This is a genomic window from Streptomyces sp. SID8352 (assembly GCF_009862265.1).
In the GTDB taxonomy this organism is placed as follows: domain Bacteria; phylum Actinomycetota; class Actinomycetes; order Streptomycetales; family Streptomycetaceae; genus Streptomyces.
Genome location: NZ_WWGX01000006.1, coordinates 288,017 through 340,949, shown reverse-complemented (window position 1 = coordinate 340,949; position 52,933 = coordinate 288,017). Strand labels below are relative to the sequence as shown.

Below are 52,933 nucleotides of genomic sequence, written 5' to 3'. Positions count from 1 at the left end.
ATCTAGAGTTCCGGGCCGCGCAAGAGGCCGAACTTCGGGCACTGGCTCTGCCGGCTGGGGCCAGCGTGCTCAGCCTTCTGCGGACTAGCGTCACCGAAGACGGGGCCCCGTTCGAAGTGCAACACATGGTCATGAAGGCGCCTCGCCGCCTCCACTACGAGATCGAGGTCGACCGACATGCCTGAACAGCACGAGGACAAGCGTCCCTTCGGGGAGCGCATTGCGGCAGAGATCAGAAAGCTGATCATGGATGGCGACTTGGAGCCCGGCGCGCCACTACCCTCCACCGAACGACTGTGCGCGCAGTACGGCACAACGAACGTGACCATCCAGCGCGCCACGAGAATCCTCAAGGACGAGGGACTGCTGGTCGGACGCAACGGAGTCGGTATCTTCGTGCGCGAGGAAGGCGCGCAGGCCATCACTCCGGCACACAGCCTGGCACCGTCCGAACCTGGGCAGCCCTACCGTTGGCTGACCGCGGCCACGGAGAACCAGCAGCGCGGCAAGTACCGCATGCTGACCGTGACGGAGGTGAAGCCGCCCAAGCAGGTGCGCCTCGCGCTTGGGCTCGACGAAGACGGTACAGCGATTCTCCGGTCCCGGGTCGGGTACCTCGACGACAAGCCAGCGGAGTTGGTTCACTCGTACTACCCCGTTGAGTTGGCCCGCGGAACGCGGCTCGAAGACCCCCGCCTGATTCCGGGCGGCTCGCCTCGACTGCTCGACGACTTGGGCTTTCCGACGCGCTCGCAAGATGACGTGCTCGGCGCGCGGCCGGCAACGACCGACGAGTACCTGCACTTGGAGTTGCCGCGCGACGTGCCTGTGATTGAAGTCTTCCGCATCGTCTACAGCGATGACCAGAAGCCGATCGAGGTCACGCTGCTCGCCAAGCCCGCTCATCGCTTCAAAATGGCGTACAGCATCGGCTGCCCGTAGGCGTACCCGAGCACGGCGGCAGCCTTCCGCCCTCTCGCGCGAGAGGGCTTGATACGTGAGCAATTAAGCCCTACGGTCGAGTGCGTCAGAGTAGGCACTGTCACACTCTCAGTTAGGAGCGGCGTGCCTGTATGTAACGCCTCGGCCTCCCCGCATGCGCATCTCTACCCTTACGGGCACGTCGGCGGCCCAGGCGCCGAACGAGCACCATCCCTTCAGAGTCGGCGAGATTGAGCCATCCTTCAGAGGTGCGCCAGCATCTAGCAGGATGGCGCTCGACGCCTCTACGTGTTGCAGCGCGCGGCAAGGACGCGCTGCTCAGGACCTTGAACCTAATGCCTAAAGTTATGCATTAGTGCTGGTCAGACAGCCTGCGCTGACGGGGCAGATCGGCACGGAACGACTGACCCACACCTCGCACGGATGCTGGAACTCGCCCCTCAGGTCCAGCGACCCCTCGTCGGGCGGATAGATTTTCGGTCATAGCGAAGCGGCTAGGTCGACCGCCCGCTGAGCCCGTCCCTTCAGCTCCACCGGAGGGCGACCGTCGAGGAAACGAGAACAGCCGGGCGTTCCGACACGCCCGGCCATTCGACCAGCGGATTCCCGTCCGCCAGCCACAAACCCACTCCCACCAGAGAGAAGGTCTTCCATGACTTTAGCGCACTACAGTTTTGACCCCCAGCCGTCGCCGGATGAGGCTCCTCGTTCGTGGTCGTTTGTTGACCGTGTGACGGGCGAGACCGTCGTGTACACGTGCATGGTGGGCTGCACGCTGGATCATTCGCACGAGGTGGGCCGGCGGGTGTTCCGTGAGGACATTTGGTGCTGGTTCTGGGATGAGCCGTTGACGCTGCCGGTGGATGAGAGTGGCGTCCCGGAGGAGTTCTCCGTTCTGTCGACGGTGATCAAGGTTGAGCCGTGGTCGCCGCAGGTGGCGCACCGTCTGCCATTCGCTGTGATCGAGTTGGTGGATGACCACTTCATTGACGGTCTGGATCCGGACGGTCTGGAGACGGTGATCAGCACGCTCGCTGGCCGGCTAGAGCAGATGCGGGCGACGCACCGCAGGCTGGTCAAGGCGCGGGAGGGGTACGGGCAGCCGTGATGAGCGTGAGCCTGGCACTGCGCTTCTGAACGTGCAGGCCCCCAGCTGGAGTCCGGCTGGGGGTCTGTCTCGTTCGCCTGTTGCGTCAGCTGCCGAGGAGGCGCTGTTTCTGCTGCTGGAACTCCGCTTCGGTGAGGGCGCCTTGGTCGCGGAGGGTGGCGAGCTTGGCGAGTTCGTCAGCGATGGACGCGGGTCGGCTCGGGGCATGTGGCAGTGCGGGGCTGCTGGGTGTGTGGTGGGCGGCGATGGCGTCCTCGATGGCTTTGCGGAGCCCTTCGAACGCGGTCTTCTGCCGGACCGTGAAGACCACCGAGTTCTCGTCTGTGACTGCGTCCGCGGTCTGGCTTCCGAACTGGGAGCGGCGCTCGTTGCCGCCGGCGGCCGCGAACTGGATGAACCCGTTGAAGAACAGCCCGGCCGGCTTCCACTGCACGCTGCTGATCTGGCTGATGTGGAAGCGTTTCTCGCCCCTGCCCACGGTGGTGCGGGCGACGAGCCCGCGGCGGGTGATGGTGACGTATTGGCCGTCGAACGTGACCTGCCCGGTGTGGCCTTTCACTTCGATCATGTTGCCCCCCCTTGGTGCGTGTGGGCGGCATCGTGGCACTTGGGCGCCGCTGCTGGCGGACGGATGATCCAATCGTTACCGCCTGGCGTCGTCGGCTGCTCGTTTCCCGTCTGGCCTGCGTATGAAGCCCCGCCCGGTCTGGGCGGGGCTTTGTGGTTCAGTCGAGGTGGGTGATCTTCAGGACGGTGATGGTCTTGTGGTGGTGCCCGATGAGGAGGACGGCGAAGGCGTGTCGGGTGACGAGCATTCGCATGATGCCGTCGTCTACGCCGTAGGGGTCGGTGGCGGCGAGGGGGTCGTCGCAGGCTTCGGCGAGGGCGAGGGTCAGGGCTTCGCTGGCTGCCGTGGGCATGGCCTCGTGGGCGGCTTCGGCGGCCTCGTCGTACTTCAGGCGGTAGGGCACCGGCTGTCCTCCTCTATGGCGTGGGTGGGTCTGGGTGCCATGGGGGAGGTGAGGTCAAGATCATGCCGGGAGAGTAGCGGAGGGAATACCCGGAGTGAAAATCCTGCTGGTCAGGCAGCGCCCCGCGACCGCACACGGTCCGCTTCAGCGCGCACCCGATCCGTCGCATCGGTCCAGCCGGCGGTGGGGTCTTCGCCCCGCTCCTCAGCCGCAGCAATCTCACGGCCGCGGTCGACGGCGGCGAGGATGCCCTCTGCGATCTCCTGCCACCGGGTGAAGACCGCGAGGAGTTGGTCGGCGGGGGCCCGGTTGATCTCGGAGAGGAAGCGCCGGGCGAGGGTGGGGTTGCCGACGGCTTCGCTGATGCGCTCGATGGTCCAGGGCTGATCGCTCATGGGGCCTCCGCCGCCTGCCGCCTACTGCAAGTGCATGGTACTGGTCGCTTGCCACCGTAGCGCACCAACCTACTCAGAAAAGGAGGCTCCGGCAGGGGCTCCACGTGATTCCGACCGTGACGCTGCCGTCGCCTAGGCAGCGTTCTTCCTCTGTCTTCGCTGCGCCCTGCGGTAGGTGCTCTCGCCTGCTTTGCACAGGTCGCAGGGGGTTTCGCCGCGGCGGATGTGGGCGGCGAATCCGGCGTGGTCGCCGTGTCGTTCCTTGCGGAGGAGTCCGTTCTGCCAGGCGAGGTGAATGGCGTTGCTGATGTTGACGGCGCGCAGTGTGTGGCAGATGGCCCGTTCGTGGTAGTCGACGGTGCTGACGGCGATGTGGAGGCGGTTGGCGATCTGGGGGCCGCTGAGTCCGTCGGCGCGTAGCCGCAGGATGGCCTGCTGCCGGTCGGACAGGGCGTTCTGGGCGAGGGCGTGGGTGGCGGCGAAGCGTGCGGGGTTCAACTTGGTCTCCGTTCAGGGGGGTTCGAGGGCTTGTGCGGCCCTGTAGCGGGCCGGGAGGTGGCTTGCCGACTTGGGGTGTCGGATGCCGTGAGGGGCGCTCAGGCGGGCGCGCAGGGCCCCTCACGGCGGTCGCATCGGTCACGCGGCCCCGGGGCGGGGCGTGTGCTCGCCCCGGGGCGTGCTGCTGGGGCCGGTCACGGCTGGCTGCCGAGGAGCTGGTGGGCGACCGCGAGGGCCTGGGGGCTGGCGCCGATCTCCTGGGCGTCTGCGGCGGCGGCCTCCAGCCAGTCGGCGAGGGCCAGGCCGACGACCGGGCCCATCGTGGCGGCGTAGGCGGCGTGGGCGAGGTACATGTACGACGGCCGGGTGTGATCGCCGCCGCGGACGATGGAGGGCCAGGAGACGACGCGACCGTCATCGAGGGTGAGATGGTCGCCGTGGAGGCCGGCGCGACCGCGTCGTAGGGCGGCGTAGTGCCAGTCGGCGGTGGGGTTGCCTTCGGGGTCGGTGCTGGCTGCGGTGGCGCGGGCCCGCAGGAGCGCGGCGGCGGCGCGGAGTTGGTCGGCGGGGCTGGTCATGGGCGTCTCCCGGTGAGTGCGTGGCGGAGGAGGGTCTGGGCGAGGGGGAGCAGGGTGTCGATGGCGGCGGCGAGTAGGCCGGCAGCGAGGGTGCTCGCGGCGGCGAGGACGGCGATCAGGGCGGGGAGGGGCCAGCCGAGGGTGCGGGCGGCGGCGAGAGCCTCGACCATCACGCCCCCACCCCGCGCGGCCGGTCGGCCTCCGCTGCCCACTCGGGGGCGATCTTGAGCGCTGGACCGCGCCCCGGCGGCGGGTCGTTGCGGTGCTTCCAGGCGTGGAGGGTCTGCCGAGGCCGGGTGCCGAGGAGCACGGCGATCTCGCCGAGGAACACGGCTTGGGCCAGCCACCAGCGGGGGTCTCGGCGGCTGGGGCGGGTGGTGCCCACGAACAGCCAGTGGGCCCAGTGGGAGGCGCGAGTGCAGGGCTTGATGCGTCCTGCGGTGTAGCCGACTGCGAGAGCGGCCGCGACGGCGAACACGAAGGCGGTCATCGCTGCGCCCCGTCCTGCCGCGCCCCGGCGGCGGGCTGCTCCACGGTCAGGCGACGAAGCGAGTCGACGGCGGCCTGGTCCTCGTGGGTGAACCCGTCCTCGGACCAGATCCGTTCCTGTGCCTGGTCGAGGGCGTAGGTCAGCATCGTGCGTTCGGCCGGGTTGAGCGCAGCGGTCTCGGTGGCTGCCGTCTCGTCGGCCATGCGGCGCAGCAGGTCGGCTCCCTCGTCGCGGTCTTCCTCCCGAGCGTCGCGGATGGTGTCGGCGGTGATGCCGATCTCCCGGCGGTCCAGGGCGGCCACAGCGGCGGCGGCTTCGCGGAGGGCAGCGGCCTGGTCGGTGGCGGTGGTGGACAGCCCGGTAGCGATGAGCAGCAGGCTGCACGGCTCGCCGCGCTCGATCCGGTCGGCGTCCGCCTCCAGCGTTGCCACCGCGTCGGCGGCCCACTCGCCGCTGTAGGTGTCGCCCACGAGCGCAGCGCAGGCGCGGACGATCGCGGCCTGGTCGACGGGCGCGGGCAGCGTTGCGGACTTCGATTCCCGGACCTGACGGCCCAGCTCGGCGATACGTGCGTCGGCGCAGCGCAGTTCGTAGTGCCAGTAGTCGCGCTGTTCGGTGACCTTGACCAGCTCGGCACGGAGCGCAGCCTGGTCCATGACTGGCGCGGGGACGGGCGGGGTGGTGGGATCGGTCATCAGGGTCTCCTCGGTGTGGAAGGGTGGGGGCACCGGCCGCCCGCGCTCCCTGCGGGCGGCCGGACTACGGTCAAGCGGCGAGAGGAAAGACAAGCTGCTCGGGCTGGCTCAGACCCTCCCGGACCGCGGCCAGCACCTCCGCCCGCCACCCCAACGCGTAGCGCAAGCAGTTCGCCTCGTTCTTGTGCGGACCACGCGAGGCCGGGAACCGAAAGTCGCAGCCCTGGCCCTCACGGCGACCAGCCGCGGACCAGGCCATCGAGTCCGACGACGGCAGGTACCGGGCCACCCTCCGCAAACCGTCAATCTTGAAGCCGAAACCGTGCAGGCGTATCCCGTGCCCGGCGATCTCCGTCACCAGCCGGGCCGCCTCCTCGGTGCCCTGCCGACGGCATACCGACCCAATCCCGACCAGCGGCAGGGCACGAAGATCGATCCCTGCCCGGTCATACAGATCGATGCAGCGCTCGTAGTCCGGGATCGTCCAGCCCTGCAAGACCGGAATGATCGGCAGCCGGTCATCAATGGCTTTCAGGTCCAGGTAGTTCCCCACGGTGCGGGCCTGATGCTCTTCCACGGTCAGGCCGGTCTTCGCGGTGATCCACGGCTCGCACATCCAGTCCTGCGGGGCAGCCCAGTCGATGCCGACCTCGTCGACGTAACGTCCGACCTGCCCGGCGTACTGGCGGGGGGTGGGGCCGTAGTCCCACGACCCGTGACCGTCCAACTCGGAGAAGCCGCCGGAGTCGACCGAGACCCGGCCGCGGGCCCGGTACAGCTCCTTCAGCTTCGACAGGGGCCGGTTGGAGACGAACAGCGGCACATCCGTGTACTTCATGAACGCGGGCGGCGCGCCCAGCAGGAAGACGCTCACGCCGCCACCGCCCGAACTCGGCGCCGCGAAATCACGGCGATCACAGCGACCGCGGCGAGCGTCATCCACGTCTTCCCGAGCAACTGGCCCGGCAGGTACTCCAGCGACCCGAACGCCAGCCTAAGGAAGATCAGGCTGTCCGCGGCAAGGCCGACCGCGTTGGAGGCCAGCATCGCCACCAGCAGACCCCGGCGGCGCAGCGGCTCGTACACGGCGAAGTCCATCGTCTCCGCCAGCACGAACGCTGCCGTCGAGGCGACCGCCAACGCCGGATCAGCCAGCCACCACGACATGCCGGCGCCTACGACGATCGCGGCCAGGACCGCAGCCCGCCCAGCCGCCTCGCGGGCTACGTCCCGCAGGACGAGTGCCAGGCCCACGGCGTAGACCCCGGCGGGGGCGGTGTAGCCGAGTCCTACTGGAACGACGCCGAAGTGGGTTACGGCGAGGTTGGCGGCCGGGATGGTGGCGATGTAGGCGGTGAGGGCTGTTGCCCCTGTGGGGGTGATACGCGTGGCCATTGGGTGTCTCCTGGTGGTTTGCGGGACTACCGGTCCCTCGGCGTAGGGTGCGGGCCAGGCCCGGCCGGCTACCTTCCGGCCGGGCCGCCGCGTTCACGGAGTGCGCGCGGTCTGCCAGCGGGGGCAGTTGGCGATCGGGAAGGTGGCTCCGGCGGGTGCGGCGTGGATGTCGCAGGCGTCCGGGTAGCCGGTGCAGCCGCAGCCGTCGGGGTTGCATTGCTCCTCGGGGGGACTGGCGGGCAGGAAGTGCTCGCAGGTGAGGCAGTCGTCGGCGGGGTTCGCGAGTTCCAGCAGCACGTCGGCGTGGCAGGGCTCGTCGAGCGGGCACCAGCACATGAGGTCCCGGCCCGCGAGGTCGCGGCGAGCCCTGACGGCAAGATCGGCATGGTCTTCCAGGTGGGCCCGGTAGGACTCGACGGCGAAGAGGCGCGCGTCGTGCTTCGAGGCGAACGTGCCGACGGTGCTGCCGTGGTCGTGGGTGACGTCCCAGCCGCCGAAGTCCGCCGGAACGATGCGGTTGGGGTTGCCCCAGCGGGTGCCGCGGCCGACGTAGACGGCGCCATGCGGGGCGCGCCAGCCCTTCGTGCGGCGGCGCTGGATACGGCGGGGTGGGGTCATCAGAGGCTCCAGAGGGTGGGTTGGCGGTCGGTGAGCGGCAGGGCTGTCTGCCCGGGTATGGGCTCGGTCGGTGGTTCGGTGGCGCGGCTGATGCGTGGCCGGGTGGGGTGAAGGCGGCGGGCGCAGACCGGGCCGAGACCCGACGGGGACGGGCGGACCAGACGCCGCCCACACGCCACACAGCGCAGCATCAGGCGGCTTCGGCAAGGTCGGCGGCCGTTCCGGAGTCCTGCGGGCTGTGGATCACGGCCCGCAGCCGCGTTCCGATCCAGGCACCCACCTGCGGAGAGACGGCGTTCCCGAAGCCGTCGACCTGATCGCGTGCGGTGCCCCAGACCTTGAAGATCCCGGTGTGGTCTCGGAAGTTGACGTCGAAACCGCATCCGCGGCCGATCTCGTGGGCGGCCATCATCCGGTAGAAGCACTCGTCGAACGGCACTTGCGACAGCGCGGGCCCCCAGTTCGCAGTTGGGAGCGCGGTCGTGTCGTGGGCGGTGAGGGTGCCGAGCGGGTCGGTGACGGGGTGCGGGGCAGTCCCGTGGTTGGGTGTGGTTCCGTTCTGCTTGAACCAGCCGGCCGCGGTGAGGACTCCGGGGATCTGTTCGGCGGTGAACGTGGGCATCGGCTCCGTGTACAGCTGGGGCACCGTGTTCTTGCGGTACGGGAGAACACCGGAGGAGACGACCGCGAGGGTCTCGGAGCCGACCTGGGTGGGCAGCGGCCCCCCTGGGCCGCGGGGCGCGCCTTGGTAGTTGTCGACCGCGAGGGAGAGTGCCGCATCGTTGTCCCACAGGCCGGGCCCTGTCGACAGGAGCGCTGCTTCCTGCTGGCTGGTCTGCGTGGCGAGCGGCTGCAGGAGTAGCCGCTCGCTGCCGTGGACGCCCTTCGCCGGCATGAGGATCGCGGGGAAGTCGGCGAACTTCTGGCGGCAGCGTTCGATGCGGGCGGTCGTCGATGCGGCGAACGGGCCGCGGTGGCCGTCCTTGAATGTCTTGACGGGCCGGTCGCCGATCCGGGTGCCGAGGTCCGTGAGGTCGAGTGCGGTGATGGACGGGGTGGCGGGCGGTTCGACGCGGGTGCGGCAGGAGGGGCACCGGTACTCGTACTGCTCGCCGTAGGCGACCTTCCCGGTCGGCGGAATGCCGGTCCGCCAGGTCCAGATGGCCTCGATGTCCTTGTCACAGGGCTCGCACCGGGACGCGGGCCGGTGGTCGAGGTCCGGCATGGGCAGGGACTTGTGGACGAAGACCCAGTAGCCGCGGTTGCGGGACTGCGGGACGCCGAAGAACTGGCTGTTGAGGAACAGGACCTGGTGGTTGTAGTCGAGCAGGTCGAACTGGCGGAGCCACCACCGGTAGGTGGAGCCGTCGCCGATCTTCTTGCTGCCGGGCAGGAGTGGTCCCCAGGACTGCAGTTCGGTGGTGCACTCCACGAGGATCATCCGCGGCCGGTGTTTCTGCGCGTAGTGCAGGACGCAGTTGGCGGTGGCCCGGTCTCGCTCGGAGCGGGTGACCCTGTCCTCGTAGTCGGGGTCGTCCATCCCGAAAAGGGTCAGGCCGTGTGCGTAGGCCCGCTGCGTGTTGGCGAACGAGTGGTTGACGCATGAGACTCCGGCGACGAGGAGGTCGGCGGCGGGAAGGTCTCGGGCGGAGTGGTAGTCGGCGGCGTCGGGGTCGACCAGGTCGGCGATCCAGTGTTCGGCGTTGGGGTGGTTGGCCTCGTGGACCTCGACTTTGTAGCTGTTGTGGTTCGCCGCCATGATCGTCGTGAACCCGGCCATCTCGATTCCGCGGGTCAGGCCGCCGAAGCCGGAGAACAGGTCCACGGCGACTAGGTCGTCGTGGCGGAAGCGGCGGCGTCGGACAGCTGGCCGGTGCGTGGCCGTGCGGGCCTTCTGCTTCTTGGACGTGGTGGGCATCAGGCGGCGTCCTTCAGGTGGGTGGTTGGGGTGTTGGGGTTGCCGCCGCAGCGGGCGCAGGTGCAGGTGTTCGGGGGCGGAGTCGGACCCGAGGCGGCGGTGCCGAGCGGCCAGCCGCCGGGGTGCGCGATCCGGTAGCCGAGGTCTGGCACCGCGGCCAGCACCGGCGCCGGTCGGGGCTCAGGCCGAAGGGCCTGGCTGGTGAGGAACTTGAGGTAGTCGCGGAGGCTGCCGTCGGCCCGCATCGCCGCGATGTCATCCGGAGTGGGTTCGCTCATGTCACACCCCAGCCATATCGACCATGCGTGCGAAGTGGAGTTGCGCGGCAACGGTGATCGTCGCCGTCGGTCCCCCTCGGTGCTTGCCGACGATCAGGTCCGCTTCGCCGGCCCGGGGGGACTCCTTCTCGTAGGCGTCCTCGCGGTGGAGGAGGATCACGATGTCGGCGTCCTGCTCGATCGCTCCGGACTCCCGCAGGTCGGACACGAGGGGCTTCTTCTCTTGCCGCTGCTCGGGTCCGCGGTTGAGCTGGCAGAGGACGATGACGGTGATCCCGAAGTCCTTGGCGATCAGCTTGAGATTGCGGGAGATCTCGGCGACGGCCTGCTGCCTCGACTCGGCCCGGGGGGCCTGCATCAGTTGCAGGTAGTCGACGATGACGAGGCGCAGGCCTTGAGTTCGCACAAGGTTGCGGATCCGGCCTCGGAGCATCGGCAAGGACAGGGTCGCGGCGTCGTTGATCCACAACGGGGCGGCGGCGATGTCGGGGGCGTGCCGGGCGGCGCGCGCCATATCGGCGTCGGAGACGATGCCCTGCTTCAGGTGGTGCAGGGGGATGCGGGCTTCAGCGCACAGGATCCGGTCGGACAGTTCATCCTTGCCCATCTCCAGGGACTCGAACAGCGACGGGATCTTGTGCTTGATGGCGGCGCCGCGGGCGAAGTCCGCGGCGACCGTCGACTTGCCCATGGCCGGCCGGGCACCGACGACGACAAGCTGGCCGGGGGCCCAGCCGCCGGACAGCAGTGCGTCCAGGTCCATGAAGCCGGTCGGGATTCGCTGCTCGTTGGTGGGCGGGGTGGTGGCCCGCTCCAGACTGTCCAGCAGCAGGTCGCCGATGGGGGCCATGTCGACGTCATCGGGCGCTCGGACCACTCCGTCGAGGTCGGACTGGATTGCGGCGACGTCGGTGTCCGCGTCGAACGCGTGGGATGCGCCCTTGAGCATGGCGTCGTAGCCGAGGGCGACGAGCCGGGCGGCGATGGCCTTCTTCTCGATCCGCTTGGCGTACCAGGCGGCGGCACCGGGGTGGGCTTGCTGGTAGAGGCCGAGGAGTTGTTCGGCCGCGGGCGGCCGGGTCGGCATGCGGCCCTCGGCGTGCCAGGTTTCGAGCTGGCGGTGCACGGCGAGGTGCTTGAGTTCGCCGTCACGGAACTGGCTCTGGAGTTCCTCGACGGCCCACCACGTCCAGCGGTAGGCGTCGGTTGAGATGTCGGCGGGGTCGAAGCCCTCCGCGCCGAGTTCGTCGACGGCGCTGGGCTGCATCATCACGGTGGCGACGAGGATGCGCTCGGCTTCGACGTCCCGGGGCCGCTCAGGGGGGCGCGGGCCGGTTTCGGTGCCGGCGTCGCTGGGCGTCCAGAGGTCGGTGGTGGTGCTCATGCGGCCCTCCGGCGGTCGTTGCCCTTCATGGCGATTCGCTGGCACATCTCCCGGAGCCGGGATGTGACGCGGTCGCCGAGGCGGTCCCGGAGCTGGCCGGCGTCGGCGTTCGACGTGAACAGGGTGGGAAGGTGCCGCTCGTACCGGTGGTTGATCAGCCGGAAGTTGACCTCTTCTGTGAAGGCTGAGGGCTTGCCCTCGGCTCCGAGATCATCGACGAGGAGCAGGGGTGTGTCCCTGTAGCGGCGGAACTCTGCCTCCGCGTCGATGCCGTGCCGGGGGCGCAGGGCCGCGTACAGGTCGGCGGCGGTGGTCACCTGCCACCAGCAGCGCACCCCGGTCACAGCCAGTTCACGCATGGCGCCGTATGCCTCGTAGGTCTTGCCGACGCCGGTGACGCCGAGGAGTAGCAGTGACGGGCCGTGTGCGACCGAGGCGATCGGCGAGTTCCGTTCGGCCTGGGCTTCCTTCGCGGTGGCGACGAGGCCGTCGACCCACTGCCGCAGTTCGGGCAGCGTGGGCACTGCGGACCGGTAGTGGAACGGGACGAGGGCTGCGATGTCGGAGTAGGTGTGGCGGGCGACGTTCTGCGGGCTGTGCGGGTCGAAGTTGTGGAGTTGGATCCAGTCCGGGTCCAGGCCGCGGGCGGCCAGCAGCGGGGCGAGGTCGTGGCCTCGCAGGTTGTTCGGCGGGATGTACTGCATCAGAGATCCTCGTCGTAGACGGACTGGTCGGTGGGGTTGCGGTACGGCTGGTAGCCGCCGGACACGGCGCGCAGCGGCGGCCGGCCGGGCTGGGGGTCGGGCTCGTCGTCGTAGCAGCCCTTGTTGAGCCAGGTGGCGGGGTACTTCGTGTACTTGGGGTCCTGGCCGGCACGTTCGTGGGCGTAGCCCTTAGCGGCGGCGAGGATGTGCTGCGGGTCGGCGCCTCGTTCGATGGCGGCGATCCAGGCCTTCTTGGCTTCTTCCTTGGCCTTGCGCTTGGGGTAGGTCAGCCAGAAGGCGCCGAAGGCTTCGAGGTGGTGATCTGTCTTCTCGCTGCTGCTCTTGGTCTGGACGGGGGCGGTGTGCGCCTGCTGCTCGTCGGGCTTGGCTGCGGGAGAAGAGTCTTTTAGTAGTTGGTTGTCTGACGGTTGTGGGTGGTTAGGGCTGCGTTCCGTGCGTGACGAACGGACTTTAAGTGCGTGACGGACGGACTCAGAGTGTGTGACATCGCCGGTCACGGACTTTCCGTGCGTGACGGTCACGCCTTCTGAGTCTGTGACAGTCACGAACTCTGCGTGCGTGACGCTCTTCGCGCGGGACCGGCGCTTCCGCTCAGCAGCCGCGGCACGGAACTCGTCCTCCTCCCTCTCCAGGTCGCTCCAGTCCGTGGCGGGCCGGCGCAGTCCCATTGCGAGCTTGTAGCGGGTGCGGCCCTCCTTGGTGCCGTCCTTGGCGATCAGGCTGCCCTTCTCCAGTCGCCGCAGGGCCCGCTGAACAGTGACCCGGTCGAGGCCGGTGCGGTACTGGATGCGGAGCACCGACGGGTGCGCCTCCGTGCCGGTGGGACTCGCGTGCTCAGCGAGCACCTGAAGGACGTGCCGGGCAGTGGTGTCCGGCTTGCCCTTCTCGGTGCGCAGCATGGGCGCGTGATCCATGGCCCAGCCGACGGCCTCAGTGCTCACGGATGACTTCCTTAGGGAGGGGTGTCTGTGCTGGTCATGACTGGTTTTGGGACAGCCCTCATGGAGGTCTGGGGCTGATCACTCCCTCCCAGATAGGAGTTCGATCAGCCGCTCCCTCTGCCTCTCGGTGAGGTGGCGGCGCAGCTTGGCTGCGGTCTCTGTCATCGACCGGTCTAGTCGGACGACGAGCGCCTTCCGTGGTGCGACCAGGAGGTATGCCCGGTCCTTGACGTGGTAGGTCCGGCGTGACGCGATGTGTCGGTCGGCTTGCTCGAACTCGTCCAGGCTGGGCTGCCCGAACGCGGCAAGGTGGTAGGCCCGCGCCTTGTCCTTCCAGGGCAGCGAGGAAGGCCCCCACGCCACCGCCCTGTCGTGCCGTGACATGACCGAGTTGCAGCGGTCGCACAGAAGTCCGCGGACGAAAAACAGTCCGCCGCCCTCGAAGTGATCGATGACGAGTGCTCCGCGCTGAGTCTCCTCTTCGAGCGTCTTGCACAGCTCGCACCGGCCAGCCGCACGAGCAAGCAACCTGTCGAAGTCGTCGCAGGTCATGCCGTACTTCTGGAAGTGATTGCAGGTCTTCCCTGGAGCGGCATGGCGTGTCTCGGTACGCCTGTTGGGCACAGGCGGGATCTCCGCTGTCATGTCTATGAGAATAGCGTTCGCGGTCCGCGTTCACAATGCGCGGTCGCGTAGCGCAGTGGCTCAGAGTTGTGCCACCATGTGCGACATGGACTTGGACGAGCTGGACGAGAGGATCGTGGCCGCAACCAAGAAGCGCGTCCGCGCCGAGAACGCCTTCCTGAGCGCCGACGCCGAACTGCGCGAGCTGCTGGTGGAGGGGCGCGCGGCCGGCAAGGGCCCGTCGCACATGGCCAAGCTCACCGGCTTCACCCGAGAGTGGGTCGCGAAGATCGCGCCCAGCAGCGAGCCGAAGAAGCGTGTCGTCCGCATCAAGCGCTCCAAGCCGGCCGCGTCCGAAGACTGACATCCCTCCCCCTCTCCTTCCGGGCCCCGCTTCCGCGGGGCCTTTGTCGTGCGGGCTAGGCGGCGGTGTTGTTCCGGGGGCGTCGTTCGTGGCCGTGGAGTTCGCGGACGATGGCGTTGACGGTGGAGATGCCGAGGTTGAGCCGGCGGGCGATCTCGTTGGTGGAGAGGTTGAAGCTGGCGAGGTGTTCGATCTCGGCGCGGTGGATGGCGGCGAGTTCGTGTCGTTTGAGTTCGAGTTCGTCGGTCTGGTCGGTGTCGGGCTGCTCGTCGGGGTTGTCGATGTCGTCCCAGGCGAGGGGCCCGTGCCAGCCGCGGCGGCGGGCGTCGTGGATGGCGAAGTGGGAGGGTCCGGGCCTTCCGATCCACCGCTTGTAGAGGGCGGTCATGCCTTGGGCGGTGGCGGCGGAGACGGTGGCCGGCTCGCGTTCGAGGAGCCGGCCGAGGTGGTTGGCCGCGGTGGGCACCCCTGCGGCGATCAGATAGATGGGGTAGCCGATGGCGTGGAGGGCTCGGCCGCGGCGGATGGTTCCGGTTGCGTCGATGCGGGCGTTCGCGGGGATGCCCGTCGGGCCCGGGGAACGGAGGATGCGGGCGGCGACGCGGGGGGCGATGGTGCGTTGGCCTTGGAGGAGTTTGGAGATGTCGCCGGACTGTTTGCCGGTGGCGTCGGTGATCTGGCTTTGGCTGTAGCCCTGGTTGACCCATTCCTGGAGTCGTTCGCGGACGGGGGTAGCGTCGATGCGGACGGGCTGGTGGATGGTCTTGGCGCGGTACTGCTTGCAGTACCGCTGGTTGGCCGTGCGGCAGGGGGTGCAGTGGCAGCCGCGGAGGTAGCGGGCTCGGGAGCCGTGGGTGGGCAGTGGCTTGTCGGTGGTGGTCACGGCTTGTCCTTCCGGGTGCGGTGTGCGGTGGTGGGTGGCGTGGGTCACGCTGCGGTCTGCTTTTCGGCTGCGCGGGCGGCGGCCTTGGTGGCGCGTTCTTCGCGGCGGTGCTCAGCGACGGCTTCGCGGTGGGCTGGGGGGACGCCGATCCAAACGTGGACCATGGAGTGGCGGGCGCGGGCGGAGGTGCCGCCGTCGTGGTGGCGGATGATTCCGTAGTTCTGCAGGCGGACGGGCAGTGATCCCCACTGGGACTTGGGGTGGGGCGGGTCGGGCAGGTGGTGTTTTCTGCTGATCTCGTCCACGGTGAACGGGAGGCCGGTGTCGGCGGCGGCGAGGTAGTAGGGCCAGACCTCGTCGATCCAGGCTTCGTAGTCGTCGACGATGCGGCGGGACTTGGCGGGGGCCGCGGCGGCTATCTCGGTGCCGTCGAATGCGGGCTGGATGAAGGTCAACGTGGTCTCCTGGTCCCGGGGCCGCCCGCGATTCGAGCGCGGGCGGCCGTTCGCATGTGCGGGCTAGAAGGGGGGTTCTTCGGCGATGTGCGTGCCGAGGGTGAGGGTGCGGAGGCAGGCCACGATGTCGTCGTCGATGTCGACGCCCGCCCGCTTCGCCTCCCGGGCGATGCCGCGAGCCCACTCGTAGAGGTCGCCGGTCGGCCCGCCGAGGAACATTTCCGCAAGGTGGCCAGCGACGACCCTGCGGAACGCCACCAGGGACGCGAGGGTTGAGTCAGCCGCCCACGGGTCGTCGTCCAGCTCCCCGTGCTCCTCGTACTCGTCTTCGTGGTTGCGTCCGCAGTCGCCGCGGCGCCGCTCGCCATCGTTCATGAGGGAGCAGGGCATGCGGCCGGTGTCGAGGACGTGCCGCAGGTCGCGGATGTTCCGCAGGTAGACGTGCCGGTAGTCGGCGTACCGCTGGTCGAGGTCGTCGCGCGGCGGGTCATTCCTGTAGGCGTCGGCGACTTCCTGCCACCGATCGAGGAGCGTGTCGAAGAGTTCGCGGGACGGCGCCTGCATGGTGTCGGTCTGGTCGGTGGTCATGCTTCGTGGTCTCCTGATCTGGCCGGGGCCCCGCCTGTTAGCGGCGGGCGGGACCCCGGTCTGCGGGTGTGGGCTACTGGGTGGGTGCCGTGGCCGGCTTGTCGGCCTTGCCGCCGGTCAGCTCCTCGGCGGACACGCGGGGCGCCGGGAACTCGTCCTCGGCGGTGACCTCGCCGCGCTGGATCGACTTGTAGATGACGATCAGCTGGGCGACGTCGTGCTCGGTCCACTTCCCGGACGGCCGGTTCAGGCGGTTCTCGATGCGGTCGGCGGTGATGCCGATGCCCTCGAACGTCTTGACGGCGTCGGCGACGCGCTGAGCGAGGGGCTTGCCGCCGCCGTCGCGCAGGGTCTGGTTGCACAGTTCCTTGGCTTCCTCGACGAACCAGGGCGGAAGGATCGCGAAGATGGCTTCGCGGACACGGCGGGCACCGTTGTTGGCGTTCGTCTCGTAGATGTCACGCATGTCGGTGAGCTGCTTGGGCCCGTTCTTTGTGTCGCGACGGTGCGGGACGACGAACGTCGAGCTGTTGCGGGAGTTGGTTTGGACGTCCCAGGCGAAGGCCTGCATCTCGGACTGGCCGTAGTCGTCGTCGCGGCGCATCTCGACGAGTCCGTACTGGACGTTGCCCCAGACGCGGGCGAGTTCGCGGGCGAGGTGGACGGAGGCGCCGGTGATGGTCTGGCCGCCGCGGGAGTAGCGGAAGAAGGCGCGCTCGGCGAGGCCCTGCTGCTTGCAGGACTCGCGCATCTCGGCGACGGCGGCCTGGATGTTGCGGGGGCACTGCTGGGCGACGACGACGGCGGCCTGGACTTCGGCGGCAGCCCTCGACTGTTCGACGGCGGTGCCTTGCCCGATGCGGGCCGGTGCCGTGGTGGACGGGACGGGGATGGGCTGGTTCACGCGTACTCCTCTTGGTCGCGCCGCTCGGCCCAGGCGGGCAGCGGCAGGTAGGTGATGCGGTCGTTGAATCCGGGCCAGATGCCGGTGTTCTCGCACTCGGCGTAGATCCGGAGGGCGCGCTCGTTGCGGTCGGCACCGAGGGCGAGGGCGGGGGAGTCGAGCTCGACGAGGTGCACCAGGTACGGGGCGGTCTTCGCCTGGAAGACGAAGATGAACGCGGGTTCCTGGTCTCCGTGGAGGCCGGCGGCCTTGACGCCGTCGAGGTAGAAGGCGGCTTGTGCGTGGTAGCCGCGGTCGTAGACGGCTTTGGCGAGGGCTGCTTCGTCTACGGCTTTTGCGGTTTTGTAGTCGACGACGACGAGGCGGCCGTTGTCCTGTCGGGTGGGCATCCAGTCGGGTCGGCAGCGGCAGCGGACTCCGGTGCGGCGGTCGGTCCAGTAGATCGACTGTTCGGCAACCCCGCTGCCGGGCGTGAACAGGGGGCCAGCGACGGGGTGCTGGCGGATCGCGTCGGCCATCGCAAGGACCACGTCGTGGTCCTTGGTCAGCAGCGGTACCTTGCCCGCGAGGTACGCCCCGTCACGCTGGACCTGGGCGTCCTTCTTCCGCCAGTCCGGGAAGTCGATGACTTCCAGGTCGGGGCCCTCGCCCAGCACGTACAGGTGGGCGGCGTTCCCGAGGTCGAACTCCTTCTTCGGTGACGCCGGGTGGTCGCGGTCGTACTTGAACTGGGCCGGGCAGCCGGGGGCGAGGAGCGCGCGGAGCCCGGTGGAGGAGATCGACGTCTTGTCGGCGTGGTAGGCCTCGGCGGGCAGACCGTTGACCACCTGGGGGGCCTCGACTTCGACGGCCGCGGTCACTGCTGGTTCCCGTCCGCGCAGTTCTCGCACTGGCCGGTGGTGAGGTTGAAGGGTCCGGCGTTGCCGCCGCAGTTGGTGCAGAGGAGGCCGGTGGCCTTCTGGCCGGTGAGCTGCCGGAGGACGGTGATCCCGTTCTGGTCGTACTTGGCGAGGGCGATCGCTGCCCCGTAGGCGGGGAACGCGGTGCAGAGCTTGGCCCGATGGACCATGTCGGCGCGGTCGATGAGGCTGATCAGGGCTTCGGTCCAGTCGCTGGCCGGGTAGCCGCCGCGGCCGAAGTGAGAGAGGACGTGGGCTGCGACTTCAGCCGGGATGGTGTGGTTTGTGGTGGTCATGGGGTCTACTTTCGAGTGTGCGGATGGCGGGCCGCCGCCTGTTTGACGGAGAGGTGCCGCGGGGCGGCGGCCCTTCGGATGCCGCAGCGCGAGGGGAGCACCCGCGACCGCTCTGAGGTTGTGGGTCAGCCGAAGAAGCCGTTGGGGAATGGGCATTCGTAGCTGTCAACGTCCACGGGCTTGACCCTCGCGAGGTGACGGCCATGGCTCAACTGCGGGTAGTAGCCGTTGGCCCGGCCCTGCTCGTGGTGCATCGTGCAGCAGGCGAAGAACGCCCATCCGCCGCGGTCAACCACGGTGTGCAGGCCGCCCGTACCTTCCACGATCGCGCCGACCGGGTGCGGGTAGTCGCTGATGCGGATCCTCTCGGGGATGAACCCGGTGACAGCGCAGTGCAGGGAGTTGTTGTCGGCACCAGCATCGAGAGCCGCCTGTCGCGCCGTCGCACGGTCCAGGTCGCTGGCTTCCCCGGCGGTGTGGGCCCTAGCGATGCGCTCGTACTGGCGCAGTGCGGCGACCCGCTTCACCTGGGCTTCGTAGGACTCGATCACGCTTGTTCTCCTGAGATGCAGTGGTGGGGTGCCCTCCGATTCGCTCGATAGGGCGTTCCTGTTGGGCGCCGTCCCGGCTGGCCGTTGGTCATCCGGCCGGGACGGCGGGTCATGCGGCCGGGTCGGGTGGGGTGTGGGCCTGGCGGAGGGTGATGACGCGGATGGGTTCGGTGGCCTGGTCGGCGGGGTTGCTGATGTCGCGGACCATGCGGGGGACGGCGACCGCCAGGGCGTTGGCTTCGTCGGCGAGCTGGGGGGCGAACCGCTCCCGGAGGTAGGCGAGCTGTTCGTGGAGGTCGTCGCGTTCGGCGGTGAGGTCGTCGATCGTGGCCTGCTGGCTGACGACGGTCTCCTGCGACTCGGCCAGGTGTTCGCTGACCGTCGTGTACTTCTTCTCGACCTCGCCGATGGCCTTGGCCGCGCCGACGAGCTGGGCGCGGAGCTTGCGGTTCTCGTCGTGGAGCGGGTTCGGCTTGCGCCGGCGGGTGAGGCGGGTGGTGATGTTCATTGGTCTGCTCCGAGGTCGGCGGGTATGTCTGCTTGGCCGGAGAGGATGGCGTCGATGAGGTGAGGGGTGGTCCGGGTGGGGGTTCGGCGGGGTACGAGGCCGAGGGCGGTGAGGAGTCCGGGGACGACGAGGGGGTCGGCGTCGGTGCGGGTGGTGGGGAGGTCCAGGAGGGACATCACGCCGCCGCCCGGTGCCGGACCGACAGTTCGTAGTGGCGGTTGTTGGGCTCGTTGATGACGGTGAGGTGCCCGGTTCGGTGGAGGACGTCGAGGTCGCGGCGGGCGGTGTGGCGGCAGACGACGCCGGGGTCGGTCAGCTTGTAGAGGTCGAGGACGCTGCTGGTGTTCCAGGTGCCGCCGTGGGTGCGGATGGCGTCGAGGAGTCGGTTCTGGCGGTCGCGGTGGGCGCTCATCGGTCGGACTCCTCGTCTGCGAAGAGGTTGGGCTGCTCGTTCATTCCGCCGCGGGCTTCCCACTGCTCGCGGTACTTCTCGCGTGGGGTGGAGCACTCCTGGCGGGCGTGGAAGACGGCAGAGTTGTCGGGCAGGTCGGGACGCCAGAGGTTGGGGCCGGGGAAGCGGGTGGCGTGCTGGCGGGTGGTGATGTGTTCGCCGCAGCCGAGGCAGTGTCCGGGCGGGATGTCCATGAGGACTTCCGCTTGGGCGGCCTGGCGGTCTGCGTACCGTTCGGCTTCCTCCTGGCGGCAGGGCGGGAGCTCGCCGCAGGAGGCGCAGACCATGTAGTGCTCGGGCAGCACATTCCACGGGTGGTTGGCCGGGCCGATGAGGTGGAGTGGCTTCTCGTGGGGCTTGCCGTCGGGCTGGAGAACGAAGACGTAGGGTCGTCCGTCCCACGTGGCCTTCTCGGGGCGTTCTCCGTGCGGGTAGCGGTCCCAGTGCTCTAGGGCGGTGGCATACCGCATTTCGTGCTTGTCGCCCCACAGGTCGTGGGGGCGTTCGGCGAGTTCGATGATCCGGTAGGGCTGCCGGTCCCAGATGACGAGGGTGTTGGGCTTGAGCTGGACGTAGTTGGCGAGGATCTCCTTGTCGTGGATGCGCTGTTCCTGCCGTCGCATTGCGGAGGAGGGGCCGCCGATGCGGTTGACGGACGTGCGGGGCGGGTGGATTCCGCCTCGCTTGCAGTGCTCGCGCGGGTACCAGCGGGTCATCACCAGCACCTGCCGATCTCGCGGAGGGAGCCGGTCTCGTCGGCGACGTGCCGGGCGTCCCGCTCGATGGCGACCTCGCCCTGTACGGGCACGATCCATTCGGTGCCGTCGTCGTGGTAGAGCGAGATCCAGGCGGTGCCCTTGCCGTCGAGGTAGAGGCGGCGTCGGTTGTCCGAGGCGTCGTCGTCACGTGGCGGGGCCTCGGCGGTCTGGTCCGGGTCTGCGTGCAGTGCCTCGACCGCTTCGGAGAGGGCCTCGTTCGTGGTGTGCCGCTCCGCCTCCAGCCTGGCCGCGTGGGCGGTGACGCTCTCCAGGGCGACGCGAAGGCCAGCGTTGGTCATGCGGGCAGTGAGGGCGTGCCGCGCACGGTCCAGGACAGTGCGGCTCGGCGCCGAGTCCACGGGCTGGCCGTCGTGCTTCTCCGCTGCGGTGTCCAGGCTGTTCGGCAGCGGGTGCCCGACACGCTTTGCGTAGGCGACCTGCTCAGCCGTCAGCGGCTCGCCGTGCTCCTCCGCCCGATGCGAGGACAGGTGGTAGGCGCGGGCCTCTGCGTACACGTCGGGGATACCGTGCACCGACCAGAAGCACGACGTGTCGGGGCAGTAGACAGGGGAGATGTTCACGCGGCCACCCCCGTCTCCGGCCGCTCGTGCCTTCTCCCACTCGGCCTCCGTGACCGGGTCGACGTGGGTCAGGACGATGTAGGAGCCCTCCCCCTCGACCCAGACCACGGGGTCGCCGCTGGACGACTGCTGGGCTGCGGTCCGGGTACGGGTGACCAGCCGGCGGGCGTCCGAGGCGTCCTCCGGGCGGAAGCCCGGGTAGGCGAACACCGGGGTGCCGACCGGGTAGCTCGCGTTCCACCGCTTGGCGCTCACGCGGCCACCGCCGAAGCGATCTCGTGCATGACCTGCTCGCCCGTCGGCAGGACCACCGACAGATGCACCGGGACCTCCGGGAACTTCACCGGCGAGTCCGTCCACGTCTTCGTGTGCAGCGTCCAAACCGTCTGACCCGACGGCAGGTTCACCGTGGTGATCGACCCGCCCTGGACGTACAGCCACTCGCCGAGAACGTCGATATCCGTCGCCGTCACCAGCACCGCGTCCTCCGTCGCCTGGACGGCGATGTGCCTGGAGTCCGGGAGCCCGTGGTACGTGACCGTGCTGGCGTAGTTGAGCTCGTTCCGCTCACGTGCGGCATGTCGGTCGAGGACCGACAGATGCTGGACCTGCGGGATCTGCAATGATGTGGACACGGTCCACGCTCCTGTTCTGTGTGTTCTGGTGGGTGTGGATCACGAGGTCGTCGCGGGCTTAGCGGAACGCGGCGACCTCTCTGCGTCGCCGATCAAGCAGCGGCGCGGGAACCTCGGCGCACTCGCGGCTCCGCCGGCCTGGACTCGTGGGCGCGGTCGGCGTCCGGCTTGGGGTTCATCTCTGCGTCGAGCCAGGCGTCGAGGTCTTCGATCGGCCAGGCGAGCTTGCGGCCGATGGGCTTGCTCGTGGGCCCACGGCCGAGGGCGCGGTAGTTCCAGAGCGTCTTGACGCTGAGCCCGATCCTGCGGGCGGCGTCGGGCGTCCAGAGGTATCCGGCGGGCGGCGGTACGGGCTTCTTGGGCTTCCTGGGCACGGCTACTCCTTCCTGATGATGTTGTGTTCGCTGTCACGGTGTCCCGATTTTGGTGTCACCGGGGGTATGAAAAGCACCAGTACGGCGACACCGAGTGCCTCCGATATGGCGTGGGCATCGAGGACGTCCAGTTTGTCGATGTCTCCGGTGAGCAGGCGCCCGATCTGGGAGCGGGACACTCCGGATGCATCCGCCAGGGAGCGGACGGTGTATGGGATGCCCTGACCTGGGCTTTCCATGATCTTTTTGAAGGTGTCCAGGTCTCTCAGGTGGTAGCGCACACTCAATGGGTCCTCCTTGGCGCAGAGGCGCCTTTCACTGCCCTTGAGTTAACAGGATTCGGGACGCTGCGTCAACAAATTCGCGACACCGGGAGCCCGGAGCGGGTGCCGTCTCGGCCAGATGGCATCATTTCGTGGACGATCTGTCCCGGATAGCAGATGGTTGTAGGCAGTGAGCTGGTAGTTTTCCCGCGCAGCCAACCCCCACTAGAGACAGTCGGTGTGAAGTGACACGAGAGGACGACCCCATGACGGCAGCGGCCACCGCCCCACACGACGGCGCGGCCGAGCCCACCCCCACCCCCGCACTCTCCCACCTGGTCAAAGACGCCAACGACAGCGGCATCACCTACCAGGAAATGGAAGACCGCGGCCTCAGCCCCGACGGCTCCAAGCTGCCGCGCCAGTGGTATCAGAAGCTCGTCAAGACACCCACCGTCAGCCCACCCTCCTACAACCAACTCGTCGCCATCTCCAGGGCCACCGGCCGCCCCCTCCGGCACGTCCAGGAAGCTGCCGCCAAGCAGTGGCTCCAGTACGAGGCGACCGAGCTGGCCGGCTACGACGAGGAAGTGCGCATCATCGTCGGGCACCTCGCGGGCAAGTCGAAGGCCGAGCTGATGAGGTGGCGCTACATGATCGAGGCGGAGGAGCGGGCGAAGCGCGAGGCGGGCGAGTAGCCACGCGAACCTCACCGCTCGGGCATGGGCACTTATGTCCCTAAGTAGATATTTCACCAATCGATTGTCGGCAACAGTCTGTAGACGTACCCTTCACCAACCGTGCGCTTCTGGCCGAAGTGGCCGGGAGCGCACGCTGCACTGCGGGGAGGGCACATGCTCGACGTCACCTACGAAGCCACCACCAACCTCGCCCCCGGCCGCCTGGCCGAGATCACCGAGGACAGAGGACGGATACGAGTCCGCCTCGACCAGACCCAGCCACTCGAAGCCGTCGTCACGAACCTCAACGGCGAGATCACCCGGCTGATGTCGTCCGCCCACTGGTTCCAGCTCTGGCGGGACGAGATCATCTGCCGTGACACTCCCGGCCGACCCCTCAAGATCGAGTACCTTCTCAAGATGCGGGTCCCCCTGGCCAGTTGGGTCGACGAAGGCAAAGGGCTGGTGTCCGTCTACATCGACCCCGCCCTGACAGTCCAGGGATTCGCGGCCTCGATGACCTCGGCCACGCGAGACTTCCTCGCCGGCGGCCAGTGGTTCCAGCTGTACGCCGGGGAGATCATCGACAACTCCCCCGAGCCTCACAAGGTCTAGCGGAGACGACATGCCCGGGTACATCGAAGACCGGTGGATGACCAAGAAGCCCGACCCCGTCACGGGCATGAGACGCAAGACCGAACGGTGGGGGAAGGGCAAGCGGTACCGGGTCGCAGGCATCCCCGGCGTCAAAGACCGATCATTCGAGAAGCTCGAGGGCCCCCAAGGAGCGAAAGCCTGGCTGGCGAAGGCGCAGCACGAGTCGACAGCAGGAGAGTTTGTTGATCCTCGCCGAGGCCAGATACTCCTCGCCGACTACGTCGAACAGGAGTGGTGGCCAAGGCGCGGCTACGACAACCCCGCCACTGAGGTCACGGTGCGGAGCCGCGTCTGGAACCACGTGCTCCAACACCTGGGCCATCTACCCCTGAACGGGATCAAGACAAAGCATCTCGGCGAGTGGCTGATCGTCCTCAAGAGCACCGTAGCGACGAGCACGGTGCTTGAGTGCTGGGGGTACCTGTCGTCCATCATGCAGTCCGCCATCGACGATGAGCGGCTGACGCACAATCCGTGCCGCAGGCAGACAACCCTTCGCCTGCCGACCCGGGCACCTTCCAAGCCACGGGCGTGGAGCAAGGAGCGGGTCGTCGCCGTGAAGGCCGCCATGGACGCGCGGTTCCAGCTGTGCGTGGACCTCGGCGTCGGGGCCGGGCTGCGGCAAGGGGAGGTGTTCGGCCTCTCCGTCGAGGACATCGACTTCGAAGGCCAGCGGATCCTAGTACGGAGACAGGTGAAGAAGATCGGCTCCAAGCACGCCTTCGCTCTCCCCAAGGGCGACAAAGTCCGTGACGTTCCGGTGCCCGAGTACCTGCTGAAGCGGATGGAGCATGCGCTGAGCATCCGTCCAGCCCGCCCCGTGACACTCCCATGGAAGGATCCGCGGCCCCCGGCCACGGATCGGGAGCGCGAGGAACGCCAGCCGCAGACGCACGCCCTGATCCTAACGGCCGCCCGCGGCGGGGCCATCCGCAGAGATGACTTCGACAAGCACGTGTGGAAGCCGGCGCTTGCCGCGGCGGGCGTGATCCCTCCTCCGCGTGAAGACCAGCGGCGGGTCAGTCATCGACCTGGTCTGTTTCGCACGGTTCTCACCTACGCGGAGAGCCGGGAGAATGGCTTCCATGCGCTACGGCACACCTTCGCCAGTGTGCAGCTGGACGCGCGTGAGCCGATCGTGGCGGTCTCGAAGTGGCTGGGCCATGCGGATCCGTCGATCACGCTTCGTATCTACGCGCACATGATGCCCGAGGCGGACGGCCGGGGCCGGACGGCGATGCAGAACTGGTTCGAGGGTTCCTGAATGGATCTCCCCAGATTCTCCCCAGGAGGAGGATCTGGGGAGATCGGGGCTTGCCTCCACTCGCGGGACGGACAGGGGAAGTGGGTCCACGTTGCCCACTGACATCCTTCTGAACTGCACGAATCCCCCTGGAGCCCGGCGACTACGTCAAGCTGCGCGGGGGCAAGGGCAAGGACTCCGACGCGGGGAATGTCGTCTTCCGCCAGAACTGCAATTTCATCTGGAACAACGACAAGGACACCATCTACCTCTCCAAGCCCTCCGGTGCCCGTGCCGATGTGCACTCCTACACCAAGAAGGCCGACGACCGTGACGGAAACGGTTACATCACGTACCACGGCTGATCCCTGAGCCCCGGCGGGGCCCTCGGCACCACGGCCCCGAAGCCCCGGGGACGCGTCCCCGGGCCCCGCCGCCCCGGCGCCGGACCGGCTCCGCCGTCAACGCACCGGCGAGCACCGTCACCGTGGCCCGAAGTCCCCCTGGGACGTGCGACGGTGGGGCCGCCGGCCGGTCCCGGGCACCCGGAGGCGGGTCCGCCCGCACGGCGCTCGCTACAGTGCTGTAGAAAATGTCTCCAGAGCAAGATCATTCACCCTGGGGGCCGCTCCGCGGAGCCGGCCGGGTCGGATGACACAGGCGAAGGAGACAGGTCGGCAGCATGTCCGAGCACCACCCCATCCGCACGGCCCGCGCGGCCCTGGCGCGGAGATGCGGCGAGATCGTCGAGGCACGCTGGTTCGCCCTCGCCGTCATCGCCGTGATCCTCGTCAACGCCGCCCTCCTGGGCCTGGAGACGTACTCCGGACTGGCCGTCGAGTGGCGCGACTGGTTACGCCTGGCCGAGCACCTCTGCCTGGCCGCCTTCACCGCCGAGATCCTGCTGCGCCTGGCAGCCCACGCCGACCGCCCCCGGGAGTTCTTCAGGGACCCGTGGAACCTCTTCGACCTGGCCGTGGTCCTCTGCGCGTTCCTGCCGGTCGTCCGGGAGAACACCACCGTGCTGCGGCTGCTGAGACTGGCCCGGGTCCTGCGCACCGCCCGCTTCCTGCCCCAACTGCGCGTGCTGCTCGTGGCGGTGGTCCGCAGCCTGCCGGGCACCCTGAGCTTCCTGCTCGTCGGCACCCTGCTGCTGTACGTCTACGCGATGGTGGGGTGGGTCTTCTTCGGGGACGACGACCCAGAGCACTACGGCTCCATCGGCCGGGCGATGCTGACGCTGTTCCTGCTGATGACCCTGGACGGCATCGGCGACGCCGTCCACGCCGGACTCGGCATCTCCCGGTGGAGCCTCGTCTACTACGCCTCGTACGTGCTCCTCGCGTCCTTCGTCCTGGTGAACGTGCTCATCGGCGTGGTCCTCACCTCCCTCGACGAGGCACGGGAGGTGGAGGGGACCGCGCCCCGGCCGCGCCGCGCCCCGCGTCCGGCGGACGACGACGGCCTGCTGCGCCTGCGCATCGAGGCCGCCCGGCGGGCCCTGGACGACCTGGAGGACGACCTCGCCCGGAGTGGAGCCCGGCACCGGGAGGAGAGCGGCACCGCCGTGACGGCCGGACAGCGGGGCACCTGACCCAGGTGCCTCCCCGCCCAACCACCTTGCCCGCAGGGCCCGATGGCGAAGGCGGGGAGGAGCGGGCGGTTCCCCGTGCCGGCCGACCCGGCGCCGCTCGCGCAGTACGCAGGTGGAGGCGAGCGGTTCGGGCCGGACCCCCGGGCGGCCTCCGGCACCGCACACGTCGCCCGGGCCGGAGCGGTACGCCGCTCGGGCCCCGGCTCCCTCCTCTCCGCCCGGTCCCGGCCCCGCGCCCGTAGCGTCCCGGGGCGTCTCCCCGGTCCGCACTCCACCCGCGCGCCCACACCCCGGAGCAGGAGGACGTGTCCGGGCGAAGGCGGCGCGCCCGTCGGACTCGGCCAAGTGCGCCCGAAACAAGTCGCGTTGATGAGGGCTCCGGTCCCTTCGGGCACCTGGCGCGCGGTACCGGCCGCCGCCCCGCGCGAACCTCCAGGTCCGGACGGCACGACGCGGACCGGCCGCCCCACGCCCATCGGTCCCGCCCGTCGCCGGACGGGCGCCGAAACGGCCAAACACGTCTGCGAGTTCCAGCCATTCCGAATGAACGGGCCGTCCCACCGTGTCTACGGTCGCGCCGGTGCGGTTGTCCCCTCGGAAGATCATCGCAACAGTGAGGCCGAACCCCATGCTTCAACGCCACCAGGACCGTGGGCCGTTACCGGCGTCGCCGGGTGAGGAGGCCGGGGAGCAGCCGCCCGGCACGGCCGTCGAGGTGGCGTCCCGGCTGCTCCACCGCACCCTGCTGCCGCTGCGCGACCACGGCCTGCCGGTCGACGGGGCCCGGGACGCCGCCCGGAGCATCGGCGGCCGGGGGCCGGTCGGGATCGACGCGGGTGACGAACGGGCCGTCCAGGCGGCCTGCGGGATCATGCTGGTGCACGGCCGCGCCACCGGCGGCCCCCGTCCGCTGACGGCCGACTACGTCTCCGCCGTCACCGGCGTGCTCGCCGCGCAGGGCGCCACCGCCTGCCTGGTCGCCCGGCTGCGCGGGCAGGGCGGGCTGCGCTCCGGGACCTCGCTGGCGCAGGGGGCGCTGCTCGCCCTCACCCAGTACCTCGCCGCCGCGACCGCGCCCGGCGCCGTCTCCGGGGCGGTGCACGGGGTCGGGCTCGCCGCGCTCACGACCGCCGACGAGGTGTCCGTCGAGATCGAGACCCTGGACCCGCTCGCCTGGGCCGGGTTCTGGCAGGAGCTGGGGGTCGACCCGCGGACCACCGGACGGGGCTGGGGGCCGTTCCAGAGCCGCTTCGGGACGGCCGTCTGCCCGCTGCCGCGCGAGCTGCGCACCGCCCTGCGCCGCACCCCCCTGCGGGCGGTCCGGGCGACCGCCGCGCGCCACGGGGTGGCGCTCGCCGAGATCGGCGCCACCACGACGGCGCCGGTCCTCGACGCCTGGACCCTCGCCCCGGCCGACACCCCCCGCCCCGGGCCGGCCGCCCCGCGCGGTCACCGGCGGGAGACCAGTGGCGGACCGGCGCCCCTGTCCGGGCTGCGGGTGGTCGAGTCGACCCGCCGCGTGCAGGGCCCGATGGCCGGGCACGTCCTGCGTCTGCTGGGCGCCGAGGTCGTCCGGGTCGAGCCGCCCGGCGGCGACCCCATGCGCTGGCTCGCCCCGATGGCCGGTGACTGCTCGGCGCGGTTCTCCGCGCTCAACACCGGCAAGTCGGTGGTGGAGGCGGACCTCTCCACCCCCCGGGGCCAGGCCGCCGTCCGCGAACTGGTCTCCGGCGCCGACGTGTTCCTGCACACCTGGGCGCCCGGCAAGGCCGAAGGGTACGGGCTCGACGCCGACGACCTGCGGTCCGTGCGTCCGGGACTGGTGTACGCCTCGGCCTCCGGGTTCGGCGGCGCCCTCGGGCCCCGGCCGCCGATCGGCACCGACTACCTCGCCCAGGTGCACGGCGGGCTCGCCGCCGCCCTGCGCCCGGCCGACGAGCCGCCCGCGCCCTCCCTGATGACCGTCACCGACGTCCTCGGCGGCCTCGTGCTGGCGCAGGCCGCGCTCGCCGGACTGGCGCTCAGGGAGGGCACCGGCCACGGCTGCCGCGCCGACTCCTCCCTGCTGTCCGCCGCCGCCCTGGTGCCCCGCCCGGCGCGGCGGACCGTCCTGTCGGCGCTGGATGCCCCGCTCGCCACCGCCGACGGACTGCTGCACCTGGGGGCACGGGCCCGCGCGCACCCGGCGGCGGTGGCCGCCGCCGTCGGCGCGCCTGACCCGTCCGCGGTCCCGGACCGGCTGCGCGAGGGGTCCACGGCCGGGTGGCTGGACGCGCTGCGGGAGGCCGGGCTGCCGTCCGTGCCCGTGCGCACCGATCTGGCGGCGACGGCCGGGGACCCGGCCTTCGCCAAGGCGGTGCTGCCGCCGGACGCCGAGGCGCGCCACGCCCGGCCCGCGAGCCCCTGGGACTTCGCCCGGGGGGACCGGTGACGCGGGCCGGGGGCCAGGGGCCCGTGTGGCGGGCGCGCAGCGGGCTGGTCTTCCCGGACCGGGTGCCGTACGCCGACCGGCTGGCGTGGCAGGAGCGGGGGCTGTGCCCCGACGCCGACCTGTTCTCGCTGTTCCGGGGGCAGGTGGCCGCCCATCCCGCGCGGGACGCCGTGGTGGACGACGGGGGCACGGTGTCGTACGCCGAGCTGTACACCGACACGCTGCGGATCGCGGCCCGGTTCGCCGGTGCGGGGCTCGGCGCGCGCGACGTGATCGCCCTGCGGCTGCCCAACGGAAGACTGGCCGCCGCGGCCGAACTCGCCGTCTACGCCCTGGGCGCGGTGGCCCTCCCCTATCCGCTGGGCGGCGGGGTGCGCGACACCCTGACGCTGCTGCGGCGCTCCCGGGCCGCCGGCGCCGTCTTCTCGGAACCGGCGGACGTGCTGGCCGCGGAGGGACTCACCTGTCTGCGCGCGGTGTTCGGCGCGGACGAGCTGGCGTCCGGGCGCGGCGGCGCGGCCCACCGCCCGGCCCAGCGGTGCGCCGACCCCTGGGCCCCGGCGAGGATCCTGGTGTCGTCCGGCTCCGAGGCCGAGCCGAAGATGGTCGCCTACAGCCATCAGTCCCTGGCGGGCGGCCGGGCCGCCTACGTGCGGGCGCTCGCCCGGTACCCCGGTCCGCCCCGGCCGGACGGCGCCCCCGAGGGGCCCGGCGGGGCGGACCCCGCGGAGGGCCCGGCGGATCGGGCGGGCCAGGGGGCCGAGCCCGGCCGTCCGGTGCCCTCGCACGGCGCGGAGGGGTCCGGACGGACGGCGGCCGGGGGGACGCCCCCCGAAGGTCCGGAGCCCTCCGGTGGGTCCGGGCCCACCGACGGGGATCCATCCGGCGGGCCCGAGCCCATCGACGGGCCGGTGCCCCGCAATCTGGTGCTCGTGTCGCTGGCCTCCTCGTTCGGTTCGCTGGGCGTGCCCGTCACGCTCGCCGCCCTGGGCGGGACCCTGATCGTGCGGCACCGGTTCGACGCCCGGAACGCGCTGCGCGCGATCACCGACGACCGCCCCACCCATGTGTTCGGCGTGCCGACGATGCTGCGCCGGATCGCGGACCTGCCGCCCGCCCCGGACGAGGACCTCTCCGGCCTGCGGGCGCTCGTCTCCAGCGGCGCCGCGCTGCCCGACTCCACGGCCGCCGCCTGCCGGGAGCGGTTCGGGCGACCGGTGATCGCCGTGTACGGGTCCTCGGACGGGGTGAACTGCCACACGGCCGCCCCCGGGGCCCCCGCCGACGGCACCGCGGGAACCCCGGACCCGGCCGTGGCCGAGCTGCGCGTCGTCCGGCCCGACGGCACCCCGGCGCCACCCGGCGCGGAGGGGGAGATCCTCGCCAAGGGGCCGATGTCGCCGATGTGCTACGTGGGCGCCCCCGAGCTCGACGCCCGCTACCGCACCGGAACCGGCTGGGTCCGCACCGGCGACCTCGGCGCGCTGGACGGCCGGGGGCGGCTGCGGGTCCTGGGACGGCTCAGGAACGTGGTCATCCGGGGTGGGTACACCATCAGCCCGGCCGAGGTGGAGCGCGAGCTGGGCACCCATCCGGCCCTCGCGGACGTGGTCTGCGTGTCCGTTCCGGACGGGGAGCTGGGGGAGCGCCTGTGCGCCTGTGTCCGTCCGGCCCCCGGCGCGGCCCCGCCCACGCTCCCCGGGCTCACCGAGCACCTGCGCCGACGCGGCCTGGAGCGGCGGAAGTTCCCCGAGTACCTGATGCTCGCCGAGTCGCTTCCCCTGGGGCCCACCGGGAAGGTCTGCCGACGCACCGTCACCGCCGGTGCCGTGGACGCCCTGCGGGCCGGACGGCTCGAAGGCGGCGCCCGCCCGGACCGCGCGGCACCTCCGACGGCGCGGTGACCGCCTCCGCGCCCGCGTCCGGCGACGGCTGAACGACCGCCCGGGAGTGCCTGGTCGTGCCCGGGTCCGCCCCCGGCACGACCGGGCGCCTCCGGGGCTCCCGGGCCCCCGGGAGCGGGATTCCGGGAGCGGGATTCCGCCCGGAGGGCAGACCGAAAAGCGTTCACTCATATGGGTCATTCTTCCCATAGGGAATTCCCCGGGGCGATTCCCATGGCATGCTGATCACGAAAGCGGAACAAGACCCTCAACTTCCGTACGAATCACGGGTGTTGAGCCGTACAGCAGAACTGGGGAACCCGTCATGCGTCGCTCGTTCATCACCTGTGTCCTCCTGGCGGCCGTGGCCGGGGTGGGCCTGGCCGCGGGTCCGGCCGCCGCCGCCGATGGAGAGGTCACCGTCTTCCAGACGGAGCTGCAACCGCTGACGGTCTACAAGGACCCGGCGGGCTGCCAGAAGCTCCCGGCCGCCGCCCATGTCCTCAACAACACCACCGACCGCCCGGTGCGCATCTACGGCGATCCGTTCTGTCTCGGCCCCTCGCTGGTCGTCCCCCCGGGACACGGCTCGCACGTGGCCCCCGGCAGCGGCAGCTTCAGCGTCTGACCGGCCGGCGCCGAGGGGGAACGAGGGGGGAACATGTCTGCGGAACTCGCCGTGGTCGGGCTCGGCTACGTCGGACTCCCACTGGCCCGGAGGGCCTGCGAGGCGGGCCTGGGGGTGGTCGGCCTCGACATCAGCGCGGCGGTGGCCGACGGTCTCACCGCGGGGCGCTCCCACATCGGGGACATCGGTGACGCGGAGGTCCGGGCGATGCGCGCGGCGGGCTTCCGGGCGAGCACCGACCCGGCGATGCTGACCGGGGCCCGTACGGTGGTGATCTGCGTCCCCACCGGCCTCGCCGCCGACCGCACGCCCGATCTCGGGCCGCTGACGGCGGCCGTACGCACCGTCGCCCGGCACCTGGCCCCCGGCACCCTGGTGTGCGTCGAGTCGACCAGCCACCCCGGGACCACCGAGGAGATCGTCCGGCCGCTGCTGGAGGAGAGCGGGCTGCGCGCGGGCGAGGACTTCCACCTCGCCTACTCCCCCGAGCGGATCGACCCGGGCAACGAGCGCTTCTCCTTCCGCACCACACCGAAGATCGTCAGCGGCTGCACCACCCTCTGCGCCAAACACGCCGAGGGCTTCTACCAGCAGCTCGTCGACGAGGTGGTCGTCGCCTCCGGCACCCGCGAGGCGGAGATGGCCAAGCTGCTGGAGAACGCCTACCGCTACGTCAACATCGCGCTCGCCGACGAGGCCGCGCTGTACTGCGGTCAGGTCGGCATCGACATCTGGGAGGTGCTGCGCTGCGCCGGCACCAAACCCTTCGGCTTCGCCCCCTTCCGCCCCGGCCCCGGCGTCGGCGGGCACTGCGTCCCGGTCGACCCGCGCTATCTGATGGCACGGGCCGAGCAGCAGGACTTCACCTTCCGCACCCTCGACGCGGCGCGCGACGTGCTGGACGCCATGCCCGGGCACGTCACCGACCGCGCCTGCCGGCTGCTGCGCGAGAACGGCACGGAACCGGCCGGGGCGCGGGTCACCCTGTTCGGCGTCGCCTACAAGGCGGGAGTCTCGGACGTCCGCGAGTCCCCCGCCTTCCCCGTGGCCCGCGCCCTGCGCGCCTCCGGGGCCCGGCTCGCCTACCACGACCCGAGGGTCGACCGGTTCGTCGTGGACGGCGTGCCGGTGCCGCGCCGGGCCTCGCCCGAGGACGCCTGCGCCGACAGCGACCTCGTCCTGGTGCTCCAGGACGAGGACGACTACCGCGCCTTCGCCTGGGACCGGGCCGCGTGCCTGGTCCTCGACACCCGCGGCACGGCCAGGGGCACCCGGGTCACCCGGCTCTGACCCCGGCCGCGCCCGGCACACAGGACTCCCGGCGGGCGTGATGAACACGCGCCCGCCGTGGGAACCGGCACCCGGACAACGGTCCGGGCGCCACACCGCACAAAGGAGACACCTACATGACCATGGTGGCCGACAACACCGCCCAGGCCCGTCTGTCGAAGCGCTTCGAGAAGTGGGACAAGGACGGCAACGGCGTCCTGGAGCCCTCGGACTTCGTCGCCGAGGCGGCCGAGATCGCCGCGGCCCTCGGCCAGGCCCCGGACTCCCCCCGGGGCGCCGCCCTGCGCGACGCCTTCCAGTCCATGTTCGAGGCGCTCGCCGACCGCGCCGGGGTCAGCCCGCAGGGTCCGCTGAACCGGGACCAGTTCCACGCCGCCGCCGGTGAACTGTTCCAGGGCGGGGAGGCCGCGTTCAACACCGTCCTCGGCCCCGTCGCCAAGGGCATCATCGGCCTGTGCGACCGCAACGACGACGGTGTCATCGACGCCTCCGAGTTCGCCGGCTGGCTCCGTGCCGTGGCCGGTCTGGACGAGGCCGCCGCCGCCGAGGCGTTCCGCCAGATCGACGCCGACGGCAACGGCACCCTCAGCGAGGACGAACTACTCGCGGCCATCCGCGAGTTCCACTTCGGGCGGCTGGAGTTCGAGCTGCTCGGCTGAGCCGAGTCCCTCCGCCGGACAAGCGCGTCGGCCGGCGGCCCCCGAGGGGGCCGCCGGTCGGCGTACGCGTGTCGGAGAGGCACCGGGGCATCACCACGGGCGGGCGCCGCGGCGGCACCGGCCCGGAGTCCGGTGCCGCCGCGGCGCGGACGGCCTCACTCCCCCGGGACGGCCCGGGGGGCGAACAGCACCGCGGTCTCCGGCGCCAGCGACAGACAGGGCCCGGTCAGCAGCCTCGGTGTGTGGACCAGGATGTTGTAGTGGTTCGGCAGATGGCAGCCGTCGAAGCCCAGGACGGTGCCCACCGGTTCACCGCCGAGGACCAGGGTGTCGCCCCGGTCGAGCACGCCCCCGCAAGCCAGTTCGGCGAAGCCGAGGAAGCCGACCCGGTCCACCCGGGCCCCGGGCGCGTCGCTCCACTGGTCGGTGGTGACCAGTTCGTGCACCTCGCCCCGGCGCACACAGCGGCTCGCGAACGGCTCCAGGGTCATCCCGCGATCGGTCCGGGTGTGCCGCAGCACCTTCACCAGGGCGCCGCGCACGGCACGCTTGGCTCCGTTCTCACCCGCCCCGGAGTCCAGCGAGGCGGGCGCGGGCGCCGCGGCGGGCCCCGGGCTCATCGCGCCGCCCCGGACACCGGCGCCCCGGCGAGCGTGTAGCAGGCGGCGACCAGTTCCAGAGCGGCCACACCGCCCTCCGCCGCCCCCGCGGGCGCCTCGTCGCAGACCCGGGCGAAGTCGCGCAGCACGCCCTCGTACTCGTGCCAGAGGGACTCCTTGAAGCCGGGACGTCCCGCCAGCATGTCGGCCTCCAGCACCGTGCCGTCCGTCAGCCGCACCGCGACGTCCTTGACCTCGCCCGGGTGCGACCAGTCCAGCTCCACCCCGGCCCGCGCCCCGGACTGCGCCTCCAGGCCGATCACGGCCCGCCGGTCCACGCCGTCCTCCCGGGCCACCTCCGCCGAGACCACCGTCAGCGACGGCTCGCCCAGCAACAGCCGTACGAGGTCGAAGGCGTTCGGGCCGTTGTCCGCGACGCAGCCGCCCCCGCACCGGTCCGGGTCCAGGTACCAGGTGTCGGCGCCGATGTGGTCCTCGATGCGTTCCAGGTACCGCACCCGCACCGACTCCACGGCCCGGGGCGCCCCGGGCGGCGGAAGGGCGCGGGCCAGGCCGAGCACGCGGTCGTTGTAGCGGCGGTGGAAGGCGGTGAACAGGGGCACGCCGCGCTCGCGGGAGAGCGCGGCCAGCACGGCGCCCTCCGGGGGGCTCAGGGCGAGCGGCTTCTCCACGCAGACCGGCACACCGGCCCGCAGGGCGTCGGCGCAGACCTCGGCGTGGGCGTGGTTGGGCACGGCGACGACCACGGCGTCCAGGTCCTCCCGGGCCAGCATGGACCGGTGGTCGGTGTGGCGGGCGGCGCCGCCGCGGTGGGCGGCGAGCGTCTCCTCCCGCAGGTCGCATACGGCCGCCGGGGTCCAGCCGGGCAGGGTCTCGGCGGCGGCCAGGTAGAAGCGGGAGATCACTCCGAGGCCGATGACACCCAGCCGGCGCGGCCGGGCCCCCGGGGCGGGAGGGGTCATCGGGCCGCCTCCAGGACGGGCAGGTCCAGGCCGAGGCCGGTCAGCTCGGCGTGCAGGGAGGCGGGCAGCGGCACTCCGGACACCCGGCGCCCGGCGGCCCGTTCGGCCTCCAGGTGGCCCGGGTAGCGGACGCGGTCGCGGCCGGGCAGGGGTGGGCAGTCCAGCACGGTGGCGAAGAGGTCCCGCGCGTCGGCCGGGAAGCCGTCGCGGAGCGCGCCGGGGGCGATGGCCAGGGCGAGGAGGCCGATGTCGTCGTCGGTGCCGCCCGGGCGCCCGTCGCCGTCGAGGGCGGCGCGGGCGGGGCCGGTGGCGGCGCCGGGCAGCAGGGCCGCCAGCAGTTCCACGGTCAGACCGAGTCCGAAGCCCTTGTGGGCGCCGGTCTCCGGGCGCCCGCCGAGCCAGCCGAGCCACGCCTCGCCCCGGTCGAAGGCCGCCGGGTCGGTGACGGGACCACCGGTGTCGTCGGTGAGCCAGCCCTCGGGGGCGGGCCGTCCGTCCCGGGCGGCGGTGCGGACCCTGCCGGTGGGGACGACGGTGGTGCTCATGTCCAGGACGAAGGGACGGCCCTCCACCGCGGGCGCGGCCACGCTGAGCGGATTGGTGCCGAGCAGCGCGGCGGCGCCGTGCGGCGGGCGGGCGATGCGCTGGCCGCCGCAGTTGGAGGCCACCACTCCGATCATGCCCTGGGCGGCGGCGCGCAGCGCGTGCGCCCCGGCGCAGCCGAAGTGGGTGGCGCCGCGCACCGTGACCAGGCCGATGCCGTGGTCGGCCGCGCGCCGGGCGGCGAGGTCCACGGCCTGGGAGGCGGCCCACAGGCCCAGGGCCCGGCGGTGGTCGACGAGGACGCAGGCGCCGAGGTCGCGCAGGGTGGTGGGCTCCGCCGCCGGGTCGGCACGCCCCGACTCCAGCAGGGGGACGTACAGGCGGGCCAGGTTGAAGACGCCGTGCGAGTCCATGCCGGTCAGGTCGCCGTAGCACAGGGCCTCGGCGGCGAGGCGGGCCCGCTCGGCGGGGACCCCGAGGCGGGCGAAGCAGGCGGCCGTCTCGGAGAGCAGGATGGTGTAGGGGACCCTCACCTCCTCGCGGCGGTCGGCGGAGGGCGGTGCGACTGTCATGCGGTTCCTGCCTTCTCGGTGCGTATCGGGGTGGGGCCGGAGGCCGTGGTGGCCGTGGTGGCTTCGGAGGCGAAGGCGGCCAGCAGCGCGGCGACCTGGGAGGCGAACGCCTCCAGCTCGGCCAGCTCGACGAACTCGCCCTCGGCGTGGGCGTGGTGGGTGTCCAGCGAGCCGGGTCCGAGGACGGTGGTGTAGGTGCCGGCGGCGGCGTGCAGCCAGATGGCGTCGCAGGTGAAGGCGGGGGCGTCGGCGGGCCGACGCGGGATGCCGGCCCGTTCCATCAGCGCGTCGCCCCAGGCGGGCTGGGCGCCGAGGGCGGGCATGCCGCGCTTGTCCCAGTCCAGGCGGGTGATGCGGGCGGCGTCGGCGGCGGTGCGGGCGAACAGCGGGACGTCCCGGTAGCGGGCGGTGAACTCCCGCAGCCCCTCGTCGAGCGCGCGGGCGACGGCGCGTTCGGCGGCGGCGCCGTCCTGGGCCCGGGTGTGGGCGAGGTTGAGGGCGAGGGCGCCGGTGCCGTGGACCTTGTTGTGGAGGGTGCCGGTGTGCAGCCCGGCGAGGCAGAGGGTGACCGGCGGGGCGTGCGGGGAGGGCGGGGCGAGGGCGGTGGCGAGGTGCTGGGCGAGGAAGCCGAGGAGCAGGGTGGCGTTGTGGCCCGCCCCGGGCCGGTCGTCGACGGCGTCGTCGCCGTCGACCGTGATCCGGGCGGTGGAGGAGGCGGTGGCCCGGGGCAGGTGGTGCAGCCCGGTGGGTTCGCAGAAGACGTTGACCCGGCCGATGTGCCCGGCCTCGGTCAGCGGCCGGGTGCCGAAGGTGCCGAGCGCGCCGCCTTCCTCCCCGGCGACGGCCTGGACGAGGACGGAGATGTCGCGGCCGACGGCGGGGTGGTCGGCGGCTGCCCGCGCGATGCCCGCCAGGAGGGCGACGGCGGGTCCCTTGGCGTCGACGGCCCCGCGGCCGGTGAACCGGGAGCCGTCGAAGGCGGGGGCGGGTCCCCCGGCGACGGTGTCGAGGTGGACGTTGAACATCACCGTGCGGTCGCGGGGCCGTTCGGGCCCGAGGCGCAGCAGCAGGCTGGGCTGGGCGGTGAGGAATTCCGGGTCGGCGGTGACGGCCTCGCGGACCCGGACGGGGGTGTCCTCCCGGAGCACCTCCCCGGGGTGGGCCGGGCGGTGGGAGAGGGTGCGCAGGCCGAGGCGGGCGGCGGCGGTGGCGTAGGCGTGCTGGGCGGCGCGCAGCGCATGGGGGGCGCCGGGGCCGGTCTCCAGGGGCCCGGCGGTGGGGGTGTGCAGCAGGTGGAGCAGCAGTCCGGTGTCGACGGCGGGCGGCCGGGGGCGGGGGACGGCGGCCGGGGCCGTGCCCCGGTGGGAGCGGGATGCGTCGGCCGGGGCCGTGCCGGGACGGGGGCCGAGGGGGAGGTCGGCCAGACGCCGGGCGGCGCGGACGAACAGGTCGCGGGCGTCCACGCCCTGGCGGCGCAGTCCTTCGTGGGGCAGGACGGCGAGGTGGGGTTCGAGGGAGTAGGCGCCCCGGTAGCCGTGGTCCTCCAGGAGGCGCAGGCAGTCGGCGACGCGGGCGGTGCCGTCGCCGGGCAGGGTGTACACGGCCTCCCCGGGGCCCGGGCCGGGGACCCCGTCCTTGACATGGACGTGGGCGACGTGCGGCAGCAGGGGGGTGAGCAGGGAGACGGCGTCGTATCCGTGGGCGATGCCGTTGCCGGTGTCGAAGAGGAGGCGCAGGGCGGGGCTGTCCACCTCGTCGAGGAGGCGCAGGGCGCGGGTGGCGCTGGCGGCGGCCCAGCCGGCGCAGTTCTCGTGGAGCAGTTCGAGGCCGAGGTCCTCGGCGCGGCGGGCCAGGTGGCGCATGCGGGTGATCACCTCGCGGGCCCAGGCGTCCTCGGTGAGGCCGTCGTTGGGCCAGGACATGACGCGTACGCTGCGGCAGCCCAGGACGCGGCCGTGGGCCGCGAGCCGTTCGAGTTCGCTGAGGTCGGCGGCGGGGTCGCCGGTCACGGGGCGTGCCCAGTTGGCGATGCGGGAGTCGAGGCAGACCACGCCGAGTCCGGCCGCGTGCAGCCGGTCGGCCAGGGTGTGGACGGCGCCGGTGCCGAGGTCGGCCAGCGCGGTGCCGTCGACGGTGCGCAGTTCCAGCGCGGTCCAGCCGAGTTGGAGGGCGGTCCCGATCTGGCCGGCCAGATCGGGGGCGGCCTCGTCCCCGATGCCGGTGACGCGGGCGGCGAGGCTGTCATACGGCGGCACGGGGGGCCTCCTCCTCACCCCGGTGGGCACCGCACCGGGTCTTGGCCGTGTCGAGCAGGCGGACGACGTCGGCGTGCAGGTCGAAGCCGGACTTCCAGGAGGGGTGGTGGGGGGCGACGGTGGCGTAGCGGTCGTAGGCGCGGGTCATGAAGGCGGCGAGGGCGTCGTCGCGGAAGACGTCGCGCCGTTCGCCGGTGATGAGCTGGGCGTGGTCGTCGTCGGCGGCGAGCGGGAAGTGGGCGACGACGGTGCCGTGTTCGAGGAACAGGGTGACGCTGCGCTCGCGGACGGGGGCGGCGAGGTCGGAGACGATCCGGGTGTGGACGCCGCTGGTGTGGCGCAGGTCGATCCGGGCGGAGCCCATATGGGGACGTACCGTTTCTCCGCAGCGCAGGTCGGTGAGGCGGGCGCCGGTCACGGTGGCGGGTCCGGCGAGGTCGAGGACGAGGCCGAGGGAGTGCGGCATCTCCACCTCGAAGGCGGTGGGGTGGCCGTCGCCGGGGCGCAGTGAGCACTGGAAGCGGGGTTTGTGCTGGGCCGCCTCGATGCGCAGCAGCCGGCCGTGCTGGCCGGTGGCGATCAGGCGGCGGAGTCTGCGGGCGAGTTCCCCGGCGGGCCAGGGGGCGACGACGGTGATGCGCAGGTCGTGGTGTTCGCGCAGCCGTTCCACGGCGGCGAGTTGGGCGGCGTCTGCGGCGAGCGGCTTCTCCACGACGAGATCGCGGAATCCGCGGGCCGCGAGGTCGGCGATGACGGCGGGTCGGGTGTCGGGCGGGGTGCAGACGTGGGCGACGGTGGTGTCCGGGGTGAGCAGCGGACGGGCCTGGTCGAGGGTGCGGGTCCGGGCGACGCCGTCGGCGCCGGGGCCGCCCGCGCCGGGGCGGGGGTCGACGGCGACGATCGGGCCGTCCCAGAGGTCGGGGGCGGCTGCGCGGGCGGTGCGCAGGGCCCGCACGTGGAGTCCGGATCCGGAGCGTCCCAGTCCGATGATCAGGGGCTGTCTCATGGCGTTCCCTCCGGCTGAACGGTGCGGGCAGCAGCGAATCTCGCCGCTCCGCGTGACACCGGTCAAGAAATTTCCGGGGGTTGTCACCGGAAGGTATGAAGTTCCTCCAGTCATTTGAGACTTGCTTCTGACGGCTGTTACGTTCTCGGGCAGCCACTCGGGAGGCGTTCGGCGATGGGGCCGCGCCGTCCCCATTTTCTGTCGCATTTCTGTCGTTTCTCTGTCGTTGCCGCAGGTGGCGCCGGAGCCGGGGCGGGTAGAGACCCGTCCATCGCGGCGTCGGCGCCCGGTCGGCCGAGAGGAATTGTTTCCGCGTGACGCGATTAACCGTTCCCTTTTTCAGCCAGGCCAGGACGTTCGAACGGATCTGGCCGGACATTCGGTCACAGGTGGAAGAGGTATTCGAAGACGGAAAATTCTCCCACTCGACCCGTGTGCGGGCACTCGAACAGGCCCTCGCCGCCTACACGGGCGCCCGGCACGTCATCGGCGTGAACAGCGGGACCGACGCCCTCGTCCTGCTCCTCAAGGCCTGCGGACTGCGGCCGGGCGACCGCGTCCTGGTCCCGGCCTACTCCTTCGTCGCCACCGCGACCTCCGTCGTGCACGCGGGCGGTGAGCCCGTCTTCGCGGACATCGATCCGGACAGCTACGCGCTCGATCCCGCCCGGGTGCCGGACGGGGCGCTGGACGGCACCCGGTTCGTGATGCCGGTGCACCTCTTCTCCCGGATGGCCGACATGGCGGCGCTCACCGCCTTCGCCTCCGCGCGGGGGCTGGAGCTGGTCGAGGACAGCGCGGAGGGCATCGGCATGCGCCAGGCCGGCGTCCACGCCGGGCTGCACGGGCGGGGCGGGGTGCTGTCCTTCTTCCCGGGCAAGACGCTGGGGGCGCTCGGCGACGCCGGAGCGGTGCTCACCGACGACCCCGGGATCGCCGAACGGGTCGCGGCGCTGCGCCACCACGGCCGCACCGGCCGCACCCTCGGCCACTTCCCGGGCATCTCCCACGAGAGCGTGCTCCCCGGGCACAACAGCAAGATGGACGACCTGCAGGCCGCGATCCTGCTGGCCAGGCTCACCGTCCTCGACGGGGACATCCGCCGCCGCGCCGACCTCGCCGCCCGCTACGACCGGCGGCTGCGCGGCCTCCCGGGGATCACCCGGCTGCCCCGGCTCACCGGCGCCCCCGACGAGGTGTTCTACGTCTACCTGATCGAGGCCGACCACCGGGACGCCCTGGCCGGCCACCTCGCCGCCGGGGGCATCGGCACCGAGGTCTACTATCCGCGGCCCCTGCACCTCCAGCCCTGCTTCGCCCGGCTCGGACACCGCCCCGGGGACTTCCCGGCCGCCGAGGCGGCCGCCGTGCGCGCCCTCGCGCTGCCGCTCTACCCGGACCTCACCGACGAGCAGGCGGACCGCGTCTGCGACGCCGTGGAAGAGTTCCTCACGCGGAAGGTGTCCGCATGACCCCCGCCACCGGGCGCCCGTCCCCCGTCACCGCCCCCGTCCCGTTCTTCCCCCCCGACCTCTTCGAGGAGGACCGGGACACCGTGCTGCGGCTCCTGTACGAGCTGGGCACCGGGGAGGAGCAGAAGTTCATCCTCGGCGAGCACACCCGCCGCTTCGAGACCGAGCTGGCCCGGCGGCTCGGCGCCGCCGACGTGGTCACCTGCGCCTCCGGCACCGGCGCCCTCCAACTGGTGCTGACCGCCCTCGGCACCGGGCCGGGCGACGAGGTGGTCGTCCCCGCCTTCGGCTGCGCGCCGCTCGCCGCCGCAGTACTGCACACGGGGGCCATGCCCGTCTTCGCCGACATCGACCCGCACACCCTCACCATGGACCCCGCCGACGCGCGCCGCCGGGTCACCGGCCGGACCCGGGCCGTGATGCCCGCCCACATGTTCTCGGTGATGGCGGACATGCCCGCCTTCAACACCCTGGCCGCCGAGTACGGCCTGCGCCTGGTGGAGGACTCCGCCGTGGCCCAGGGCGCGACCCTGGCCGGACGCCCTGCGGGGCTGTGGGGCGACGCGGGCGTCTACTCGTTCGTACAGGTCAAGTCGTTCGGCATGCCCGGCGAGGGCGGAGCCGTCGTCACCGACGACGAGGAGACCGCCCAGCGGGTCCGGATGCTGCGCAACCACGGGCAGGACGGCCGCCACCGCTTCCTCCACCACCTCGTCGGCCACAACAGCCGCTTCGACGAGATCCAGGCCGCCGTCCAGTCGCACCGGCTGCCGGGGCTGTCCGCGCGGCTGGCCCGCCGCGCCGCCATCGCCTCCCACTACACCGAGCGGCTCACCGGGCTGCCGGGCATCACCACGCCCCCGGCCGGCACCGACGGCCGCTGCTACTACGTGTACACACTCCTCGCCGACGACCGGGACGCGCTGCGCGAACACCTCACCGCGCACGGCGTGCACACCCACGTCTACTACCCCCGGCTCCTGCCCGAGCAGGCCGCCTTCGCCCCCTTCGCCGCGCCGCCCGCGACCGGCCGCCCGCGGGGCCCGAAGGACGCCCCCGCCGGGCGGACGAACGGCTTCCCCTGGCCGCACGCCCTGCGGGCCGCGCGCCGCCACCTGTCGCTGCCGGTCCACCACATGCTCACCGACACCCAGGTCGAGCACGTCGCCGACACCGTCCGCGCCCATGCGCTGCGCACCGGCTGACCCCGGGGGCGCGGACCCCGCCGTCCCCCTCCGCCCCGCCCGTCCACGCCCCGCACCGTCGCCCCGCCCGGAGCCGCCCCGTGTCCACTGATCTCGACATCGCCGTCGTCGGCGCCGGACTGGCGGGCCTCGCGGCGGCCCACGAACTGCGCCGCCACGGCCATGAGGTAAGGGTCTTCGAAGCCGCCGCCGGCCCCGGCGGGCGCATGCGCAGCCTCCGCGGTGACGGCTATCTGATGGACACCGGCGCCGAGCAGATCTCGGCCCGCGGATACCGGGCCACCTGGCAGTTGCTGCGCCGCGCGGGGCTGGGCCCCGCCGACGTGCCCCGCATCGGCCGCCCCATGGCGATGTGGCGGGCGGGACGCCCGCACAACGGGGTGGGCGACCCCCGCGCGGTGCTCACCGGCGCGGGGCTGTCCCCCACCGCCCGTCCGTCGCTGGCCCGGTTCCTCGCCTGGGGCGAACGGCACCGCGCCGGACTGGACCACGACCACGCCGAGGACACCCCGCTCGGCACGGACACCATCGCCGCCATGGCCCGCCGCTACCACCCCGACCTCTACGACCATCTGCTCCAGCCGCTGTCCTCGGCCTTCTTCGGCTGGGACCCGGAACGCAGCGCCGCCTCGCCCCTGGTCGCCCTGCTGCTCGCGGTCGGGCCGGTCTCCTCCTGGCGGGTCTACCGGGGCGGCATGGACCTGCTCGCCCGGCGCCTCGCGGAACCCCTCGACGTCCGCTACGGCGCACGGGCCGAGGAGGTCACCGACCACGGCACGCACGCCCGGCTCACCGTCGGCGGCACCCCGCTGACGGCACGGGCGGTAGTGCTGGCCCTTCCGGCGCCCGCCGCGCTGCGGCTCCAGCCGGACCCGGCCCCCGAGGCGGCCGGCTATCTGGCCGCCTCCTCCTATCGGCCCATGTTCAAGATCAGCTGCGCCCTGGACCGGCCGCTCGCCCCGCGCGGCGGCAACTACGTCCTGCTCACCCCGGAGGACGAGGAGCCACTGCTGTCCTGCGTCATCGCCGACCACCTCAAGTGCCCCGACCGGGCGCCCGCAGGGCGCGGTCTGGTCAGCCTGCTGGCCTCGCCCCGCCGGGTCCCCGAACTCGCCGCCGCCGACCCGGCGACCGCCGTGCGCTTCATGACCCGGGCCGCCGAACGCTATGTGCCGGGGCTGCGGGACGCGCTCGTCGCCACCCATGTGCACCACTGGGCCGAGGCGATGCCCGAGCTGACCCCCCACGCGCTCACCCGGCGCGGCGCCTTCCTGGACCGGCCCGCGCGGTGCGTGGAGTACGCCGGGGACTGGGTCGCCGCCCGCCCCTCCAGCGAGGGCGCCGCCCGCTCGGGCGCGCTCGCCGCCTCCCGCGTCCTGGCCCGCCTGGCCGCGCACACCCCTCACGCCCCCTCCGAGGAGACCGCCGCATGAAGCCGCAGGACCCGGGTGCCCTCTTCGACGACCTCGCCGCGCGGGGTGTCACCACCCGCTTCCACCTCGACCGGCCCCTCGACGCCGCGCGCGGCGGTGCGTCCGGCTCCCCGACGGAGTGGACGGTGCCCGGACTCGCCGCGCTCGTCGCCGAGATCGCGGGCGCCCTCGCCGCCGCCGGGGCGGGCCGGGCCAGGCGGGTCGCCATCGCCAAGGCCAACCACTGGGACTACGACCTCATCGCCTGCGCCGCGATCCGCACCGGCGCCGTCCCCGTCAAGATCTCCGGCCACCTCCCGGCCGGCTCCCTGCGCCTCCTGCTGCGCCGCGCCGCGCCCCACGTCCTGGTGACCGACCTCGATGTCCTCGACCGGCTGACGGCCGACGGCCGCACCACCGAGGGACTGACGGAGGAGGGCGGCACGACCGTGGTCCTCGACCGGGACGGCGGGCTTCCCCCCGGCACCCTGCGCCTGGACGACCTGCGGGGATGCCCCGACCCCGGTCCGCACCGCCGTGCCGACGACGAACCGCTGGTCATCATCCACACCAGTGGCACCACCGGCACCCCGAAACTGGTCTGCCACACCACCCGCACCATCATCAACGGCCTCGCCCGCTTCGAGACCCTGCCCATCCCCCGGCTCGCCGTCCGGCGCGACGACAGCCTCTTCAACGCCAGCTCCTACGCCCACGGCCGCACCTTCTGCTGGACCCATGTGGCGCCGGTGCTCGCCCCCCGGCACATCAGCATCGCCGCCGAGGACCGGCCCGACCGGACCGACCTGCTGCTGCGGGCCCATCCGCCCACCGTGGTCGAGGCGCTGCCCGCCCGGTACGTGCGGCTGCGGCCGCTCACCCGGCGGCTGGACAACCCGTTCCGGGACGTGCGCACCTTCATCAGCACCTACGACGCCGTGCACCCGCCCGTCGTCCGCTCCTACCTGGCCGCGAGCGGGCACCGCCGGGCGCTGTGGATGCAGGGCTGGGGCCAGACCGAGACGGGTCCCCTCACCTTCGCCTTCCACACCCGCCGCTCGGTGGCCCGCTCCGCCGACGGTACGACCCGGATGCGCGAGCTGGGCCGTCCGGTGCCCTTCCGGACCCGGCTCAAGGTGGTCGACCCGCTCACCCTGCGCCGGGTACCGGCGGGGGAGCCGGGGCTCGTCCTGTGCCGGACCGGCGCCATCGCGCCCGGTTACGTGGGCGAGCCCGACCGCTGGGACGCCAAGCGGCACGGCGGCTGGTGGAGCACCGGCGACATCGGGTCGGTCGCCCGGGACGGCGCCGTCCGGCTGCTGGACCGCGAGGTCGACCACTCCCCCGGGCTGAGCTGCCTGCACACCGAGGACACCCTGGAGGAGCGGGTGCCGGAGGCCCTGGAGTGCGTCGTCCTCAGCCGCCCCGACGACTGGCCGCTGCCGGTCGTGGTCACCGAGGACGGCCGGCTCGACCCCGGCCGCTGGCACCGGGCGGTGCGCGAACTGCCCCCGCTGGCCGAGCCGGTGGTGCTCACCTGGGACGAGGTGCCCCGTACCGGCACCGGCAAGGTCCGGCGCACGGCCCTGCTCCAGCAGCTCACCGGCGAGGCCGCGACCTGCGGCACCGGCCGCTGGACCTGAGCGGGAGCGCACCGTGCCCCACACCGCAGCCCCTCCCCGGGGCTATGTCTTCGACAACGACAGCCCGCACAGCGCCGCCCACCACCGCCACCTGGAGCACGCCCTCGACCCGCTCACCCTGGACCGGCTCACCGGGGCCGGGGTCGCGCCCGGCATGCGCTGCCTGGAGGTCGGCGCGGGCGCCGGGAGCGTCGCCCGCGCCCTGGCCCGGCTGGTGGCGCCCGGGGGGCGGGTGACGGCGACCGACCTCAAACCCGGCCGCATCGCCCCGGCCCCCGGGCTGACCGTCCTCGCCCACGACATCGTCACCGACCCGCTGCCGGAGGCGGAGTACGACGTCGTGGTCGCCCGGCTGGTGCTCCAGCACCTCCCGCGCCGCCGGGAGGTGCTCGGCAGGCTGGCTCGGGCGCTCCGGCCCGGCGGCCTCATCCAGATCGACGAGTTCGACGCCGACCACGAGCCGTGCCTGCTCGCCCCCACCGAGGAGGACGCCCGGCTCTACGAGCGCTTCACGGCGGCCAAGGCGGCGCTGATGCGGGCCTCCGGCGGCGACCCCGGCTGGGGCCGCCGGACGGCCGGGGCGCTGCGCGACGCCGGATTCACCGCCATCGGCATCCGCCCGCACGTCCTGGTCCGCGCCCCCGGCACCCCCGCCCTCGGTCTGCAGCTCCACCACCTGGCCCAGCTCGCGCCCCGGCTGGCCGAGCACGGCTTCGCCCCGGCCGAACTGGCCCGGCTGCGCGCCCTGATGGACGATCCGGGGTTCGCCGCCGCCACCGGCGTCCTCTACTCCGTCCAGGCCCGGCGTCCCCCGCTGCCGGACACCCGGCACGCGGCACCCCCGGCACCGGCAGCCGTACCCGAAGCCAACGAAGGGAACCCCGAACCGACATGACCGACGGAACGTCCACCACGACCGCAGTGACCGGTGCCCGGCCGGACCTGCCGGACCCACCGGACGCGGCGGCGGAGCGCCGCCCGGCGGACGGGCCCCTCCCCGCCGAAGGGCCCGGCGGGTCGGAGAGCCCCCGGCCGCCGTCGCGGCCGGCACCGGCGGACGGCATGGTCCGCCGCTACGCCCGGCTGGGCAAACTCGACGTCTACGACTACTACTTGGGCGTCCCCATTGTCCTGGCGGCGGTACTGGCGCCCGGCGGCGGAATCACCGAGCGCACGGGCCTGCTGCTCGGCGTCTTCCTGGTCGCCCAGGTCTGCCTGCTGATGGCGCTGGTGGCCTTCGACGACGTCACCGGCTTCCGCGACGGCAGCGACATCACCAACTACGGACCGGACCATCCACTGCGCAATGTACAGCGCAAGCCCCTGGTGGCCGGGACCCTGACGGTCCCCCAGGCGCTGCGGTTCGCCTGGTGCTGCGCCGTCGCCGCGGCACTGCTGTTCGCGGCCACCTACGCGCTCGCCCCGCACCGTCCGCTGTGGACGGCGGTCGGGCTCGCGGTGCTGTGGGCGGCGGCGCTCCAGTACTCCTACGGCGTGAGGATCAGCTACCACGGGTTCCAGGAGATCTATCTCGTCGCCCTCGGCTTCGCGCTGGTCGTCCTGCCCTACGGCATGATCACCGGCAGGGCGGCGGGACTCCTGCTGGTGCAGGCGGTCCTCTTCGGCTTCGGCCCGCTGATGTTCGGGGTGTACTCCAACACCAACGACGTGGAGGGCGACCGGTCGGTGGGACGTCCCACGGTGGCCGCCCTGCTGTCCGAGCGCGGCAACGCCCGCTTCATCGGCGCCCTGTCGCTGGCGGAGTTCCTGCTCGTCGCGGTCGCCTCGGCCACCGGGACCGCCCCGTGGTGGTTCCTGCCGCTGATGCTGCCCGCGAGTCTGCTGCGCCTGCGCCAGTACCTGCTGGGGTTCCGCGAGGGGGACATCATGCGCGCCCGCCGGGTCGGCTTCGCCGTCCACCGGGTCGGGGTGGCCCTGATGGTGGTCTCCCACCTGGTGGTCGGGCTCACCTCATGAGACACGGCTCCACCGGGTGACGGCCGGGCGCGGCGGGACGGGACCGGCCCCGCGACTGCCGTGCCGGACGCCGTCCCACCGCACCGGCCCTCCCGGGCCCCTGCCGCCCGGCTGCGGCGGCCCACCACCGGGGCCGGGGAACCGCCTCCGCTCCCTGCCGCCGGCTACTCGGCCGGGGACACGATCTGGACGAGGTTGCCGCAGGTGTCGTCGAAGACGGCGACGGTGACCGGGCCCGCCTCCATCGGCTCCTGGGCGAACCGGACGCCGAGGCCGGTCAGCCGCTCGTGCTCGGCCCGGACGTCGTCCACGGCGAACTGGACGAGGGGGATGCCGTCCTTCACGAGGGCGTCGCGGTAGGTCCGGGCCGCCGGATGGCCCGCGGGCTCCAGGAGCAGTTCGGCGCCGTCCGGCTCCTCGGGCGAGACGACGGTCAGCCACCTGGCCGTGCCTCCCACCGGGATGTCGTGCTTCTTCACGAAGCCGAGGATTCCGGTGTAGAACTGCTCGGCCTTGGCCTGGTCGTCGACGAAGACGCTGGTCAGATGGATCCTCATGGTCCCCTCCGGTCCGGTGGGCGGCGGGCGGGAGCCGGTGGCTCCGGTCGGCCCGCGCCCCGGCCTCCGCCCACCGCCTGCCGTCCTTCCGGCCGCTCTCTCCCGAGCGGGCTCTCCTCCCAGTGTCCGCCCTGGCCCCGCCGGGGGCCCGTCGACGGTGCCGTGGCCCCCCCGGGGGTGTGGTCGGACGTCATGCCCCCATCCGCAGATGTGGGAGGGACGACTGCCCGGCCCGGCCGTCGTGTCGTGGCGTGACGACGCCGTGCCGTCCTGTCCATCGGGGGCGGAGCCGCCTCCGAACCCGTCGCGCGGCTGCTCCCCTACCAACCGCGCCCCCCGAACCCCCCGGGCCCCGGCGACGGGCGCGGGACCCGCCGGCGGTGGGGGCTCCGTGGGCGAGGGAGCAGGCCGCGCGAGGGTCGCGGCGGGCGGGAGGGACGGGTGCCCCGTCCTCGCCCCGCCCCGTGCCTCCCGGACGAGGCGTGGCCCGGTCACCCCGTGTCCGGGCAGTGCGGAACCGCAGGACCGGCGGGCGCCGTACCGGCGCCGGACGGGTCCGTCCGAAAGGTCCGTGATGATCGTCAGCCATGGCCCGTCGCGTGCCCTCGTGCGGGTGATCGGCCGCCTGGTCGGGCCCGTGGCGGTCCGCGGGTGCCGCAGAGTGGGCCCGTGCCTCGTCGATCACTCACCCTTCTGCCCCTGGTGCTGCTGGGCATCGCGGGCTGCACCACCGTGACGCCCGTCCCCCTGCCCGACGACGGCCCTCGGGGCGTGCACGGCGTCCCGGTCGCCGCGCGGGCCTCTCCTGGACCGGGAGCCGAGGAGTCGCCGGGCCCGGCGGCGCCCCCGCAGCACTCGGCCCTGGTGCGGACCGGCGCCGGGCAGGACCGTCCGGCGGACGGGGAGGACCGCGAACGCGAGGGCGGGGAAGAGGCAGGCTCCGCACGGTCCGGAGGGCCGCGCTCCGCCACCCCGGTCCGTCCGGCGCCCCGCCGCCCGCCGGTGCCGCAGACCCCCCGCGTCCCGCAGACGGTGCCGAGCGCTCCCCGCGCGCCACGCCCGCAGGCACCGCGCACTCCGCGCCCCCCGCAGGCGCCGTCACGGCCCGCCGCGGCCGAACCGGCGCCGGTCCGCCCGGGCCAGATGCGCGGCCTGTGCCGCCGCGCGGACGGGGTGGCGGACCCTGGTCTGGTCCGGCTCTGCCATCGGACCTGGGGCTGAGCGACGGGCCACCCACCGTTCCGGGGCGCGGGAGATCCGGCGGTGTGCCGGGAGCGGGCCCGGACAGCAGCACCAACCGGATCAGTTCATTCCGGCTGGAGGGGCATGGTGATCCGTACGCCATCACTCACCCTCCGTAGCGGGAAGCGGAGGTACGGCCATGAGGAATCCCGGAAGAGGACACCGGTACGTCGTCCCGCCGCCGGTCTCACCGCCGCGGTGGCCGGAGGCCTACTCCTGGCGGGCGGCGGCGCCGGCGCGGCCACGGGCCAGGATTCGCGTCCACCGCGACCGACACCCCGTCCGGCGGTGCGCGGCGGCACATCGACCCCTGGGTCCTGGACCAGTTGCGCCTCCTCGACCCGGCCGCCGCCCAGCGGCTCGCCGTCCACGATCCCCGGGTCGAGGACCGACCTGCCCGGCTCACCGCCCGGACGGACGCACCGGGCGTGACAGGCTGACCCCGTCCGGGGAACGGGCCGCGCCAGGTGCCCGTCCTCGGGCGGGCACCGCACGGCGCGGCGGACGGCCCCGTCCGGCCACCGCGTGCACCCGCACCGACGACCCGAGGAAGACACATGCGCGATCTCGCCGACTCGCTGGAATCGATGGAGCAACTGGCCGCCGTCTGGCGGACGATGGTGCTCGACCGTGATCCGCGCGCCGATGTCCGGGACTTACCCGGCATCGCGGTGCGCTGGGCGGACTGCCGGTTCGCCTTCTGGAACTGCGTCACCCTGACCGGCTTCGGAACGGGCGCCGGCCTGCTCAAGGAACGCCTGGACGAGGCCGCGGCGATCATGCGGGCGAAGCGGCACCCGGGGTTCCTCTGGGTCTTCGAGGACCTGCTCGACGAGGAGGCACGCGCGGGACTCGGGGCGGCGGCCGAGCAGTCCGGCCTGGTGCACGCCTTCCCGGGCACGGGGATGGCGGGCGATCTGCTGCCGGTCGCCGAACCGGCCCATCCCGACCTCGAGTTCGTCCGGGTGACCGACGCGGAACGGCTGCGGGCCTTCGCGGACCTGAACTCCCGCGCCTACGGCTTCCCTCTGGAGGACGGCCGCGACGGCCTCCTCCCCTCCCCGCTGTGGACCCGGCGGACGCACGCCTATCTGGCCCTGCGGAAGGGTGAACCGGTGTCCTGCGCGGCCACGGTGGAGTCCGCGGGGCGGCTGTTCGTGCTGCTGGTCGCCACCGACCCGCGCCAACAGCGGCGGGGTTACGGGGAGGCCGTGACGCGCAAGGCGCTGTACGAGGGCGGTCGGGCCACGGGGGCGACACGGGCGGTGCTGCACGCCACCGCCGCCGGGGCGCCGGTCTATCCGCGCATCGGCTTCGCGCCGAACTCCCCGATGGGGTTCTACGCCCTCCGGGAGACGCCCTGAGCGGCCGGGGCGCACCTCCGCTGCCGGGTGGTGCCACCCGCTGCCGCGCCCCGCGGGAGCGCACGGGCGCAGGGCCTCTCCGGGACGGAGGAACGAGACCCGTGGACCCTCGCGGCGGTGGCGCGGGGGGCCTCGTGGGCCGGGGCGGGGCGCGCCGTTCGCTCCGGCGCCCCCGAGCGACCGTCCGTGACGGCCGCCTTCCCCCGCGTCCGCGCGTTACTTGCTGACCGCGAAGCGCATCAGGGCGTGCTCGTCGCCCTGCTTGATCTTGCCGGTCTCGTTGATGACCTGGAGCTTCCAGGAGGAGCCGGCGCGCACGGCCTTGGCCACGGCACAGCCGTTGTCCTGGGTGAGGAGGCTGGGCCAGATGTCGGCGACCTGCTGGGAGCTGCCGCCGGTCGCGTCGTAGACCTTGAAGCTGATGTTGCGCGCCTTCTGGAAGGAGCTGCCCTTCTTGTAGGCGGCGGCGACGAACACGACGGCCGTGATGTTCGGCGGGATACGCGCGAACTCGACGGTCACGGTCTCGTCGTCGCCGTCGCCGTGGCCGGTCTGGTTGTCGCCGCTGTGCAGCACCGAGCCGTTGCCCATGGGGTCGAGCGAGTCGAGGCCCGCGAGGCGCACCGGCTCACCGTTCTGCATCGCGACGGCGATGAGATCGAGGTCGGTGCCGGTCTTGCGGCGCAGCTTGCCCATCACTCCGCCGCTGCTTCCGGCGGTGGGGTCCCAGGAGACACCGATGGACAGGTGCGTCACACCGTCCAGGTCCGCCGGGCCGTCTTCCTTGGTGAGCGTGATCATGCGTGGGTCATCCTCCGTCATCGGAACTACACCACGCAAAGTCTGCCTGGCGTACTGCCGGGCCCGTCCGGCGGGTCCCGGCCATGGGGTGGGGCGCCCCGGCCGGCCGTGGGGGTGTCCGCGACCGGTCCCGGAGGGCGGCCCCGGGATGCGCGGGCGCGCCCGGCGCCGTTGTCCTGGGCGCCGGCGGGATGGTACGCGGTCAGCGGCGGGACATGGCCCGGTCGAGGGCCGTGACGCCGACCGCCGCGAGAGCGATCTGTATCAGCCACTCGATCCAGTCGGGGCCCCTGGTGTCCGCGACACCGAGCCCGGCGGCGAGCGCCGAGCCGACGAGGGCCGCCACGATGCCGACCAGGATGGTCCGCAGCAGGCCGATGCGCTGCCGCCCGGGGGCGACGAGCCGCCCCAGGAAACCGATGACGGCGCCGATGACGACGGCACTGATGATCCCGGATATCTCCATGCCCGAATGCCCGACCTTCCCTCTGCCGGCTCGCTGTGATCTCTTCGGCCCCGCCCCGGGTTCCCGTCCGGAGGGACTGGACGGGACGGGGCGGGGCGGAACCGTCCGCCGGACGGCTGACCGGGTGGTCGGGTCAGACGTTGACGCCGAAGTCGGCGGCGATGCCCGCCAGTCCGGAGGCGTAGCCCTGGCCGACCGCGCGGAACTTCCACTCGGCGCCGTGACGGTACAGCTCGCCGAAGACCATGGCGGTCTCGGTGGAGGCGTCCTCGGAGAGGTCGTAGCGGGCGATCTCCTGCCCGCCCGTCTGGTTGACGACGCGGATGAAGGCGTTGCGGACCTGGCCGAAGCTCTGGCCGCGGTTCTGGGCGTCGTGGATGGAGACCGGGAAGACGATCCGGTCGATCCCGGCGGGCACTGCCGAGAGGTTGACCTTGATGCTCTCGTCGTCGCCCTCGCCCTCACCGGTGAGGTTGTCACCGGTGTGCTCCACGGAGCCGTCCGGGCTGGTGAGGTTGTTGTAGAAGACGAAGTGGGTGTCGGTGGGCACCTTGCCGGACCCGTCCAGGAGCAGCGCGGAGGCGTCCAGGTCGTAGTCGGTGCCGGTGGTGGTGCGCACGTCCCAGCCGAGGCCGATCAGCACGGCCGTCAGGCCGGGCGCCTCCTTGCTGAGCGAGACGTTGCCACCCTTGGCCAGGGAAACTCCCACTGTGTACTCCTTCTCTGCGTCGAGGGATGGGGTCACGGTCCACGGCGCGGAACGCGAGTCGAATCTACAACAATGTAGAAGCGCTCCGGGGCCCGCCCGGTTCCCGTCCGCCGTGTCCGTTGTTCGTCGTGTCAGTTGTTCGTCGCACCTGGTGTTCGCCGTGCCCGGTTGTCGCCGTGCCCGGTGGTCGTCGCGCCCTGCCCGCTCACGCGCCGGGGCCGGACCGGGCCGTCGCGGAGGCGAAGCCCAGCCAGGTGTGGCGGTTGCCCCACCAGCACCAGCCGACCTTGGGCGCGTCGCGCCGCTCGCGGCCGTCGCGGCCGGTGCCGTTGCTGATCCAGAGGGCGGGGGTGCGGGCGTCCAGGGTGCCGTTGGGTTTGACCAGCCGGGAGCCGATGGTCATGAAGCAGTGGTTGCGCTCCAGGACCTCGGGGCGCTGAAGGACCCAGTGGATGCCCTCGGTGAGGACGAGCGGGGTGCGGCCCCGCCCCGCGATTTCCGGCAGCGCCTCCTCGGGGCTCCAGTTGGCGAGGTCGTCGCCCCGGTCGGGACCGGTGACGAGGTACAGGGGGGCGTCGGGCAGCTCGGCGGCGTGCGGGGCGAAGCGGTCGACATCGGCCATGTCGGCGACCACGAACCCCGGCTTGGCGCCGCGCCGGAGCAGCGGGGCCAGGGCGGACGCGGGGGCGCGGTCGGGGTGGACGGCGAGAAGGGCTCCGGCGTCCTCCACGAGGGGCCCGGCGGCTGCGGCGAAGGCGCGGATCTCGGTGGCGGACAGCCCCGCGATCTCGTGCACCCCCTCCTCGATCAGCCGTTCGGCCTGGGCGTCGAGGGAGGGGAGAAGGACGGGGGCGGCGGACGCGGTGCCGGGCACGGTACTCCTGGGGCCGGTGACATGGCTGGACCCGTGGAACGCGCCGGGCGGCCCGGATGTTCCCGGTGTGCGGAACATCCGGGGGACGACCCCGGTCCGACCTCCCGGGGCCGGGCAC

General features: G+C 72.2%; 62 protein-coding genes and 1 pseudogene (1 of these 63 only partly in view). 21 read left to right on the top strand and 42 right to left on the bottom strand.

Annotated features, from left to right (window positions below; all coding sequences use genetic code 11):
• The 3 genes from GTY84_RS02735 to GTY84_RS02725 form a co-directional block, all read left to right on the top strand.
• Positions 1-185, top strand: partial view of a UTRA domain-containing protein gene (locus GTY84_RS02735; protein ID WP_161224408.1) — the 3' portion only. The gene continues 355 nt to the left of window position 1, outside the view; 185 of the gene's 540 nt are visible here — the last part of the coding sequence; its start codon lies off the left edge, out of view; the stop codon is at positions 183-185.
• Positions 178-942 carry a GntR family transcriptional regulator gene (locus GTY84_RS02730; RefSeq protein ID WP_161224406.1) on the top strand — a complete coding sequence of 255 codons (765 nt, stop codon included), beginning with the start codon at positions 178-180 and terminating at the stop codon, positions 940-942. The genes GTY84_RS02735 and GTY84_RS02730 overlap by 8 nt, the downstream gene beginning before the upstream one ends.
• A gap of 730 nt (positions 943-1,672) precedes the next feature.
• Positions 1,673-2,050: a hypothetical protein gene (locus GTY84_RS02725; protein WP_161224404.1), complete on the top strand. Its 378-nt coding sequence runs from the start codon at positions 1,673-1,675 to the stop codon at positions 2,048-2,050.
• An 85-nt stretch (positions 2,051-2,135) separates the two neighbouring features.
• Here the strand turns inward: GTY84_RS02725 and GTY84_RS02720 are convergent, their stop codons facing one another.
• The 17 genes from GTY84_RS02720 to GTY84_RS02645 all read right to left on the bottom strand — a co-directional run bounded on the left by GTY84_RS02720 (position 2,136) and on the right by GTY84_RS02645 (position 13,581).
• Positions 2,136-2,618: a DUF4429 domain-containing protein gene (locus GTY84_RS02720; RefSeq protein ID WP_161224402.1), complete on the bottom strand. Its 483-nt coding sequence runs from the start codon at positions 2,616-2,618 to the stop codon at positions 2,136-2,138.
• A 157-nt stretch (positions 2,619-2,775) separates the two neighbouring features.
• Positions 2,776-3,021 (bottom strand): hypothetical protein, encoded by a 246-nt coding sequence (locus tag GTY84_RS02715; RefSeq protein WP_161224400.1) that lies wholly within the window; start codon positions 3,019-3,021, stop codon positions 2,776-2,778.
• Between the two features lie 110 nt (positions 3,022-3,131).
• Positions 3,132-3,416 carry a hypothetical protein gene (locus GTY84_RS02710; RefSeq protein WP_161224398.1) on the bottom strand — a complete coding sequence of 95 codons (285 nt, stop codon included), beginning with the start codon at positions 3,414-3,416 and terminating at the stop codon, positions 3,132-3,134.
• Positions 3,417-3,548: 132 nt separating this feature from the next.
• Positions 3,549-3,914, bottom strand: a complete 366-nt coding sequence (locus tag GTY84_RS02705; protein ID WP_161224396.1) for a helix-turn-helix transcriptional regulator — start codon at positions 3,912-3,914, stop codon at positions 3,549-3,551.
• A gap of 194 nt (positions 3,915-4,108) precedes the next feature.
• The gene (locus GTY84_RS02700) at positions 4,109-4,492 is read right to left on the bottom strand and encodes a hypothetical protein (protein WP_161224395.1); all 384 of its coding nucleotides are present in this window, start codon (positions 4,490-4,492) and stop codon (positions 4,109-4,111) included.
• A complete protein-coding gene (locus GTY84_RS02695; RefSeq protein WP_237531998.1) occupies positions 4,489-4,665 on the bottom strand; it encodes a hypothetical protein in 177 nt (58 codons plus the stop codon). Before GTY84_RS02695 ends, GTY84_RS02700 begins: the two co-directional genes overlap by 4 nt.
• A complete protein-coding gene (locus GTY84_RS02690; protein WP_161224391.1) occupies positions 4,662-4,982 on the bottom strand; it encodes a hypothetical protein in 321 nt (106 codons plus the stop codon). The genes GTY84_RS02695 and GTY84_RS02690 overlap by 4 nt, the downstream gene beginning before the upstream one ends.
• A complete protein-coding gene (locus GTY84_RS32820; RefSeq protein ID WP_202549042.1) occupies positions 4,979-5,677 on the bottom strand; it encodes a hypothetical protein in 699 nt (232 codons plus the stop codon). The genes GTY84_RS02690 and GTY84_RS32820 overlap by 4 nt, the downstream gene beginning before the upstream one ends.
• 70 nt (positions 5,678-5,747) lie before the next feature.
• Positions 5,748-6,551, bottom strand: a complete 804-nt coding sequence (locus GTY84_RS02685; RefSeq protein ID WP_345943317.1) for a hypothetical protein — start codon at positions 6,549-6,551, stop codon at positions 5,748-5,750.
• On the bottom strand, positions 6,548-7,072 hold the full coding sequence (locus GTY84_RS02680) for a VUT family protein (RefSeq protein WP_161224389.1): 525 nt from the start codon (positions 7,070-7,072) through the stop codon (positions 6,548-6,550). Before GTY84_RS02680 ends, GTY84_RS02685 begins: the two co-directional genes overlap by 4 nt.
• Before the next feature lie 93 nt (positions 7,073-7,165).
• Entirely contained in the window at positions 7,166-7,690 is a 525-nt protein-coding gene (locus tag GTY84_RS02675; RefSeq protein WP_202548984.1) for a DUF4326 domain-containing protein, read from the bottom strand.
• A 190-nt stretch (positions 7,691-7,880) separates the two neighbouring features.
• Complete coding sequence (locus tag GTY84_RS02670; protein WP_161224388.1) at positions 7,881-9,608, bottom strand: DNA cytosine methyltransferase; 1,728 nt, start codon at positions 9,606-9,608, stop codon at positions 7,881-7,883.
• A complete protein-coding gene (locus GTY84_RS02665; RefSeq protein WP_161224386.1) occupies positions 9,608-9,886 on the bottom strand; it encodes a hypothetical protein in 279 nt (92 codons plus the stop codon). The genes GTY84_RS02670 and GTY84_RS02665 overlap by 1 nt, the downstream gene beginning before the upstream one ends.
• A 1-nt stretch (position 9,887) precedes the next feature.
• Complete coding sequence (locus GTY84_RS02660; RefSeq protein ID WP_161224384.1) at positions 9,888-11,270, bottom strand: replicative DNA helicase; 1,383 nt, start codon at positions 11,268-11,270, stop codon at positions 9,888-9,890.
• On the bottom strand, positions 11,267-11,974 hold the full coding sequence (locus GTY84_RS02655) for an ATP-binding protein (RefSeq protein WP_161224382.1): 708 nt from the start codon (positions 11,972-11,974) through the stop codon (positions 11,267-11,269). Before GTY84_RS02655 ends, GTY84_RS02660 begins: the two co-directional genes overlap by 4 nt.
• Positions 11,974-12,936: a hypothetical protein gene (locus GTY84_RS02650; RefSeq protein ID WP_161224380.1), complete on the bottom strand. Its 963-nt coding sequence runs from the start codon at positions 12,934-12,936 to the stop codon at positions 11,974-11,976. Before GTY84_RS02650 ends, GTY84_RS02655 begins: the two co-directional genes overlap by 1 nt.
• 78 nt (positions 12,937-13,014) lie before the next feature.
• Positions 13,015-13,581, bottom strand: coding sequence for an endonuclease domain-containing protein (locus tag GTY84_RS02645; RefSeq protein ID WP_161224379.1), 567 nt, complete (start codon positions 13,579-13,581; stop codon positions 13,015-13,017).
• An 85-nt stretch (positions 13,582-13,666) separates the two neighbouring features.
• On the opposite strand from GTY84_RS02645, the gene GTY84_RS02640 reads away from it, so the two are divergent.
• On the top strand, positions 13,667-13,924 hold the full coding sequence (locus tag GTY84_RS02640; RefSeq protein WP_161224378.1) for a hypothetical protein: 258 nt from the start codon (positions 13,667-13,669) through the stop codon (positions 13,922-13,924).
• 55 nt (positions 13,925-13,979) lie between these two features.
• Here the strand turns inward: GTY84_RS02640 and GTY84_RS02635 are convergent, their stop codons facing one another.
• From GTY84_RS02635 to GTY84_RS02565, 15 genes are all read right to left on the bottom strand, one after another.
• Positions 13,980-14,807, bottom strand: coding sequence for a hypothetical protein (locus tag GTY84_RS02635; RefSeq protein ID WP_161224376.1), 828 nt, complete (start codon positions 14,805-14,807; stop codon positions 13,980-13,982).
• A gap of 44 nt (positions 14,808-14,851) precedes the next feature.
• Positions 14,852-15,262, bottom strand: coding sequence for a hypothetical protein (locus tag GTY84_RS02630; RefSeq protein ID WP_161224375.1), 411 nt, complete (start codon positions 15,260-15,262; stop codon positions 14,852-14,854).
• A gap of 63 nt (positions 15,263-15,325) precedes the next feature.
• Positions 15,326-15,850: a hypothetical protein gene (locus tag GTY84_RS02625; RefSeq protein ID WP_161224374.1), complete on the bottom strand. Its 525-nt coding sequence runs from the start codon at positions 15,848-15,850 to the stop codon at positions 15,326-15,328.
• A gap of 73 nt (positions 15,851-15,923) precedes the next feature.
• The gene (locus GTY84_RS02620; protein WP_161224372.1) at positions 15,924-16,754 is read right to left on the bottom strand and encodes a hypothetical protein; all 831 of its coding nucleotides are present in this window, start codon (positions 16,752-16,754) and stop codon (positions 15,924-15,926) included.
• Positions 16,751-17,614: a PD-(D/E)XK nuclease-like domain-containing protein gene (locus GTY84_RS02615; protein ID WP_202548983.1), complete on the bottom strand. Its 864-nt coding sequence runs from the start codon at positions 17,612-17,614 to the stop codon at positions 16,751-16,753. The genes GTY84_RS02620 and GTY84_RS02615 overlap by 4 nt, the downstream gene beginning before the upstream one ends.
• Positions 17,611-17,949, bottom strand: a complete 339-nt coding sequence (locus GTY84_RS02610) for a hypothetical protein (protein WP_161224371.1) — start codon at positions 17,947-17,949, stop codon at positions 17,611-17,613. The genes GTY84_RS02615 and GTY84_RS02610 overlap by 4 nt, the downstream gene beginning before the upstream one ends.
• Before the next feature lie 125 nt (positions 17,950-18,074).
• Entirely contained in the window at positions 18,075-18,500 is a 426-nt protein-coding gene (locus GTY84_RS02605; protein ID WP_161224369.1) for a hypothetical protein, read from the bottom strand.
• 109 nt (positions 18,501-18,609) lie between these two features.
• Positions 18,610-19,008: a hypothetical protein gene (locus GTY84_RS02600; protein ID WP_161224368.1), complete on the bottom strand. Its 399-nt coding sequence runs from the start codon at positions 19,006-19,008 to the stop codon at positions 18,610-18,612.
• Entirely contained in the window at positions 19,005-19,184 is a 180-nt protein-coding gene (locus tag GTY84_RS02595; protein ID WP_161224367.1) for a hypothetical protein, read from the bottom strand. The genes GTY84_RS02600 and GTY84_RS02595 overlap by 4 nt, the downstream gene beginning before the upstream one ends.
• The gene (locus tag GTY84_RS02590; protein ID WP_161224366.1) at positions 19,184-19,420 is read right to left on the bottom strand and encodes a hypothetical protein; all 237 of its coding nucleotides are present in this window, start codon (positions 19,418-19,420) and stop codon (positions 19,184-19,186) included. The genes GTY84_RS02595 and GTY84_RS02590 overlap by 1 nt, the downstream gene beginning before the upstream one ends.
• On the bottom strand, positions 19,417-20,175 hold the full coding sequence (locus GTY84_RS02585; RefSeq protein WP_161224365.1) for a hypothetical protein: 759 nt from the start codon (positions 20,173-20,175) through the stop codon (positions 19,417-19,419). The genes GTY84_RS02590 and GTY84_RS02585 overlap by 4 nt, the downstream gene beginning before the upstream one ends.
• Positions 20,175-21,053, bottom strand: a complete 879-nt coding sequence (locus GTY84_RS02580; RefSeq protein WP_161224364.1) for a hypothetical protein — start codon at positions 21,051-21,053, stop codon at positions 20,175-20,177. The genes GTY84_RS02585 and GTY84_RS02580 overlap by 1 nt, the downstream gene beginning before the upstream one ends.
• Positions 21,050-21,433: a hypothetical protein gene (locus GTY84_RS02575; protein WP_161224363.1), complete on the bottom strand. Its 384-nt coding sequence runs from the start codon at positions 21,431-21,433 to the stop codon at positions 21,050-21,052. Before GTY84_RS02575 ends, GTY84_RS02580 begins: the two co-directional genes overlap by 4 nt.
• A gap of 92 nt (positions 21,434-21,525) precedes the next feature.
• Positions 21,526-21,807, bottom strand: a complete 282-nt coding sequence (locus GTY84_RS33340; RefSeq protein ID WP_161224361.1) for a helix-turn-helix domain-containing protein — start codon at positions 21,805-21,807, stop codon at positions 21,526-21,528.
• A 2-nt stretch (positions 21,808-21,809) separates the two neighbouring features.
• On the bottom strand, positions 21,810-22,088 hold the full coding sequence (locus GTY84_RS02565; protein WP_161224360.1) for a helix-turn-helix transcriptional regulator: 279 nt from the start codon (positions 22,086-22,088) through the stop codon (positions 21,810-21,812).
• Positions 22,089-22,336: 248 nt separating this feature from the next.
• Here GTY84_RS02565 and GTY84_RS02560 point away from each other — a divergent pair, with 248 nt between their 5' ends.
• From GTY84_RS02560 to GTY84_RS02515, 10 genes and pseudogenes are all read left to right on the top strand, one after another.
• Entirely contained in the window at positions 22,337-22,768 is a 432-nt protein-coding gene (locus GTY84_RS02560; protein WP_161224358.1) for a hypothetical protein, read from the top strand.
• 156 nt (positions 22,769-22,924) lie between these two features.
• Positions 22,925-23,365, top strand: coding sequence for a hypothetical protein (locus GTY84_RS02555; protein ID WP_161224357.1), 441 nt, complete (start codon positions 22,925-22,927; stop codon positions 23,363-23,365).
• A gap of 37 nt (positions 23,366-23,402) precedes the next feature.
• Entirely contained in the window at positions 23,403-24,671 is a 1,269-nt protein-coding gene (locus tag GTY84_RS02550; protein WP_161224355.1) for a site-specific integrase, read from the top strand.
• A 128-nt stretch (positions 24,672-24,799) separates the two neighbouring features.
• A pseudogene (locus tag GTY84_RS33335) lies at positions 24,800-25,015 on the top strand (lamin tail domain-containing protein); the annotation flags it as partial.
• A 317-nt stretch (positions 25,016-25,332) separates the two neighbouring features.
• The gene (locus GTY84_RS02540) at positions 25,333-26,244 is read left to right on the top strand and encodes an ion transporter (RefSeq protein WP_161224353.1); all 912 of its coding nucleotides are present in this window, start codon (positions 25,333-25,335) and stop codon (positions 26,242-26,244) included.
• Positions 26,245-26,872: 628 nt separating this feature from the next.
• On the top strand, positions 26,873-28,675 hold the full coding sequence (locus GTY84_RS02535) for a CoA transferase (RefSeq protein WP_161224351.1): 1,803 nt from the start codon (positions 26,873-26,875) through the stop codon (positions 28,673-28,675).
• Positions 28,672-30,579, top strand: coding sequence for an AMP-binding protein (locus tag GTY84_RS02530; RefSeq protein ID WP_345943316.1), 1,908 nt, complete (start codon positions 28,672-28,674; stop codon positions 30,577-30,579). The genes GTY84_RS02535 and GTY84_RS02530 overlap by 4 nt, the downstream gene beginning before the upstream one ends.
• A gap of 304 nt (positions 30,580-30,883) precedes the next feature.
• Entirely contained in the window at positions 30,884-31,186 is a 303-nt protein-coding gene (locus GTY84_RS02525) for a hypothetical protein (protein WP_161224350.1), read from the top strand.
• Positions 31,187-31,219: 33 nt separating this feature from the next.
• Positions 31,220-32,476 (top strand): nucleotide sugar dehydrogenase, encoded by a 1,257-nt coding sequence (locus GTY84_RS02520; protein WP_161224348.1) that lies wholly within the window; start codon positions 31,220-31,222, stop codon positions 32,474-32,476.
• A 116-nt stretch (positions 32,477-32,592) separates the two neighbouring features.
• Positions 32,593-33,135: an EF-hand domain-containing protein gene (locus tag GTY84_RS02515; protein WP_237531970.1), complete on the top strand. Its 543-nt coding sequence runs from the start codon at positions 32,593-32,595 to the stop codon at positions 33,133-33,135.
• Positions 33,136-33,290: 155 nt separating this feature from the next.
• On the opposite strand, the gene GTY84_RS02510 is transcribed toward GTY84_RS02515, so the two are convergent.
• The 5 genes from GTY84_RS02510 to GTY84_RS02485 are packed head-to-tail and all read right to left on the bottom strand — an operon-like array spanning position 33,291 to position 39,093.
• The gene (locus GTY84_RS02510; RefSeq protein ID WP_161224347.1) at positions 33,291-33,755 is read right to left on the bottom strand and encodes a hypothetical protein; all 465 of its coding nucleotides are present in this window, start codon (positions 33,753-33,755) and stop codon (positions 33,291-33,293) included.
• Positions 33,752-34,717: a Gfo/Idh/MocA family oxidoreductase gene (locus GTY84_RS02505; RefSeq protein WP_161224474.1), complete on the bottom strand. Its 966-nt coding sequence runs from the start codon at positions 34,715-34,717 to the stop codon at positions 33,752-33,754. The genes GTY84_RS02510 and GTY84_RS02505 overlap by 4 nt, the downstream gene beginning before the upstream one ends.
• A complete protein-coding gene (locus GTY84_RS02500) occupies positions 34,714-35,832 on the bottom strand; it encodes an Ldh family oxidoreductase (protein ID WP_161224473.1) in 1,119 nt (372 codons plus the stop codon). Before GTY84_RS02500 ends, GTY84_RS02505 begins: the two co-directional genes overlap by 4 nt.
• Positions 35,829-38,087, bottom strand: coding sequence for a M20/M25/M40 family metallo-hydrolase (locus GTY84_RS33330; protein ID WP_345943315.1), 2,259 nt, complete (start codon positions 38,085-38,087; stop codon positions 35,829-35,831). Before GTY84_RS33330 ends, GTY84_RS02500 begins: the two co-directional genes overlap by 4 nt.
• On the bottom strand, positions 38,074-39,093 hold the full coding sequence (locus tag GTY84_RS02485; RefSeq protein ID WP_161224346.1) for a Gfo/Idh/MocA family oxidoreductase: 1,020 nt from the start codon (positions 39,091-39,093) through the stop codon (positions 38,074-38,076). The genes GTY84_RS33330 and GTY84_RS02485 overlap by 14 nt, the downstream gene beginning before the upstream one ends.
• Positions 39,094-39,407: 314 nt before the next feature.
• Here GTY84_RS02485 and GTY84_RS02480 point away from each other — a divergent pair, with 314 nt between their 5' ends.
• The 6 genes from GTY84_RS02480 to GTY84_RS02455 all read left to right on the top strand — a co-directional run bounded on the left by GTY84_RS02480 (position 39,408) and on the right by GTY84_RS02455 (position 46,802).
• Positions 39,408-40,565 carry a DegT/DnrJ/EryC1/StrS family aminotransferase gene (locus tag GTY84_RS02480; RefSeq protein WP_161224345.1) on the top strand — a complete coding sequence of 386 codons (1,158 nt, stop codon included), beginning with the start codon at positions 39,408-39,410 and terminating at the stop codon, positions 40,563-40,565.
• Complete coding sequence (locus GTY84_RS02475) at positions 40,562-41,770, top strand: DegT/DnrJ/EryC1/StrS family aminotransferase (RefSeq protein ID WP_161224343.1); 1,209 nt, start codon at positions 40,562-40,564, stop codon at positions 41,768-41,770. The genes GTY84_RS02480 and GTY84_RS02475 overlap by 4 nt, the downstream gene beginning before the upstream one ends.
• A gap of 80 nt (positions 41,771-41,850) precedes the next feature.
• Positions 41,851-43,203, top strand: coding sequence for an NAD(P)/FAD-dependent oxidoreductase (locus GTY84_RS02470; protein WP_161224342.1), 1,353 nt, complete (start codon positions 41,851-41,853; stop codon positions 43,201-43,203).
• Entirely contained in the window at positions 43,200-44,825 is a 1,626-nt protein-coding gene (locus GTY84_RS02465; protein WP_161224341.1) for a class I adenylate-forming enzyme family protein, read from the top strand. Before GTY84_RS02470 ends, GTY84_RS02465 begins: the two co-directional genes overlap by 4 nt.
• 13 nt (positions 44,826-44,838) lie before the next feature.
• Positions 44,839-45,720 (top strand): methyltransferase domain-containing protein, encoded by an 882-nt coding sequence (locus tag GTY84_RS02460; protein ID WP_161224339.1) that lies wholly within the window; start codon positions 44,839-44,841, stop codon positions 45,718-45,720.
• A complete protein-coding gene (locus tag GTY84_RS02455; RefSeq protein ID WP_237531969.1) occupies positions 45,717-46,802 on the top strand; it encodes a UbiA family prenyltransferase in 1,086 nt (361 codons plus the stop codon). Before GTY84_RS02460 ends, GTY84_RS02455 begins: the two co-directional genes overlap by 4 nt.
• Positions 46,803-46,966: 164 nt before the next feature.
• Here GTY84_RS02455 and GTY84_RS02450 read toward each other — a convergent pair whose 3' ends face one another.
• Complete coding sequence (locus GTY84_RS02450) at positions 46,967-47,359, bottom strand: VOC family protein (RefSeq protein WP_161224338.1); 393 nt, start codon at positions 47,357-47,359, stop codon at positions 46,967-46,969.
• Between the two features lie 1,799 nt (positions 47,360-49,158).
• Between GTY84_RS02450 and GTY84_RS02445 the strand changes: the two genes are divergently transcribed.
• The gene (locus tag GTY84_RS02445; protein WP_161224336.1) at positions 49,159-49,965 is read left to right on the top strand and encodes a GNAT family N-acetyltransferase; all 807 of its coding nucleotides are present in this window, start codon (positions 49,159-49,161) and stop codon (positions 49,963-49,965) included.
• A gap of 216 nt (positions 49,966-50,181) precedes the next feature.
• On the opposite strand, the gene GTY84_RS02440 is transcribed toward GTY84_RS02445, so the two are convergent.
• The 4 genes from GTY84_RS02440 to GTY84_RS02425 form a co-directional block, all read right to left on the bottom strand.
• On the bottom strand, positions 50,182-50,766 hold the full coding sequence (locus GTY84_RS02440; protein WP_161224334.1) for a TerD family protein: 585 nt from the start codon (positions 50,764-50,766) through the stop codon (positions 50,182-50,184).
• A 202-nt stretch (positions 50,767-50,968) separates the two neighbouring features.
• Positions 50,969-51,232, bottom strand: coding sequence for a GlsB/YeaQ/YmgE family stress response membrane protein (locus GTY84_RS02435; protein WP_161224333.1), 264 nt, complete (start codon positions 51,230-51,232; stop codon positions 50,969-50,971).
• 133 nt (positions 51,233-51,365) lie between these two features.
• Positions 51,366-51,941, bottom strand: coding sequence for a TerD family protein (locus GTY84_RS02430; protein WP_161224332.1), 576 nt, complete (start codon positions 51,939-51,941; stop codon positions 51,366-51,368).
• Between the two features lie 205 nt (positions 51,942-52,146).
• Positions 52,147-52,815 (bottom strand): DUF5701 family protein, encoded by a 669-nt coding sequence (locus GTY84_RS02425; RefSeq protein ID WP_161224331.1) that lies wholly within the window; start codon positions 52,813-52,815, stop codon positions 52,147-52,149.
• Positions 52,816-52,933: the final 118 nt, after the last annotated feature.

What these genes read in the sequence shown, in the direction of transcription:
- GTY84_RS02550 (WP_161224355.1), top strand. Translation starts at nt 23,403, where the DNA reads ATGACCAAGAAGCCCGACCCCGTCACGGGCATGAGACGCAAGACCGAA.
- GTY84_RS02595 (WP_161224367.1), bottom strand. Translation starts at nt 19,184, where the DNA reads ATGTCCCTCCTGGACCTCCCCACCACCCGCACCGACGCCGACCCCCTC.
- GTY84_RS02540 (WP_161224353.1), top strand. Translation starts at nt 25,333, where the DNA reads ATGTCCGAGCACCACCCCATCCGCACGGCCCGCGCGGCCCTGGCGCGG.
- GTY84_RS02675 (WP_202548984.1), bottom strand. Translation starts at nt 7,690, where the DNA reads ATGACCCCACCCCGCCGTATCCAGCGCCGCCGCACGAAGGGCTGGCGC.
- GTY84_RS02560 (WP_161224358.1), top strand. Translation starts at nt 22,337, where the DNA reads ATGACGGCAGCGGCCACCGCCCCACACGACGGCGCGGCCGAGCCCACC.
- GTY84_RS02645 (WP_161224379.1), bottom strand. Translation starts at nt 13,581, where the DNA reads ATGACAGCGGAGATCCCGCCTGTGCCCAACAGGCGTACCGAGACACGC.
- GTY84_RS02660 (WP_161224384.1), bottom strand. Translation starts at nt 11,270, where the DNA reads ATGAGCACCACCACCGACCTCTGGACGCCCAGCGACGCCGGCACCGAA.
- GTY84_RS02535 (WP_161224351.1), top strand. Translation starts at nt 26,873, where the DNA reads ATGCTTCAACGCCACCAGGACCGTGGGCCGTTACCGGCGTCGCCGGGT.
- GTY84_RS02690 (WP_161224391.1), bottom strand. Translation starts at nt 4,982, where the DNA reads ATGACCGCCTTCGTGTTCGCCGTCGCGGCCGCTCTCGCAGTCGGCTAC.
- GTY84_RS02445 (WP_161224336.1), top strand. Translation starts at nt 49,159, where the DNA reads ATGCGCGATCTCGCCGACTCGCTGGAATCGATGGAGCAACTGGCCGCC.
- GTY84_RS02440 (WP_161224334.1), bottom strand. Translation starts at nt 50,766, where the DNA reads ATGATCACGCTCACCAAGGAAGACGGCCCGGCGGACCTGGACGGTGTG.
- GTY84_RS02610 (WP_161224371.1), bottom strand. Translation starts at nt 17,949, where the DNA reads ATGACCACCACAAACCACACCATCCCGGCTGAAGTCGCAGCCCACGTC.
- GTY84_RS02720 (WP_161224402.1), bottom strand. Translation starts at nt 2,618, where the DNA reads ATGATCGAAGTGAAAGGCCACACCGGGCAGGTCACGTTCGACGGCCAA.
- GTY84_RS02700 (WP_161224395.1), bottom strand. Translation starts at nt 4,492, where the DNA reads ATGACCAGCCCCGCCGACCAACTCCGCGCCGCCGCCGCGCTCCTGCGG.
- GTY84_RS02525 (WP_161224350.1), top strand. Translation starts at nt 30,884, where the DNA reads ATGCGTCGCTCGTTCATCACCTGTGTCCTCCTGGCGGCCGTGGCCGGG.
- GTY84_RS02520 (WP_161224348.1), top strand. Translation starts at nt 31,220, where the DNA reads ATGTCTGCGGAACTCGCCGTGGTCGGGCTCGGCTACGTCGGACTCCCA.
- GTY84_RS02590 (WP_161224366.1), bottom strand. Translation starts at nt 19,420, where the DNA reads ATGAGCGCCCACCGCGACCGCCAGAACCGACTCCTCGACGCCATCCGC.
- GTY84_RS02625 (WP_161224374.1), bottom strand. Translation starts at nt 15,850, where the DNA reads ATGACCACCGACCAGACCGACACCATGCAGGCGCCGTCCCGCGAACTC.
- GTY84_RS02500 (WP_161224473.1), bottom strand. Translation starts at nt 35,832, where the DNA reads ATGACAGTCGCACCGCCCTCCGCCGACCGCCGCGAGGAGGTGAGGGTC.
- GTY84_RS02600 (WP_161224368.1), bottom strand. Translation starts at nt 19,008, where the DNA reads ATGAACATCACCACCCGCCTCACCCGCCGGCGCAAGCCGAACCCGCTC.
- GTY84_RS02640 (WP_161224378.1), top strand. Translation starts at nt 13,667, where the DNA reads ATGGACTTGGACGAGCTGGACGAGAGGATCGTGGCCGCAACCAAGAAG.
- GTY84_RS02510 (WP_161224347.1), bottom strand. Translation starts at nt 33,755, where the DNA reads ATGAGCCCGGGGCCCGCCGCGGCGCCCGCGCCCGCCTCGCTGGACTCC.
- GTY84_RS02475 (WP_161224343.1), top strand. Translation starts at nt 40,562, where the DNA reads ATGACCCCCGCCACCGGGCGCCCGTCCCCCGTCACCGCCCCCGTCCCG.
- GTY84_RS02665 (WP_161224386.1), bottom strand. Translation starts at nt 9,886, where the DNA reads ATGAGCGAACCCACTCCGGATGACATCGCGGCGATGCGGGCCGACGGC.
- GTY84_RS02465 (WP_161224341.1), top strand. Translation starts at nt 43,200, where the DNA reads ATGAAGCCGCAGGACCCGGGTGCCCTCTTCGACGACCTCGCCGCGCGG.
- GTY84_RS02670 (WP_161224388.1), bottom strand. Translation starts at nt 9,608, where the DNA reads ATGCCCACCACGTCCAAGAAGCAGAAGGCCCGCACGGCCACGCACCGG.
- GTY84_RS32820 (WP_202549042.1), bottom strand. Translation starts at nt 5,677, where the DNA reads ATGACCGATCCCACCACCCCGCCCGTCCCCGCGCCAGTCATGGACCAG.
- GTY84_RS02710 (WP_161224398.1), bottom strand. Translation starts at nt 3,416, where the DNA reads ATGAGCGATCAGCCCTGGACCATCGAGCGCATCAGCGAAGCCGTCGGC.
- GTY84_RS02515 (WP_237531970.1), top strand. Translation starts at nt 32,593, where the DNA reads ATGACCATGGTGGCCGACAACACCGCCCAGGCCCGTCTGTCGAAGCGC.
- GTY84_RS02455 (WP_237531969.1), top strand. Translation starts at nt 45,717, where the DNA reads ATGACCGACGGAACGTCCACCACGACCGCAGTGACCGGTGCCCGGCCG.
- GTY84_RS02435 (WP_161224333.1), bottom strand. Translation starts at nt 51,232, where the DNA reads ATGGAGATATCCGGGATCATCAGTGCCGTCGTCATCGGCGCCGTCATC.
- GTY84_RS02655 (WP_161224382.1), bottom strand. Translation starts at nt 11,974, where the DNA reads ATGCAGTACATCCCGCCGAACAACCTGCGAGGCCACGACCTCGCCCCG.
- GTY84_RS02485 (WP_161224346.1), bottom strand. Translation starts at nt 39,093, where the DNA reads ATGAGACAGCCCCTGATCATCGGACTGGGACGCTCCGGATCCGGACTC.
- GTY84_RS02585 (WP_161224365.1), bottom strand. Translation starts at nt 20,175, where the DNA reads ATGACCCGCTGGTACCCGCGCGAGCACTGCAAGCGAGGCGGAATCCAC.
- GTY84_RS02730 (WP_161224406.1), top strand. Translation starts at nt 178, where the DNA reads ATGCCTGAACAGCACGAGGACAAGCGTCCCTTCGGGGAGCGCATTGCG.
- GTY84_RS02555 (WP_161224357.1), top strand. Translation starts at nt 22,925, where the DNA reads ATGCTCGACGTCACCTACGAAGCCACCACCAACCTCGCCCCCGGCCGC.
- GTY84_RS02450 (WP_161224338.1), bottom strand. Translation starts at nt 47,359, where the DNA reads ATGAGGATCCATCTGACCAGCGTCTTCGTCGACGACCAGGCCAAGGCC.
- GTY84_RS02680 (WP_161224389.1), bottom strand. Translation starts at nt 7,072, where the DNA reads ATGGCCACGCGTATCACCCCCACAGGGGCAACAGCCCTCACCGCCTAC.
- GTY84_RS02505 (WP_161224474.1), bottom strand. Translation starts at nt 34,717, where the DNA reads ATGACCCCTCCCGCCCCGGGGGCCCGGCCGCGCCGGCTGGGTGTCATC.